This window comes from Vibrio sp. B183 (assembly GCF_000740665.1).
Lineage (GTDB): Bacteria > Pseudomonadota > Gammaproteobacteria > Enterobacterales > Vibrionaceae > Vibrio > Vibrio coralliilyticus.
In genome coordinates, this window is sequence record NZ_JPQB01000009.1 from 57,672 (window position 1) to 107,203 (window position 49,532).

The following is a 49,532-nucleotide window of genomic DNA, read 5'->3' on the forward strand; positions in this document are numbered from 1 at the left end:
CCATTCTCAACCAACTTATGTGACGACGGTAGTGGTTTCAGTGCAGACAACTGTGATGTGGTTTTTTCTGATAGTGGCTTTGTGGTTGAGGTGCCTGACAAATATGGTGCAGAATCGGTCACAGCTACGATTCAAGCGGTTAAACAAGGTGATAGCGCAACTCAGTGTGTACCTAGTTTTGCTAATGTGACCAAGAGTGTGGATCTTTGGAGCCAGTATCGTGATCCTGTCGCTGGCGTAGATCTGGTTGGAACCCCTAAGGTTTCGGTGAATAGCACAGAGATCGGCACCAGCAGTACTGGGGCCACAAACTTCAATTTGGTTTTTGACAGTAGCGGGCAAGCCTCTGTTAACCTTAACTATGACGATGCTGGTCATATGGATCTCCATGCCGAATTTAATGGGACAGGTGATGAACAAGGGTTAAAACTGGAAGGGAGCGATACTTTTGTAAGTGCGCCTAAGTATCTGACTGTTACCGCTGTAAATTCATCTAGTGGTACCGGGGTTTGTAGTAGTGCGGATACAAGTTGTAGTGTTTTCGCCAAAGCAGGAGGGGACTTTACTCTTAAGGTGACGGCTTACAATCAAGATGATGAAGTGACGCCCAACTACAAACATAGCGGTATAACTCTCACTCATAGTTTGGTTGAGCCCTCAACAGGCAATGTAAGTGCAGGAAGCATCAGTGCTACCTCATACAACCATGTTCCGATTTTGAATGGTACCAATAGTGTGACTCAGTCGGTCTCTGAGGTTGGGGTGTTTAATTTTACGGTTACTCCACCAAGCTCATTTTATGGAAATACGACTAAGACTATTGCCGCAGGCTCTACGGGGAATATAGGACGATTTATTCCTGCGTATTTTGAACTTCCGACGACGTCTACTGATATTCTGAATACGCCAGTGCTGCTGGGGGCTTGTTCTCAATCACCGAAGTTTAGCTACATTGGCCAATCTTTTGGTTATTCGACTAACCCTGCGTTGACGCTAAGCCCTAGAGCCGCTGATGGCTCACCTATTGTTAACTATGTTATCGGTGATTGGTGGCGCTACAGTAATAACTGGGGAAGCCGCAACTACATTGCAGATAATGGTCTGACGATGGCTCTCGACACTGACGCCTCACCGAGTGTGACAAGAACACCTGCAACAGGCAGTACCATGGTGTTAGAAAATGAGATGATTTTGTACACCAAGGAAACGACGCCAATCAATCCTTTCACTGCTAGCTTCCAGCTGGTATTAACTGTGAGTGATGTGACTGATTCCGATGGTGTTTGTTTGAAGTCCAACGATTCAGGTGCTTGCCAAGGTATCAACTTTGATGACGTGGATGGAGCTATGGCCCTTCGTTGGGGAAGGCTGGTTATCAACGATACCTATGGCTCTGAGATCGCAACTGTGAGGCAGCGATTGGAATTGCAACACTATCAAAGCAATCGCTTTGAAACCAATACCGATGATTCATGCACCAGCTTTGGAGCTATTGGGAACTTTGTATTCACATCAGGGGAATATACGGTCGTAACTAACGGTAGCCCTACTCAGCCAGAGGTCAATGCGTCACTAGTTTCTGGTACTGCGAGCAGTGGAGAGTCTTGGATAGAGTTTACTCCACCTGGGTCTGGCAGCACTGGAACGATCACTACTTCTTTTGATATGGATACACAAGGTGTCCCTTGGCTGAGGGATGATGAAGATGGCAATGGTAATTTTGAAGATTCCACTTCAGGACTGACACAATTTGGTCTATACCGAGGGAGTGATCGAGTCATTTGGTGGAGCGAACAGAATTAGAGACAACGAGATTTTTTCGACTTTCGTTAGGAATCTGTTAGAAATTGCGGGTTTCAGCCCATGTTTATAGTTCAATGCCTTGCTGATACGGCAAGGCATTGGTACATTTAGTGCAATTTTCTATCTTCTAATTCTTTCAGGACGAGCGAAGAATATGTTCAAAAAACTTCGTGGCATATTTTCTAATGATCTATCAATCGATTTAGGTACTGCCAACACTCTTATCTACGTCAAGGGACAGGGTATTGTCCTAGACGAGCCTTCAGTAGTCGCTATCCGTCAGGACCGTAACAGAGCAGGCAAAAGCGTCGCTGCTGTCGGCCATGCCGCAAAACAAATGCTGGGTCGTACTCCAGGTAACATCTCGGCAATTCGTCCAATGAAAGACGGTGTGATTGCAGACTTCTACGTTACCGAAAAAATGCTGCAACACTTTATCAAGCAAGTGCATGACAACAGTGTTCTTAAGCCAAGCCCTCGTGTTTTGGTATGTGTACCTTGTGGTTCTACTCAGGTTGAGCGTCGTGCTATTCGTGAGTCTGCACTTGGTGCTGGCGCTCGTGAAGTTTATTTGATCGATGAGCCAATGGCTGCAGCAATCGGTGCTGGCCTACGTGTTTCTGAGCCTACCGGTTCTATGGTCGTTGATATCGGTGGTGGTACTACGGAAGTTGCGGTTATCTCGCTAAACGGTGTGGTTTACTCATCTTCAGTACGTATTGGTGGTGACCGCTTTGATGAAGCGATCATCAACTATGTTCGTCGTAACTACGGAAGCTTGATTGGTGAGGCAACAGCTGAAAAGATCAAACACGAGATTGGTTCTGCATACCCAGGTGATGAAGTTGAAGAAATTGAAGTACGTGGTCGTAACCTTGCTGAAGGTGTGCCGCGTAGCTTTAGCCTAAATTCAAATGAAATTCTTGAAGCGCTGCAAGAGCCACTGACTGGTATCGTTTCAGCTGTGATGGTTGCGCTGGAACAGTGTCCACCAGAACTTGCATCTGATATTTCAGAAAACGGTATGGTTCTTACAGGTGGTGGTGCGCTACTGAAAGATCTTGATCGTCTTCTAACGGAAGAAACTGGTATCCCAGTGGTTATCGCGGAAGATCCACTGACATGTGTAGCACGTGGTGGCGGTAAAGCTCTAGAAATGATCGACATGCACGGTGGCGATCTATTCAGCGAAGAATAATCGAATTGGCCTAGCAAACCGCTAGGCTATTCCGAGCGATTAAGGAACTCATACTCAATGAAGCCGATTTTTGGCCGAGGACCTTCACTTCAATTACGCCTGTTTTTCGCAGTCATTATATCAGCCAGCCTTATGCTGGCTGATAGTCGTTTAGGCGCATTTGCTCAGGTACGTTATTTACTCAACAGCATGGTCGCTCCGATTCAGTATTTGGCTGACGTCCCTCGCACCATGTTTGATGGGGTCTATGAGCGCTTCAATATTCGCAAAGACTTTATGGAGAGCAACCATCAGCTTAAGCGTGAAATTCTACGTCTCAAGAATGATATGTTGCTGTTGGATCAGTATCGTGAAGAAAACCAGCGCTTGCGTAAACTGCTGGGTTCCTCGTTTGTACGAGATGAGCGCAAAGTAGTCACTGAAGTGATGGCCGTGGATACATCACCATATCGTCAGCAAGTAGTTATTGATAAAGGCCAAATAGATGGCGTTTATGTCGGCCAGCCTGTGGCTAACGAAAAAGGGATTGTTGGTCAGGTAACCTTTGTTTCCGCCCATAACAGCCGCGTATTGTTACTTACAGATAGCCAGAGTGCTATCCCTGTTCAGGTTATTCGTAATGACATCCGTGTTATCGCATCAGGCAACAGCAAGATAGACAGAATCAACCTAGACCATATTCCGATCAGCCTCGATATTCAGGAAGACGACCTACTGGTTACTTCCGGTTTGGGTGGAGTGTACCCAGAAGGGTATCCAGTGGCGCACGTGGTGAACGTTGTCCGCGACACTGCGCGTGAATTCGCGGCGATTGAAGCTGAACCTGTCGTCGATTTTGAACGCCTACGTTATTTGCTTCTCATCTGGCCAAATGATTCTCGTCAGGACAAGATTCAACAGGCATTACCAAGTAATATGCAAGAGGTAAGCGGTAATGGCGAATAGTGTATTTAAAGGCAAAATGGTCATTGCCTTTTCGTTTTTAATAGCCTTAACCCTTCAGACTATTCCATGGCCTGGCGTATTGGATGTGCTAAGACCTTCTTGGCTGTTTCTTGTGGTTTGTTACTGGGTGTTGGCATTGCCACATCGAGTCAATGTCGGTACCGCTTTGATACTTGGCTTGCTGTGGGACTTGTTGCTCGGTTCCACCTTGGGTATTCGCGGTATGATGATGTCGATCGTCGTTTATCTGGTGGCGCTTAACTTCTTGGTCTTGAGGAATATGGCCCTTTGGCAGCAAGCGATGCTAATTGGCTTGCTCTCTATTGTTTTGGATGTTCTGATTTTCTCAGGAGAATACCTGATACAGGACATTACATTTAATCTGCTGTCTCTGTGGAGTGGCTTGATAAACTGTATTCTGTGGCCGTGGTTATTCCTGTTGATGCGCAGAGTCAGACGACATTGGCATGTAAGGTAATTGATGATGAAAAAGTTGGTGTTGGCGTCAGGATCACCGAGACGCAAAGAACTGCTATCACAATTAGGTCATTCGTTTACTGTTATTCGAACCGATGTCGAAGAAAGTCAGTCATCAGATGAAAACCCAAAGCAGTACGTCGCACGCCTATCTAAAGATAAAGCGCTCGCGGGGTTAGCGCTCGCAAGTGAAGCTGTTGTCATTGGCTCAGATACCATCGTTGTTTGTGACAACACCGTTCTGGAAAAGCCCGATGATCTGGAACATGCTAAACAGATGCTGATGTCGCTGTCAGATCGTTGTCATCAGGTGATGACAGCAGTGACAGTGGCCAATAAAGAACAACAAGAAACTGTAGTGGTGACTACAGACGTATGGTTTAAACCTTTGTCAGAAAACGAGATAGAACAATATTGGCATACGGGTGAACCATGCGATAAAGCTGGTAGCTATGGAATCCAGGGTATCGGAGGCCGTTTCGTAACGCGTATTGAGGGTAGCTATCATGCTGTGGTAGGCCTCCCATTATTCGAAACGGACCAGCTCTTGCACAAATTCTTATAATTTAAAATTTTGAGGTGCGCCGATGAGTGCAGAGTTGCTAATCAACGTGACCCCGAGTGAAACTCGTGTGGCCATGATTGAAGGGGGAACCCTACAAGAGATCCATGTGGAACGTGAAGCAAAGCGCGGTATTGTCGGCAATATATACAAAGGCAAAGTCAGCCGAGTCCTGCCGGGGATGCAAGCGGCATTTGTTGATATTGGCTTAGACAAAGCGGCATTTCTTCATGCTTCTGACATTGTTCCTCACACAGAGTGTGTGGCAGAGAATGAGAAACAACAGTTTCAAGTCAGAGATATCTCTGAGCTGGTTCGCCAAGGACAAGACATTGTCGTCCAGGTGGTGAAAGACCCGCTTGGCACCAAAGGCGCACGCCTGACCACAGACATCACCTTACCTTCCCGCTACTTGGTCTTTATGCCAGGGGCGAGTCATGTCGGCGTCTCACAACGTATTGAGAGCGAAGAAGAACGCAACCGCCTGAAAAAGGTTGTTGGTCACTACTGTGATGAAGATGGCGGCTTTATTATCCGGACTGCAGCTGAAGGCGCGGATGATACTGAGCTATCTCAAGATGCCGCTTTTCTAAAACGACTCTGGTCAAAGGTCAATGAGCGCCGTTCTAAGTACAAAACACGCTCGACACTTTATGGTGAACTCGGGTTATCACAACGCATTCTACGTGATTTTGTCGGCACTGAACTGACCAAAATACTGGTTGATTCTCGCTTAGAATTTGAGAACCTCAAAGAATTCACCTCAGAATACGTACCAGAGCTGACGAGTAAACTGGAGTTATACGAAGGTGATAAGCCAATCTTCGATATGTACGACACAGAGAACGAAATTCAACGTTCTTTGGAACGTAAAGTGGAACTTAAGTCAGGTGGCTATTTGATCATTGATCAAACTGAAGCCATGACGACAGTCGACATAAATACGGGTGCATTCGTCGGTCGTCGAAATCTTGAAGAAACCATATTCAATACCAATGTTGAAGCAACTCAGGCTATCGCACGCCAACTGCGTCTGCGTAATCTGGGTGGCATCATCATTATTGACTTCATTGACATGCTTTCTGAAGAGCACCGTAAGCGTGTACTTACTTCATTAGAAGCGGCGCTCGACAAAGACAGAGTTAAGACCAATATTAACGGCTTCACCCAGCTGGGTTTGGTCGAAATGACACGTAAGCGAACACGTGAAAGTATTGAACATATCCTATGTTCTACTTGTCCAACTTGTGAGGGGCGTGGAAGTGTCAAAACCGTTGAATCTGTTTGTTATGAGATTCTTCGCGAAATCACCAGAGTTAACCGAGCGTATGAGGCGGATAAATTCGTGGTTTACGCTTCCCCTTCTGTCGCGGATGCCTTGCAAGGCGATGAATCGCACGCATTGGCAGAACTCGAAGTCTTTATTGGCAAGCAGGTCAAAGTTCAGGCAGAGCCTCTTTATATTCAAGAGCAATTTGACGTTGTCATGATGTAGGCTTTTTGTGAACACAACCGCTAGACGCTTAATTCAGGTATTACTGTGGCTATTGGTGACTCTGATGGTCGCCTTAGCTATTGCCATCACAACTCTGCGTATTACGCTGCCACAGCTCAATCGTTTCCAAGATGAAATCCAAACATGGGTAAACAAGGGTTCGACTCTGGATTTTGAAATCGATCAGATTAGTGGTTTTTGGCGTAATACTCACCCCTCCATCTCATTGCAAAATGTACGGGCAAACACCCCGGAAAGCAGTGGGATTCACTTTTCTGCTCAAACCGTTGAAGTTGAATTTGATCTGATTCAATCTGTGATTGATATGCGGCCCGTCATCGCCGACCTGAGTATTCATAACCTTAAGCTGGATATGAGTACTATAGAGTGGGTGCAGTCTGGTGAAAAAACGGCGATGCAACCGCAAGGTGATCAGAAAAGCGTGGTTCAGCAACTGGACCAGCTATTGCTGCGTCAGCTGGACAGTTTCTCATTGGTTGACTCTGAGATCATACTGCAAGGTATTGATGGTTCGATACGAGAGTTGGAAATCGCAAAGCTGTTTTGGCAAAACAAAGGTCAGCGTCATATCGCCGATGGTGAAGTTAGCATTGCGCACAGTAACTTGAACTCAGTGCAAGTTAAAGCGAACTTTGTCGATCACGGTTCCTTAGCTGAGGTGAGTGGTGAGTTTTACTTAGCGGTGGACAATGTACTGGTTACGCCTTGGCTGACTAAGTATCTCAAAACGGAAACCGGTATTGAAAAAGGCAAGGTTAGTTTAAACAGCTGGATCACGTTAGAGCACAGCAAACCAACCAACGCGTATGTTGAATTGGAGCCTTCTGAACTCATCTGGAAAGAAGGCAACGAGCACGAGCTGCTGATTGAGTCAGGCATATTGCAATTGGAGCCTAAAGCGGAAGGCTGGCAAGTGAATGCTCACTCACTTGTGCTGCAAACGGATGGACAACTGTGGCCTGAGCTTGATATTGCTTTCAATTGGCAACCAGAGCACTGGCTGCTCAATGCCTCGCAGCTTGATTTGAAAGCCATTTCTCCATTGGTTAAGTTGGCGCCGGAATCGAAGCAAACTACTAAGCTGCTAGAAACGTTAGACCTTGGTGGTTTAGTGGAAGATATTCGAGTGTCGATGGAAAAAGATAACCTAGACTCTCTGAAATACTCAGCCCAGCTCAGCGATGGCTCTATGAAGCAATGGGAACTGTTGCCAGGTCTGCATCACCTCTCTGCAAAAGTGTCTGGTAACGCCCATCAAGCTAAGGCCAGCGTGGAGATCATTGATGACGTACTGCCTTACGGTGATGTTTTTCAGGCACCATTGAACATTAAGCAAGGTCAGGTAGACATGGTGTGGCAGAACAGCGCTGATGGTTGGAGTTTATGGGCAGATAAAGTCACGGCGGCAACGCCAGATCTTCAGGTGTTGGGCGCATTTCGACTAGATTTCCCTAAAGATAAAAGCCCATTCTTATCATTTTACGCAGAAGCCGATTTATATAACGCAGGGGAAACCTGGCGTTATTTACCCGCATTGGCTCTTGGACGAGAATTAACAGATTACCTTTCCACTGCGATTCAGGCAGGTAAAGTCAATACTGCTAAGCTACTTTGGTATGGTGAACTGGGTGATTTCCCATACCGCAAGAACAATGGCATGTTTCAAGCGTGGGTAGGGCTAAAGAAAGCGAAGTTCAGTTTTGATACGGCTTGGCCACCGATCACTGACTTGCAGCTGGATTTGTTGTTCCAGAATGATTCCATGTACCTTAACTCTCGCAGCGCTACCCTAATGGATGTCAAAGCGACGCGAATTAGTGGGGTCATTCCGGAGCTAGCTCCCGGTGGTCATATTGAAATTGAAGCTAGCGCTGTTGCTCAAGGTAATGCGGTGCGTGACTATATGACAGCATCGCCACTCGTCGATTCAGTTGGCGCGGCGTTAACCGCGGTCATGGTTGACGGCAAAGTGACATCGAGCTTCCAACTTGATATTCCATTCAGTTCCGACGAAGAAGCACGCGCTTGGGGCTACGCTGATCTAGATGAAAATCAGGTCACGATTGAAACGCCTCCCATGACGCTGGAAACGGTGTCAGGTCGTGTTGAGTTCGATAATGACGTCGTCAGCGCAGCTGGTTTGTCTGCGCATCTATTAAAACAGCCCGTAGCGATAGACTTTGCCGGCGAAAATGCCGGTCAGGGCTACGGTGTTAATATCGATGTGGTTGGCGATTGGGATCTGAAACCGCTGACTCCTTATGTTGGTGGGCAGTGGATGGGGCCTTTGGACGGTCATGCGCCGTGGCGTATGGGGGTCGACATTCAACTTAATGATGTTGGCTTCACCTATCAGCTTGATACCAGTGCCGACCTGAAGATGGTAAGTAGTCACTATCCTTATCCGTTGAATAAAGAACTATACCAATCGGGTAAGGCGAGCATGCAAGCTTCTGGCAATCAGGAAAGCATTACCGCTCGACTGCAACTGCCTGGTCTTAAGTATCAAACCGAAATTGATATTCGTCCTGAGACGCCGGTCTTGAAAGCAACCAATCTAATATTGGGTAAGGGTAGCTTCAAAATTAGCCCAGTAGCAGGACATCAGGCTCAGATACGTACAGATAAGTTTGATATCGACCAGTGGGCTGAGTTGTTATCTCGTTCTACCTCCAATACCACTAAAGCGGTGCTTGCCGACATGAACACTCCACAAATTCCTACTCCTGATCGAGTTGAATTGGATGTTGGTGAGTTGACTCTCGCGGGTATTGAGTGGAATGACGTCGATTTCACGGCAAAGCGTAAGAACCTTGACTGGCACATGAGTTTAGATAGTCAGGAGGCGGCTGGTGAAGCGAGCTATATTGAGCCATACGACCTTTCTGTCGCACTCGATAGGCTGCATGTTTATATCCCTGCCTTAGATACTGAATACAAAGACACGACTCTGTTTGAAGCAGGCAAAGATCAGAAAGAACTGATCAGTGATTTTGAACGTTCTTTCCATGAGCAAATTCCAAATATCACTCTCACTATCGATGACTTCTGGCTGCAAGGTTACAAAGTGGGTAAGACACACTTGGATCTGCAGCGCCAAGGGGAGCGTCTAGAATGGAAGAAGCTGTCTTTCCAAAGCGGTGCTAACAAAGTTGATATGAATGGCTCTTGGCTTCTAACGAAAGATCAGAGTCATACTAAATTTAACATAGTGATGTCAGGTGAGAATAACAGTGACGTGATGGAACGATTTGGTATCACGTCGGGTATTCAGAAGGCTCCGTTCGAAATTGACTCTAAAGTGGAATGGGATGGCTCACCATGGTCGATGAAGGTGAATACTCTGCAAGGCCATGTCTCGACCAAGCTGGGTAAAGGCCAAATCTCAGATGTCAGTGGAGCGGCGCGCCTACTGGGTTTATTCAGTCTCGATTCTATTATTCGCAAAATGCAGCTCGATTTTAGCGATGTGTTTGATAACGGTATGGCCTTTGACTCTATCACCGGCAGTGGTGAGATCAAAAACGGCATCTTCCTGACCAATGACATCAAGATGGATGCCGTTGCAGGGGACATGTCGATCAAAGGTCTGGCAAACCTCAACTCACGCACAGTAGATGCAGAAGTAAATTTTGTTCCAGATATCACATCGGGTATTCCGGTTCTCACCGCCTTTGCCGTTACGCCGCAAACCGCGTTGTATGTTTTGGCTATTACCACGGTAATTTCACCTGTGGTTGAGGTCTTTACTCAGGTTAACTACGAAGTCAAAGGCCCGTTGGATGCGCCAGTGGTTAAAGAGCTGTCGCGAAGCAAAGGTGAGTTTAAACTGCCGGAAAATTTACGCGAATCGATTGAATAAGGAGAATCACTCATGGAGCGAGTGGGACTAATTCAGATGACATCAGGGCCAGATGCGCAAGAGAATCTGGCCTATATCCAGCAACAGGTAGTGACTCTCGCTGAGGCAGGCGCGAAGCTGGTAGTGACACCCGAAAACAGCTTAGTCTTTGGCAATCGAGCCGATTACCACACGCTGGCTGAGCCGCTTAATCAGGGGCCAATTCAAAGCCAGCTTTCACAGATTGCAAAAGATGCGAAGGTATTTCTTGTTGTGGGCAGTATGCCAATTCGCTGTGATGATGGTGTGACGACGACTTCTCTGGTCTTCGATCCGCATGGGGCGTTGATTGCTCACTATGACAAGCTACATATGTTTGATGTTGACGTCGCAGATGCGCACCAGCGCTATCGTGAGTCAGAAACCTTCCGCCCAGGCCAACAAATTGTGTCAGTCGATACGCCCGTCGCTCATTTGGGGCTGACAATCTGCTATGATGTCCGTTTTCCACAGCTATACAGTGAACTGGCGCAGAGAGGTGCTAACGTATTGCTGGTTCCCGCGGCATTTACTGCAGTTACGGGAGAGGCTCATTGGGAGCCTTTACTCAGGGCTCGCGCAATTGAAACTCAAAGCTGGGTTATCGCTGTGAACCAGACAGGCGTCCATCCATGTGGCCGAGAAACTTGGGGGCATTCTATGGTAGTGTCTCCATGGGGAGAGGTTTTGGCCAGCTTGAACAAACAACCTCAAAACCTGCTGGTCGATATTGACCTAGACAGAGTCAAGGAAATCCGCGCTGCGATGCCGACTCTCAACCACACCCGGTTCCAAAACCATTTACATGTTTAAGAGCGAAGTATGACAATAAACCAAGTAGAAGACGCATTGCTAAACTCGGCAGGTCTGACCGAGCAGGACATTGCAGAGACCTTATCGAGCATTGCTAGCCGTCAGATTGACTACGCAGATATCTATTTTCAGTCGAGCTGGCATGAATCTTTGGTTCTGGAAGACAGCATCATCAAAGATGGTTCGTTTAACATTGACCGAGGGGTTGGTGTTCGCGCAATCGCTGGTGAAAAAACGGGTTTCGCATACTCAGATCAAATCCAACTTGAAGGCCTGAAGCAGAGCGCAATCGCTGCGCGTGGTATTGCTCAACAAGGCCAAAGTGCTCAGGTGCAGGCATTTAAACGCAGTGACAATCAGCAGGTTTACGCAGCAGTGAATCCGCTCGAAAGCTGGAAGAAAGAACAAAAGACTCAGCTGCTTAAAGAACTGGATGCTTACATTCGGACTAAAGAGCCGCTGATCAAAGAAGTGTCGGTAAGCCTAAGCGGTGTGCACGAGCAAATGCTTGTAGCGGCAACAGATGGTACATATGCTGGTGATGTTCGCCCGTTGGTACGCTTGTCTATCAGTGTACTGGCTCAGCGTGGTGGACGTCGTGAGCGAGGTAGTGCTGGTGGTGGCGGCCGATTTGGTTATGACTTCTTTTTGACGGAAGAGCAGGGTATCAAAGTAGCCTATCACTACGCTGATGAAGCGATTCGTATGGCGCTAGTTAACCTTGAAGCTGAAGCTGCACCAGCGGGTGCAATGCCGGTTGTATTAGGCTCAGGCTGGCCTGGTGTATTGCTTCATGAGGCCGTAGGCCACGGGCTGGAAGGGGACTTTAACCGTAAGGAATCTTCGGTATTTAGCGGCAAGGTTGGTGAGAAAGTCACCTCTGAGCTTTGTACTATTGTTGATGACGGCACTTTGAAAGACCTACGCGGCTCTCTTAACATCGATGACGAAGGGGTGGCCGGTCAATACAACACCTTGATTGAAAACGGTGTTCTTAAAGGTTACATGCAGGATAAGCACAATGCGCGCTTGATGGGTGTTGCACCGACAGGGAATGGCCGTCGTGAATCTTATGCGCACCTTCCAATGCCGCGTATGACCAACACCTACATGCTCCCAGGCCAACATACACCGGAAGAGATCATCTCTACGGTGAAGAAAGGCCTTTATGCGCCAAACTTTGGTGGTGGTCAGGTGGATATCACTTCAGGTAAATTCGTGTTCTCCGCATCAGAAGCGTACCTGATTGAAGACGGTAAGATTACTCGCCCTGTGAAAGGTGCGACTCTGATCGGTTCAGGCATTGAAGCGATGCAGCAAGTCTCTATGGTCGGTAATGACCTTAGCATTGACCGAGGTGTGGGTGTCTGCGGTAAAGCAGGTCAGAGCGTGCCTGTAGGCGTAGGACAACCGACATTGAAGCTGGATTCTCTAACCGTAGGTGGTACTGAGTAATAGCCGCAAGAAATATCGCTATTTAGAAAGGGTTGGCGCTAACGTGCCAGCCCTTTTTTAGTTTCGTAGTTCTTGTTTTCGGTTTGCTATTTTCAGTGTGTGAAGAGAGGTGGACGTGCAGAACGGAGACATTTACTTGAAACAAGTAAGTTGTAGTTAAAAACGAAAAAAGCCAAGCCTTTCGACTTGGCTTCTTGAATATGGCTCCCCCTGCGGGACTCAACGCGGCCGGCTAGGTCTGAGACAAAATCAGGAGCATTAGATACGAAAAAGCCTCATCGTGTGATGAGGCTTTTTCTAATATGGCTCCCCCTGCGGGACTCGAACCTGCGACATACGGATTAACAGTCCGCCGTTCTACCAACTGAACTAAGGGGGAATAATGGTGCCGACTACCGGAATCGAACTGGTGACCTACTGATTACAAGTCAGTTGCTCTACCTACTGAGCTAAGTCGGCGCCTTTTTTAATCAACAAGTTTTCACTCATCGATTGAATATGGCTCCCCCTGCGGGACTCGAACCTGCGACATACGGATTAACAGTCCGCCGTTCTACCAACTGAACTAAGGGGGAATTATTCATTTAAAGAAATGGTGCCGACTACCGGAATCGAACTGGTGACCTACTGATTACAAGTCAGTTGCTCTACCTACTGAGCTAAGTCGGCACACTTTATTCTTTAACTATTGTTCGTGCTAAGCACCAACAACTAATAAATTGTGGTGCCCGGAGGCGGAATCGAACCACCGACACGAGGATTTTCAATCCTCTGCTCTACCGACTGAGCTATCCGGGCGACGAGGTGTATTAAAAGGCTTTTCGCCTTGGAGGTCAACATTAAATTGCAAAAAAAATATCGTTTGTTGTTTTTCTATACTTAATGGGCTGTTTTTGCTCATTTCGGATAAGAAATGTATAGCCAGCAACAGAAGTTATACCCGAGAGAGTAGGGAATAATGGATTTAGATAGCAAAAAAACACCCCTTAAAGAGTGCTTTTCAGTTGTTTAAGCGTCGAATCAGTGCCTAATCCCAAACTGGTTCAGCCTGTTTTCCTAAGCATTAGCAAATCGAGCTACGCTTTTTGCGCGTTTTTGACGGGTTACAGCTGCCTGAATAAATGCTGTATTTCTACATAAAGAATGAGATTACGGATTTATATTGTTTGCGGATCGATGAGATAAAAATCTAAGTGGGGTAGAAAGTCGATATCTGGATGAGAAAGAGGAAAACTGAGCTCTGTGAGTGATTAGATTACTTGAGAGTAGGATTCTTTGCGGAGGGGCGGCTCTGTGCTGAGACATTTCTTTGGAACAAAGCAGGAGCATTAAATACGAAAAATGCCTCACCGTGTGATGAGGCTTTTTCTAATTATGGCCTCTCTGTCGGGACTCAACGCAGGCGGCCAGCTCTGAGACATTTACTTGGAACAAGTAAGTCGCAGTTAAAAACGAAAAAAGCCAAGTCTTTCGACTTGGCTTCTTGAAAGTGGCTCCCCCTGCGGGACTTAACGCGGCCGGCTAGGTCTGAGACATTGCTTTGGAACAAAGCAGGAGCATTAGATATGAAAAAGCCTCATCGTCTGATGAGGCTTTTTCTAATATGGCTCCCCCTGCGGGACTCGAACCTGCGACATACGGATTAACAGTCCGCCGTTCTACCAACTGAACTAAGGGGGAATTATTTGTGTCATCTTTTCAGATGAGCACCAAATAATGGTGCCTCGAGGCGGAATCGAACCACCGACACGAGGATTTTCAATCCTCTGCTCTACCGACTGAGCTATCGAGGCAAAAGAATGGTGCCGACTACCGGAATCGAACTGGTGACCTACTGATTACAAGTCAGTTGCTCTACCTACTGAGCTAAGTCGGCACACTTTATTCTTTTACTAATTGTTCGTGCCAAGCACTAACAATAAAGAAATTGTGGTGCCCGGAGGCGGAATCGAACCACCGACACGAGGATTTTCAATCCTCTGCTCTACCGACTGAGCTATCCGGGCAACGGAGCGCTATTAAACGGATTTTCCGTCTTGCCGTCAACTTGTTTTTAGAAAAAAATTCAAAAAAGTGGTTGAGTGCCGATAATTTAGGCGTTTTTGGCGCTTATGATTTACCTGCGTTAAAATCCTTTTTGAATTTTGTTACTTTTTCGAGATAACGGCGCGCTTCTGCGTTTGGATGTTTTTTCGTCAACGCCCAATAAACCTGATTTGGTTGCAGAGAGTTAAGGTCGCGCATCGCTCGTTTTCTGTCATTACGATTGAAAGTATTGAGCACACCGCCTGTACCACCGTTGTAAGCAGAGATCATGCTGTATTCGAGAGAAGTCGGATGGCGAACATCTTTTAGATAACGATTTTTCAGAATGTAGAAATAAGCGGTACCAGTATCTATGTTGTTTTCTGGATTAAATAGATACTCAGGAGATGGCTGGCCAGATTTCTTCTTCACCAGCTTAAATACATCACGCCCTGCGGTTTTAGGCACGACCTGCATCAGCCCGTAAGCGTTGGCCCAGCTTACTGCATACGGGTTAAAGCTACTTTCTGTTTTGATAATCGCATAAATCAGATCTTCAGGAATACCGTAACGGCGTGAAGCTCGCTGAACGATATCAGCATACTTATAGCTGCGTATCTCAAATTGTTCCTCAACCATCGGAATTTCAACGTAATAGGCTTTTTTGAAGTCGACGTTTTTGACTTTGAGCTTATTGGCAATCAGGTAATCGGCAAATCGGTTTGCTCGCCACGACCACTGAATAGGCTTGTTATCTTGGTCAACGACCTGACGATAAAGAAACGGCTGGCCTTCAAGCTTGATGTCTTTGGAAGAGAATAAGTCGACGTTTGCTGGATCGTCTGGGGTCAGCAGTGTGGTTACAATCGCGTTTTTCAGATGCCCCTTTGGATCGGTTGGCGAAACGGTTTCGATAATAATGGTGCCCTTATCAAAATTGACCTCTGAACGACTGAGATAGTTGTCGATGTATTTGACGTAGTTGCTCTTGCCGGCGAACTTGATTTCCCCGCGTCCCCAACGCTTTTCGATGTTGCCTGAGAAGCTACTGATCAAGGCATCAAGTGCCGCCGTATCTTTCTGAAACTGGCCGGGTAGTCCGGCTAAGTTTTTGGCAAAGCGGTTGGTTGGCTCGTAGTTCACATCATAGATGTTTTCAATGAACTCACGGCTACAACCCGTGAGTGTCATTGCCAGCAAAAAGTAAGCTAACTTCTTCATACCTATCCTAAAAAAATGACATCAAAGCAACGCAGTGATGTCATTTTCTCTATCCTTAACCTAAAGGGCAAATCTTATTCGCTTGGTGGCGTGTAGCCTTCGATATGGACGTCTTTGCCTTCAAACAGGAAGTTGACCATCTCAGTTTCGATCAATTTACGGTGCTCTGGATCCATCATGTTGAGCTTTTTCTCGTTGATCAGCATGGTTTGCTTGTGTTGCCACTCTGCCCAAGCTTGTTTAGAAATGTTGTCAAAAATACGCTTACCTAGTTCACCTGGATACAGTTGAAAGTCCAGACCTTCTGCGTCTTTTTGTAGTCGAGCACAAAATACAGTGCGGCTCATAACGACTCCTTAGAGTTAATCAATATTGAAGTTCAAAAGGCAGGCTTTCCAGTAGTTGTTTTACCGGAGCGGCCAAACCTATCTCTTCAGGTTGCGATAAGTTATACCAAAGACCTTTGTTTGCTTCCATCACCACATCAGGTTGCTTTGATAGGTCTACCAAAATTGGTGTGATATCGAGGTGGTAGTGACTAAAGGTGTGGCGAAAAGCAATCAACTGATCGCGACGTTGAATGTCCTTATCAAGGACGCCACGTATTGTCAGTTGATGATCGAGTTGTGCTTCAGAGTGTTCTGGAAAGCAGAATAGCCCGCCCCAGATCCCCGACTGTGGGCGCTGTTCCAGCCATACATGCCCTTGGTGATGCAGCATAATGAACCAGGTCTCTTTAACTGGCTTTTCTTTTTTCGGCTTTTTACCAGGGTAGTCGAGAGGGTTGCCTTGTTTGTACGCGGCGCAAAAAGAAGACACTGGGCACAGTGTACATTTTGGCTTGCTGCGAGTGCACACCATGGCACCCATATCCATCATTGCCTGATTGTACTTATCGACATCGGTGTCGGGAGTGTGTTCTTCAGCATGCTGCCAAAGCTGATTCTCGACTTTCTTTTGTCCCGGCCAGCCGTCAACAGCAAAGCTGCGCGCCAGTGTACGCTTCACATTGCCGTCTAAAATGGCGTGTGGCTGCTTATAAACAGATGACAATACAGCTGCTGCGGTAGAGCGGCCGATACCCGGTAGAGCGTTCATCTGCTCAATATCGAGAGGGAATTCACCCTGATACTGCTCTGCCACAATCTTGGCAGCTTTATGTAAATTACGCGCTCGTGCGTAATAGCCGAGCCCTGTCCATAGGTGGAGCACTTCATCTTGCTCTGCATTGGCAAGGTCGACGACAGTCGGGAAGCGCTCGAGAAAGCGTTGGTAATAAGGGATCACGGTAGTGACCTGAGTCTGCTGAAGCATGATTTCAGACAGCCAGACACTATACGCAGTTTTATCTTGTTGCCACGGAAGGCTTTTTCTTCCGTAGTCTTCGTACCATTCTAGGATGGCGTTTGCAAAAGGAGTCACGACTTGCTCTGTAATTTTATATTTATTGAGTTAGCTAAAATTGCACCATAGAAACTGTCTAAAGTACAACCGATAAAGAGTAGGGGTTTATTCTGCGAGAAATGACCTAAAATACTTGCACCAGTGTCGATTCTTTGGATAATCACAATCCCTTTAAGTCGAGAGCAATTTTTAGACAGGCAGAATCATGAGTGAAGTGACCACTAACGAATACAATGAAGACGGTAAACTGATACGCAAAGTACGCAGCTTTGTGCGTCGTGAAGGCCGTTTGACCAAAGGTCAGGAAAGCGCAATGAATGAATGCTGGCCGACAATGGGTATTGATTACCAAGAAAAGCTTCTTGATTGGAAAGAAGTGTTTGGTAACGATAACCCTGTGGTACTGGAAATTGGTTTCGGTATGGGGGCATCTCTGGTAGAGATGGCGAAAAATGCGCCTGAGAAAAACTTCCTTGGTATTGAAGTTCACAGCCCAGGTGTGGGCGCGTGTCTTGCTGATGCACGTGAAGCTGGCCTGACCAACTTACGAGTGATGTGTCACGATGCTGTGGAAGTGTTTGCTAACATGATCCCAGACAGCAGCCTAGCGACACTGCAATTATTCTTCCCAGATCCATGGCACAAGAAGCGCCACCACAAGCGCCGTATCGTACAGTTAGATTTTGCTGAAATGGTGCGCCAAAAACTCTCAGTTGGTGAAGGCATCTTCCATATGGCGACAGACTGGGAAAATTACGCAGAACATATGATTGAGGTGATGAATCAAGCGCCTGGATATGAGAATATCGCCGAGGATGGTGACTTTGTTCCACGTCCGGAAGATCGTCCTCTGACCAAGTTTGAAGCACGTGGTCACCGTTTAGGTCACGGAGTGTGGGACATTAAGTTTAAGCGTGTTAGCTAAGTCACCCGCGAAATAAAAGCGAATGAGAAAGCCAACATTTTGATGTTGGCTTTTTTGACCCTACAAGAAAAATAATAAGCCTTTGAAATATAGGTAAGTAATGAAACCGACAAAAGAAATTTTAGCCGACATCCTGCAAGAGGTCAGGCCGCTTATCGGTCAGGGAAAAGTAGCCGATTATATTCCTGCGCTGGCAAAAGTTCCGGCTAACAAACTGGCGATTGCTGTCTTTACTAATAAGGGAGAAGTTATTAAAGCTGGTGACGCCGATGAACCTTTTTCCATTCAGTCCATTTCTAAAGCGTTAAGTTTAACGCTAGCAATGGGGTTGTATACTCCTGATGAGATTTGGGCTCGGGTAGGCAAGGAGCCTTCTGGTCAGGCATTTAACTCTCTGATTCAGCTAGAAATGGAGCAGGGAATTCCACGTAACCCTTTCATTAATGCCGGGGCAATAGTGGTTGCCGATTTGCTGCAAAGTCGCCTGTCTGCGCCGAGACAACGCTTGCTGGAATTTGTCCGTCAGCTGTCGGGTGATACTCATATCTGTTACGACAAGATAGTTGCAGCATCGGAGATGATGCACAGTGACCGCAATGCGGCGATTGCGTATCTAATGCGCTCTTTTGGCAACTTTGACAATGATGTAATCCCAGTACTGAATAACTACTTCCATGCGTGTGCTTTGAAGATGAGCTGTGTCGATTTAGCGAAAACATTCAGCTATCTGGCTAATAAAGGCACTTCAGTACAAACAGGCAAGCCTGTAGTGACGCCTACTCAAACTAAGCAGCTTAATGCTTTGCTGGCAACATGTGGCTTGTATGATGGCGCTGGGGAGTTCGCCTACCGAGTCGGTATGCCTGGTAAGTCTGGTGTTGGTGGCGGGATCATCGCTATCGTACCGGGGGAGATGACGATTGCGGTTTGGTCTCCAGAGCTGGACCCTTCAGGTAACTCCCTCGCGGGTACCAGAGCACTAGAGCTACTCGCTGAGCGAATTGGCCGCTCGATATTCTAAACTTCGCTCCGAGACAGCGGAGACAAGTTTGGAACGATGAAAAACAAAAAGGGTTGACCATGTCGTCAACCCTTTTAAATTTGTTCTAGCCTCTCTAATCCTCTTCCGCCATAAACGCTTCGAGCAAATCGTTCAGGAACAGCTTTCCTTTTTCTGTGATTTGCCAATGCGTATCAGACTCGCTGAGATATTGCATCTCCTTCGCCCAGTCGATGGTTTCCTGAATCGATTCAAAACCCAAGCCAGTTGTATCTAAGAAGTCTTGCTTAGGACAGGCTTCCATCAAACGAAAGCGGTTCATAAAGAATTCAAAAGGGCGATCTTCGCTAGCGACATCGGCTTCACTATCTAGGTAGGGCTTGACCATATTCTGATATGCAGCTAGGTAGCCTCTCGGGTGCTTGACCTTAGTTGTACGGATTATACGTCCATCAGCGAAACTGAGTTTGCCATGCGAGCCACAGCCAATGCCGAGATAGTCGCCAAAACGCCAATAGTTGAGATTATGCTGGCATTGATATTCTGGCTTACTGTAGCCGGAGATCTCGTACTGAACGTAGCCCGCTTCAGCCAGCTTTTGGTGGCCGAGCTCAAAAATGTCCCACAAGTCATCATCGTCGGGCAGAACAGGCGGCTTGTAGTGGAACATGGTATTGGGCTCAATAGTGAGCTGATACCACGAAAGGTGTGGCGGGTTAAGCTCAATCGCCTTCTCCAGATCTGCGAGTGCTTGCTCTACGGTTTGGTCTGGCAGACCGTGCATTAAATCAAGGTTAAAGCTGTTTAAGCCAATCTTGTGAGCCAGTTTCGCGGCATTGACGGCTTCATCCTGACCATGGATGCGCCCTAGACGTTCGAGCTTTTGCTGTTCGAAACTCTGTACACCAATCGAAATTCTCGTCACACCAGCTTTGCGATACCCAGCGAAGCGCTCCGCTTCAATCGTGCCCGGGTTGGCTTCCATGGTGATTTCAATCTCGTCTTTAAACGCGATTCTTTGTTCTATGCCAGCAAGTAGATCAGCGATTCCTTGCGCTGAGATGAGACTAGGCGTCCCTCCACCGATAAATATGGAGTGGAGTGCCCGTGGGTTGGTTTTAAGCTGATAACGCTCGATATCAGTATCAAGGTCCTCCAGCAGAGCAGCGATGTACTCCTGCTCTGGGATGTCGGCTTTTAACGCGTGCGAGTTAAAGTCGCAATACGGGCATTTTTGTACACACCAAGGGATGTGGACATAAAGACTCAGCGCTGGTGGAATCAATTGGCTCATTATTGCTGCTCAGAAAGTGTCGCAAACAACTGCTTAAGCGCTTTACCACGGTGAGAAAGTTGCTTTTTACGTGTTGGTTCAAGCTCTGCCGATGCGCAATTATCTTCTGGAACGAAGAAAACCGGATCGTAACCAAAACCATTGTCGCCCTGAGCTTCAGTCAGAATGCGGCCTTCCCACTTACCGTGGCAGACGATCGGGGTTGGATCTAATTCGTGACGCATTAGTACTAATACACAATGGAAGCGTGCAGTACGTTGCTCCTGCGGAACGCCTTGCATTGCATCCAGCAGCTTCTCTAGATTTTGCTGGTCACTCGCGTCTTCTCCGGCATAACGTGCAGAGTATATGCCTGGTGCTCCTTTTAGGAAGTCGACTTCAAGGCCTGAATCGTCGGCAATGGCCGCCAATCCAGTTTCTTTCGCTGCATGACGCGCCTTGATGATGGCGTTTTCAATAAATGTTGTGCCAGTTTCAGCTACTTCTGAGACATTAAATTCGCTTTGTGCCACGACATCGAAACCGAAATCTGCCAACAGATCAGCCATCTCACGAACTTTGCCCTGATTACCTGTCGCTAGGACAATTTTTTGTGCATTCATAATCTTGTTTGTGCCTATATTGGGAAGGGCGTTCAGCCGTTACTCTTCCACATAAAATTTCTGGGTGAACTTTAATCTGCCAGTGCCTTTATTACCAGCATTAACATCGATATTGAATGTTAGGTTTTCCTCGTCCGAAATAGGGAATTCAGCGAGGTAATAAATCGCAGAGCCTTCTTTAATTTCGCGGAACTCAAGTGTCTTAGTTTGGCCGATTAAGTTTTTAGCGCTGCCACTAACTTTAGCTGTTATAGGCGGTTTACCAGCCTGATAATTATCTAACACACTGATATTAATGATCGCTGAGTAGCCGTTTCGTTTCAGCTCATAGCTGCGCGCGACTTGCGGAGTTAGGAATGTGGAGTTAAATGCGGAGTAGTGAACTTCGACATCTTTGATGGTTTTAAACTGACCCGCCCATGTGGGTAGGGCTAAAAGACTGGCCAGCGCTAACGTGATCCATTTTTTCATGATGCTTCCTTAATGGCTTACTACAGAGGAAAAGAGCAGCGTAAATGATACGACTACATGCTTATAATTTTTACGCCTGATCATACGTTTGGATCCTCACTCTGTGAAGGTTTTTAGATGATCAATGGAGACTTAGACCAACCCTCCACGAAAAAAGGATCGCCTTATTAGGGGAGCGTGTGGCTCTAGCGACAGAACATCCTGAACTGATTACCGCGAGTATCACGGCTGAAGGTGTGCAATACGGCGGTATCATCGGCACGGCCATTCCGGTGGTCATGGGGCAATGGGAAACCTTCAGCAACGAGTTCTGCTAATGCAGGAGTATCAGACCTTAATTGTGGCCGTCGTCAGCGTCTTATCCAGTGGGGTAGGCGTTGGCGTAACCCTGAAAACTGATGTGAAATGGTTACGCCTAATGATGGAAAAAATGGATGAAAGACTGACGCGTTTGGAAAACAAAGCCACTCTAAGTGGAAGGCTTTGTTTTTAAGAGTGCAATTGCACGTGCTTTATTACTTCGGTTACTGTGCGTAATGTATTATCAGGTCTAAAGCCTCTTTGGAACATTCCATTTATCATTTCGTCCCATATTTGCTCATTTTCTTGGGAAGGAATGTAAATATCTGAATTTATACACTCTTGAGCTATCAGCACAGTAAACACTTCATAATGCTTGGGTCTTCTTCTAAGCTGGCCTTCCAGCTCTGGGATTTTAGGAACGCCATATAATAAACCAACTTCGCTTGCAGTGGATTGATTAATAAGCATTTTATCTGCTGTGACTGGCTCTAAAACAGCCATCAATACAGCGGTCAAGTATAACATTGAGTAACCAAAAATTTTGTCTTGGTTAATAATCTGATCATTGAGTGTATGTAACACTTCTAAATGACGAACTATTGCTTCTACGTCTCTCAGTGATGTGTCGTGGCAATGTAGCGCTTGTTGCGCCAAGTTGAAAAATTGCTCTCGATATTGCCCGTTGAGGCAAGTATTTTGTAGTACATCACTTTCAATTACGCGCTTGCGGTAATACACATACGAGACTGACCTGCTATTACCAGCATCATCTATGGCGTTGTAGAGTAGTTTGGGCAATGTAAGTCTGTAGTTTATGAATTTATCCAAGTACTTTTCTGCAGCGACTCTATTTCCATAGCAATGTTCTACAGAAGCCTGTAGCTGTTTCGTGTTAGTTACCAATAAAAACTGTACATTTTCGACACTAAAGGTGTGTTTAATTACTTCTAGCATGTTTACTGCGTAATCGGGTTTACATCTGTCTAGTTCATCTATGATCACCACAATAGGTTTTTGGCGTGATATAGAGCGAAGAGTATCCTGAAGCGCGTTCATGCTTGCTTCTGCTTCAATGTGGCTTTTGAGCAAGCTCTCAACAGATGCTTCTATTGCTGAATCAGTAGCGTTTTGAATGTCTTTATCAAACTCATCGAGCATTTTGTCGGTGTCTTGGCGTAAGATGTGACTCACTCCTGCTTTCAATGAGGCCTTCAAGCCAAACCTGACTGCTGGTAGAATTTTATTGATAACTCTTTGCCTTTGGCCTGATTTCTCCGGAACCAGTTTCAGTATCTCAGCCATGACTGACAAAAGAGGCTCATTCGCATGGTCCGTTTTGAATGCATCAATGTAAACAACAGAGTTTTTATCCTCATTCTTCAGTAAATTACATAGCTTGAGGCTAAACTCAGTCTTACCTGTTCCCCATCCCCCGTCTATTACGAATGGTGATATCTCAGCAGGGCTATCGATAAGTGTTATTATATTTTGTGCTATGTTCTGTCGAGAAAACTCGTCTCTCCATTCAAATGTTATATTTTCCAAGTTTCACCTCTTATCTAAATGCTTGCAGTAATCTATACAGGTTGAAATTTCCGTACTAATTTATCGCCCTAGTTTTTAGTCAGTAAAATTAATGTCTTAAAATAAATAAAGGCCATCACAAGAAGACTTATACAACCTAGTAAAACAAGGCTTTTCTAGGCTGTATAAGGGCTTGTAGAGCTGTTTATATTTACATGTATTCGAATTTAAACAGTAAAAGTGGTCAATTTGTGGATCTTGCTAATGGGTTGAATTTAAGAGCGTCTTGTAAGTAATCAGGAGCTAAGTGAGCGTAAGTCATGGTTTGTTGAATCGTCGCATGTCCAAGGATTTTTTGTAGGGCCAAGATGTTCCCTGCATTCATAATAAAATGACTTGCGAATGTATGTCTAAGAACATGGGAAGCCTGTCCTCTGGGAAGCTCAAACTCGCATCTTTTTAGAACAGAGTAGAAGTTCTGATAACAATCCCTAAATAGTCTACCGTTACTACCAGATACGATTTCTTTCTCTAATTCCTGACTTATTGGGACTGTTCTGTTCAGTCCATTTTTAGTATCAACGAAGGTAACACGGCCTTTGACGACATTACTTCCTTTTAGAGATTCAGCCTCTCCCCAACGAGCGCCTGTTGCAAGGCAAAGCTTAGCGATTTTTAACGAATCGCCAGACAGTTCTGCTAATAATGTGTCTATTTCTTTATGAGAGAGAAAGTGCATTTCTTTTGCTCTCGGACGCTTAACTTTGAAACCTTTTGTTGGATGGGGGCTATGGTATTCCTGCGCATCAATGAGAACAGTAAAGATGTTACTTAAGCACATGAACTTTCGGTTGAAAGTAGTCATGGCTTTGTTTTCCTCTAGGTGCTTCGCTCTATAGTTGGCAAGGAGCTTGTGCGTAATTTGATGTGCTTTTGGGTAAGATAGTTCTCTATCTATTTGTTTTAGAATTCTCAAGTAGGTAGTGGCAGTCTTTTTGGACTGCCCTTCATATGTCCACCATAGCTCTATCAATTCGGTAAGCGAGCGTCTATCTGTGGGTTTTTCTAACCACTCTTTATTGTGAGCTGTGGCTAGAATGTGTTTTTCATACTGGCTTGCCTCATACTTAGTATCAAACTTTCTTCTATATCGCTTTCCGTCTCGACCTTGTGGGCGTATATCAACAAGGTATTTATCTCCCTGTTTCTTTACACTCATAGGTTTTTAACCACTTGGCGAATTCGGCCATTTACATTTAATCGCCCTAAATCTTCCTTGGGTAGCAAGAAATCATTGTGGTCAGGGTTATCGCTGATGATGTGATAGCCTTGGGTGGCCATATCATAACGTAAGCGTTTTACTAGCAACTGATTGTCTAAAGATATAGCGTAGACACCATCATAAACACCAATCTGTTCTTGGGTATCCACTACTAATAAATCACCGTCCATTAAGGTCGGCAGCATTGAGTCACCTTTGGCTCTAATGGCACAGGTGTTTTCTTTTTTTAAGCCCAATCTATTCAGGTCCTCAATTAGAATAAGATGTTCACCGATGATTAGGTCATCGTGGTGGAAACACCCACAACCTGCGCTGGCTTCAGCTGAGTACATTGGAATAGTTTCAAAATCGCTTGATGACAAGTATTTTGCCTTTTCAAACGAAACATTCTCGGCACCAGCTAGCCAATCTATGTTCACTCCAGTCGCTTGAGAAATTTTTATGAGTGACTCTAGTGTCGGTGAGGAAGTTCCATTTAGGTACTTACCCATCACACTCTGCGAGATGCCGCACTTCTCAGCAAACCTTCTGCCAGACAGCTCCCCTTTGATTTCGTTTAAACGATTAGAAAAACTAATGTCATAGCTCATGAGTGACCTCGTTGTGTTTTACAATGACCTTTAAATGATTCATTATGAGTTTGGATTGAGTCATAAGTCATTCGAATACATTCGAATGTAGAGGTAAAGATAACATGTTTAGTCAAATGCAGCCATATGTGCCCTATTTGCCAGTCGATGAGTTTGCTAGACGTTGGGGAGTGACTCCTCAAGCGGTCAGAGGAATGGTTCATGAAGGTAAGCTGCCTATAAAGCGAAAAAAGCGTGGTGAGAAGAAGGTGTATATCAATATGCTTGCCTTGTGGGAACACGCTCGTCAGGACATGGAAGAACAAACTAAAGACAGTTTCTTTAGCGTTTTTTAAGGGGGACATATGCCAACTGTTAATGGTCTTGCCATCTTGGAAAAAATCAAAGCTGAGCACTTTCCTGAAGGCTATCAAGCTCATACCCAAAGCGGTAAAGACTACCGTTTCAGTCGTAAAGGGCAGGCGGAGTTTAAACGTGCCGCTCGACTCCAAATGGCGCGCTTGTCTTCCACGGCGATGGGAAAAAGCTCATGAGTCGCAATACCAAATACGAAGATGCGCGCAAAGCTCAGGGACTCAAGAAAAAGACACTTTGGATCCCCGCCAACATGGACAGCGAGTTTGAAATGTTGGCGAATGCTTGTTGCGAGTATCGCCACCTGACCTTCAACACGTTGCGCGATACCAAATCCGGTAAGTACGTTTCCCTTGAAAACCTATAGCCCGTCACTGGTGACACAATGAATACGCAAGATTTGCTGTATGTGGGCGGCGCAGTTCGCCCACTCGATAAAATCCTAAAAACGAATGCCTGCTACGAAGCGGGTTTTTTAGGTTCCAATTTTCAGGATTGGGCTGAAAATGAGAACCAAAAAATCCGTGATAAAGCCCGTCTGCATTACGTTCAGACCAAACACATCCGCGAAGCGGCTCGCGTCAGCGAGGAAAGTATAGGCTTGTCCAAGGCCGCAAAAGTCGGCCAACAGCGAAAGCGCGTGAATCTGCTGGCGAAATCGATCCACAAAGGCGCTCAGCGGGCGCTAGAGCAGGGCTCTTTAAGAGAACGTGAAGGGCTCGAAGGACAAGACAACTTTGACACGCTATATGCGCTGACAGAGCGAAATTCGCCGCGCGTTCTTCCTCTAAAACATGAGCTAGTCCCGAGTTTTACCCGCGAAATTATACCGACATCGCTGCACATTCAGCACCGAAAGTGGACGGGAGAGTATCGCGGTCAGGTGGTGGTGCAGACGCCTGCCAGTAATGCCCCTGATGCTAATGCCGGAGAGCGATTCACGGAGAGACTGACCAAGCGCGCCGTGAGTAAGATTTTTGAGTCCGGTGCGTATGTGGCGCAGTGCCATGAGGGATTCACAACGTTTATCACGCCAACATTCAGCCGTGAGCAGCGCATGGCCTTGTTTGGCGCGATGTCTGAAGCCGAAGGGCGACCATACACGCCTGTGACGTTCGAGCGGGATTTGGGTGACTTGGTGTATGGCAAAGATGGCCCTTATACCTTATTGCCTAAGCAGCCTTTCAAAATAATGAAGACTTTGGAAACCACCATTGGCCGTGAAATGTCGCGCCTACTGAGTGGCATGAAAAAGATGTATCAGCGCGGCTGGGATACTTCCGAAGGGGAAAAGGTCGACCCGCACTACAAAGCGATGCCGACCATGTTTGGCCCTGACCGTGACAAAGCCGACTTTCACTATATGTGGGTGGCCGAATGTCCGATGAACGAAGACGGTGAACCCAATCCGCATGTGCATTTGATGGTGCGTTGGACGGTCGAACGTGAGCACTTTGATGACTGGGCGGCGCGAATTGAATCGCTTTGGGGTCATGGCGTGGCGAACATTCAGCGCATCAAGCAACCCAAAGCCGCAAGCACTTACCTGATTAAAGCGATTGGCTACGCGGCCAAGGGAGGTAATGCAGACCAAGGACTGATTCGCGGTAATCGCTACGGCCTTGCGAAATGTTCCCGCGCTCCGGCATGGGAAACGCTTGCCACCTTCGACACAGACAATATCACGGCGGTTATCAAAGAGCTGGGTTACAAGCTGGAGCAATGGAAAGCCCCACAGGAACGCGCACTACGCCGCGTTCAGGCCAAGAAAAAGCAGACGGTGAAGGCGCTATCCATCGCTAAGAATCAGCTTAGACCGGAAAGCACGCTTAAGAAAATGGAGTCCGCCATCATTCGCCATGAGCGCGCGGCCTTAAAAATCAGTCAGGGCATCAAGTCCCGCGATATGGCCGTATCGAGCAAGAACCGTTTTTCCATCACCTTCAGTGGCGACGAAGCCAAAGCCAGAATGGATGAGTTTCTGTTCTGGGCGGCGGGTGCGCGCGGCTGGTCGATGAACCTTAGCGGAATGCCCTTTGAAGAAACGTTCAACGGCGAACCCATCAAGGTATTCAAAAAGCCGGATTGGCTCGACTGCACCGATATTAAGCGCCAAGCGGATGACCGTTATCAAGACCAATACCAAGCGTTTTTAGATAAACGCGCTTATTGGCAATCGGTGCTGGCCTCTTCACCGATACCCGAACCCGATGAAAACGAAATCGCCGCAATGCTCAACGAGAAATACCAACTTTTAGGCACGGGCTGGCACGTCAGGCAAGCCCCCAAACAGACAGAGAACAGCAATGAGTGACAACACCCTACAAACCCGAACCACCGAATTACTGAATGAAATGGATTTGGAATCCAAAGCCTATAAACCACCTATGGGGTTTGGCTTTATCAAGCCATGGCTAACCAAAACCATTTGGCTATTTAAAGCCTTTAATACAAGGCTCAGCGCATTAGAGCAGGAGGGACACTAATGGAAAACGAAATCTTAGGCTATGTGGTATGCCATACCTGCAAATCACCCAAAGCCATTAAACAAGGAAAAGGTAAGCGCAAAGCCTTTGTTCATGGCCGTTGTCAATGTGGGCCGGACACCCGAACGGGTGCAGCCATGCAAGCGGAAATGAACGCCTATAAATCACTGGAAGAAGTGGAAGCAGAGATTGAGGCGTTAACCGCGCCTAAACCGGAGGTGATTCCGGTTGTGAATCAAAGGGAATCGAATCCCAATCAGGAAAGCCAATCCGAAACCCAATCAAAGCCAATCAGTACCGCGAAATGTGTTGGTGCGGGTGCGGTGCTTGGGCTCGTGTTTGGTGGTGTGTTTAAAGTCTTTAAAGCGGTGGCATAAATGGAAAATCAAATGGAAATCGAACAACTGGAAAACATCGAAGAAGTGCATAGCGAAGTAGAAGAAAAAGCGCTGTTGGCTGAACTGGATGGGGAAGATTTTGACCCGAGTACCGTCACGGCCAAAGTGGACGCTGACGCCGCTAAACTGGCAGCGGGTGAAGCGTCGGCCATGATGGCCCTTGGCGTGACCGAGCAGTTATTAAAGCAGTTCGCGCACCAAGACTTTGCCTTTGATGAAGAGCAGGCCAAAGGGGTGGCAAGTGCAGCGGCTCCCTTGTTTGTGAAATATGGCGGGGAGCTTCCACCATGGCTGGCCGCTTACAAGGAAGAGTTTGCTTTTGTGGTCGCGGCGGGTGCATTGAGCTTTACTTCGTTTAGCCAAATCAAAGCCCTTAAAGCCATGGACGAAGAGAAGGAAATCAACCCAGAAGAAGAGCAAGCGGAGGAAGCCCAATAAATGCAGCCGATTAATGCCAATAATGCCCTTAAGAATGGGCATGTGTTTGCGGTTGGTATGAGTGGCAGTGGCAAAACCTCTGCCGCCAAAAAGCTCTTCATCAAGGCGACTGACCAAGTCGCCATTTTTGACCCTGTTGGCGATTACACGGGCAAGCTGGCAGGGCGAGTGGTGAGAAGCTATTCCAACCTTAAAGAATTCGCTTCGGCCTTGATGGCCGGACGCAAGACCAAGCAGGGTTTCAAGATTGACTACCAACCGACACACGAATCCACACCCAAAGACTTCGATCTCTTTTGCAAGGTGGTTTGGAGTCAGGGTAATGGTAAACACGCCAAAGCCCTCAAAGTCATCTGTGAAGAGGTGGCCGAGCACAGCGAGAACGCAGGCAAAGCAACGGGCTATCACGGCAAGATATTGCGCTTAGGGCGCAAGTTTAACCTGCACACCATCAACCTCTTTCAGCGCGGTCAGGAAGTCTCAAAGACCATCATTGATAATTGCCAGCGAGCCTGTGTGATGATGCAAAAGACTAAAGCCAGCGCCATCTATCTGGAGAAGATGACCGGAATCGATGCCAACCAGATTAACGAACTGGAAGAGCTTGATTATTTACTTCAGAACGGGAAGTCATACACAAAAGGAAAATTGAAATGGTAAATTTTGGCTATGCGCTTGAATTTAAACGGAGCCTTTTCTACGGTTAGAGAGCAACATTATAAACATAGCCATGTTATTAAAAACGCTTAAGCTGGTTTCTAAAGTGCATTTGTCGGTAGTCCTTTCCGATTGAGTGCAGGACTTTTGACCAGTTTTTTTTTGCCCAAATCCCGCCTTTTTGTGACCCAAAGCCCAACTATTCCCAACACATTCCCAATCCCTATTAGGTATCGATTGGCAATCCAGTGCTTTAGTAATGACCGCCTAATGTTGGGCGGTTTTTTATTAAAGGTTATACATGGCAGGTTTTACACCAAAGAAACTACTGGTTATTGCTGGCGTTGCGGCTCTGGTTGCAGCGGGTGTGGTTTGGGCATCAAACAACGTTGATGCTGTTGAAGACCAAATCGGTTAAGGGAGGCGATTCAATGACAGCGCCAACCAAACTGAATTCATTCACTGGTACGGGTTACGGTGAGAAAGCCTCACTGACGATTCCAGTCGGCCCGACTTACGAAGAAATTTTTATTGAAACCAATCTGAACGCTTCACAGCTTCAGCGCGTTTCGATTTCCCTCAATGCGGATGAAATCATTGTCCTTGATGGCGACATGATGAAAAAACTCGAAGCCTACAAAGGTCTGACCCAGACCGATGGCTTTTTTACTATTCCGCTTTCAGACATCACGGCCAAGACCAAAAACGGGGTGCGTTACACGGGCCTTGTGACTGAGCTTGGCGACAACATCACCCTAGAGGTGGAAATTGCGGACAACTCAAACGCGAACCCGCCAGCCATCAAGCTGCAAGCATGGGCAACCGTTTCAGCGCGTCAGGATGTGCGCGTAGTGGTGCCGAAAATCAAAAAGCAAACCATGCAAGCGACCTCAACAGAAAACGAGTTCTTAGAACTGGTGTCTGGTCCGCTTCAACTGGTTCGCCGCATGCACTTCATGAGTGACCAAGTTCACTCACTCCAGATTTACCGCGACTTTGTGAAAGTCTTTGATGCGTCGAAAGGCTTGGAAGAGATGCGCGCCAAGCGTAACCGCCGTTTCTGGCAAGCGGGCTGCTTCCACTTCGACCCAATTATGCGCGGATTCTACATTGATGAGCTGTTCCCGACCATGCACAGCTCTGAGCTGAAATTCACGGTTAAGACCAACAAGCCTGTGGGCTCGATTCCTATCATCGTCGAATCGGTGGAAGTGGTGCGCCCTGACTTGGTTTCCAAGTAGGGGGTGATGATTGTCGTTTTTAGATGATTTATCCGATTTTGGCTCTGGCCTGCTGGATGACGTTGGGGAGGGGTTTGGCAACTTAGTCACGACCGCGACCACAAGCGACACATCCAAGAATGCAGGCACCGTGCAGCAGCCGCAAGCGCCTGTGAAGGACAACCATGGTAATGCCGTTACTCGTCCACAAGGCGGAGGAATGGATAACAAGACCATGTTCATGGTGGGTGGCGGCGTGCTTTGTGTTGTTGCGCTGCTGGGTATCGGCATTGCGGCCAGCCGCAGTTAAGGGGGCACCATGCCAGTCATGTTAGTACCCATTATCGCGGGTGGTCTGGGCTTTGGAGCGGGATTTTGGTCCGGCTCTGGCGCAGGCAAGTTCGTCAAACTGGCAGTGATTGGGGGCGGCTGCTATGCCGCTTACCACTTCACTAAGGGGGCAAAATGATCCCATCCATTGGTGGCCTGAGTAATTCGGGCTCAATGCCAATCAGTGCGAGTGGTGGCATGGCGGGACCATCCACCGCCACGGCGCGCAATTCTATTGGTGGTATTCGTAATGGCTCTATCAACTTTGGCGGCGGTCCATCGTCATGGTTGCCATGGGTAGTGTTGGGAACGGGGGCAGTGCTATGGCTCATCAAGCAGTAACCATCACGTACTTAGGCGCGACTCGTAAAGACTTGGCGTATCACTTAAACGAGCTTAAACCCGCTTTCAATGGTTCAGACAGTGCCAAGGCGGAATGGCTCGACATGCTGGAAGGGGTGAAGTCCGGTCAGGCGTCGATGTACCTCATCAAGTCAAAGGGGGTATTACTTCGCTTTGTAGGGCGTGTCACTGGTGACGCTTACCACATCAACGCCATGGTGGGGAAAGGACTCAGCCAAGCTGCGCCTCTCATTATCGAGCGCTGTGTGGCGATGGGTTATCAGTCGATTACCTATCACACCTACCGCAAAGGGATGGGGCGCATCTTATCGGGTTTTGGCTTTGAGCTGGACAAGCAAATCAGCAAGACCGAGCAGCGCTACCAGTTAGACCTTGGAGGTGCGCATGGGTAAGGGAGGCAGCAGCAATAGCACCAACACGACCACAACCACCAACGTCAGCGGCACCAATGCGGTGAGCGGTGACAACCTTGGTGTGCTGTTAAGTGGCGTGAATGGCTCCACGGTCAACATCAAAGCCACCGACCACGGCGCTGTGAGAGCGGCCGCAACAGTCACAACCAAAGCACTCGATAGCAATGTCGCCGCCATCAAAGAGGCGAACGAGCTAAGCCGAGAGGCGGTAAAGACGAATGAAAGCGTCACCAAAGCCGCCATGGCATCGAATGAGAACGCGATAGAAAAAGCGCTCATCTTTGGCCGTGACTCGATGGCCGCAAACAGCGAAGTCAATCTTCGCTCACTGGACACCATGCGAAAGAGCAGTGAAGAGGCGATTTCGGCGGTGAAATCCATGGCGGAGCAATCTGGAACCAGCGCCCGAGCCGCCATTGCGATGGCCGAAGAAACTGCATCACGCAGCCAGACAGGCAGCGCGAGCGACATGCGAAAAGTCACCATAGCGGTGGCGATTGTTCTGGGGCTGGCGGTTACCGTCGTCGCACTAAAGGAGAGCTAATGAGCAACCTAACATTACAACCCAAAGAAATCCGCCAACACTCGGTAGGCAATGACCGCTTTCTGATTGTGCGCTCGGCTACCCGTTATATCTGGGTAGTGAGCGACAGCGGCGAGCGTATCCGTGTGGAAGGCGGCGACAGGCTCGACATTAGCCTGTTTAAGCAAATCAGTGTGGAGAACCCGCACCACCTTGTGGTCACGGTGGAGTATCAATTTACCCGCCGTGACCTCAAACCTTCGGGCTCTGGCACGGCCGCGACCGAAACCAAAGCGCCGCAAGAATTTGCCACCGCGCCGCACATCACGATAGCGCGGGGTGAAAAGTCGCTGCTGGTTCCGGCCAATGGTCTGCGGGTGGAAGTCCTCATCCAGAACATTAGCCAGGTCGAAGGCGAGGCCATGATAGGTGATGTGAATGTCGCCCCTGATGTGGGTTTGCCTGTGATGGGGAATCGCCGCAATCCAGCTGGCCTCACTATCAATGGCAGTGGGGATTTGTGGGCCTACAACAACAGCGAAACCCCTGTGACGCTCGCGGTGATGGAGGTGCGCCAATGAGTGGCTTCTTTCCTCGCCGCGCTGAAAGCTCAAAGGATGCGCTGGCTGAAATACTGGAAAACTTAGCACCCGCTCAAGCGGAGTCGATGAGTTTGATTCAACACCTGATGAACAATCAGGTTCAAATGGGCTCGATGGTGGTCTCTTTGGCGCGCCATCAGGCCACAGAATTGGTGAATAACAATGACAAATGATTTTTCACAGGTCGGGGAGCTGGTCACTGAAACCCGCAAGCTGCTCGACAGTTTAACGGGCGACCTTGCCAACCGTTTTGTGCGCGCTGAGACCAAGACCATTTTGGTGGGCGGCGTCTGGGAGAAGTTCTATCCGGTGTTCATCCCTGCACCCAGTGCGGCGCGTCTGAACCACTTGCAGATTTTCCGCTCTGAACCAGACAAGGACAAAAACGGCATTAAGCATGAAGACGGTGCAATGGGCAGGGACACGGTAGGAGGTGCCACGCTGGCGCTGAAATACGTCACGTGTGATGTGAAAGTGCAGCCTTATACCGAAGTGGTGTGCAACATGTTCACGCCCAACTATACCCCGTTTGTGGCTCGGATTCGGAACTGCGATTTGATGAGTGGCATGGTGGTTTGGCTTCGCGGGGGCAATGTCACTTACGAATACACGCAAGACTCGATGATGGTGGACATTCCACCTGTTAATGAAATCAAAGTCTTTCCCCGCTTCCCTAATCAAGGGATACGTGTGGATGCAGGGGTGTATCTGGAAGGCTTTCGAGTGGATGGAGCGGATTTCTACCCGACTAAGGATAAGCACGAAACGGCCATGCCAAAACCTGATGGGAGCGACACTGAATGGGAGAAATTCCGCTAACACGGGAGGTTTGCCATGGTGTCGAAAACCGTTATTGCATCAATCATCGTTTTAGGGGGAATAGGCTATATGACCTACCGAGCATCACTACCGCGCGGCGTTCGTAACAACAACCCGCTGAACATCCGTGAATCGGATGGTGACAAGACCGAGTGGAAAGGGGAAAGCGCCCTTGATATCGACAAGTCATTTGAAGAGTTCACGCACCCTGTTTATGGCTTTCGCGCAGCGGCGCGCATCCTTCGAAGCTATGAACGCCAAGGGTACAAAACGCTGACTCAAATGATTCACCGTTTTGCACCGCCAAGCGAGAACGAAACTGACCTGTACGTGAAACACGTCAGCCAGTGGTCAGGCATTGGGGCCAATCAGCTTGTGGATGTGAACAACCAAGAACAGATGGCCAAGCTGCTGCATGCGATGAGCCGCAAGGAAGTCGGCAACTACTACGGCATCAACATGGCGCGAGAAGGGGTTGCCATGGCATGAGCAAAGCAGACGTAAAGAAAATTGCCATCACGGTTATAGGCGGCGTACTGGCCGCCTATGCCATTCAAACTTTGAAAAGGAACAAACTGTTATGAAAGCACTATTGAAAAACACATTGAATATCGACTTAGACCAACCGTCCACGAAAAAAGGGATCGCCTTACTGGGTGCGGGTGTGGCATTAGCTACTGGTCATCCAGAACTGATTACCGCGAGTATCACGGCGGAAGGGGTGCAATACGGTGGCCTTATCGGCACGGCCATTCCGGTAGCGATGGGGTTATGGGAAACCTTCCGTAATGAGTTCTGCTAATGCAGGAGTATCAAACTTTAATCATTGCTGTAGCCAGCGCACTATCCAGCGGGATAGGCGTTGGCGTCACACTAAAAACAGAAGTTAAATGGCTGCGCATCATGATGGAAAAAATGGATGAGCGTCTAACACGTTTAGAAAACAAAGCCCCTAGTTAACGGGGCTTTTTTGTGTCTGATTTCCAATATTTCAACTCAGTGAAAACGTACATGTAGAGCATCAGTAAAGCTGGGACTAAAAAGAAATTCCACATTTCAGAGCCGATGAACAGTGAAGTTGTACTCAATTCGAAATCTATAACATTGAAAGCGATAAGCGTACTTAGCAGTATTTCAATACCTAATATGCTCCCACTTGAAACAAGCAAGGTTTTGGCTAGTTTAGGACTAATAATATCTCTGGCTGTAAGCGCAGCGAGCCCTAATGGGAAAACAAGCAATACTAGCTCTAGATAGATGACCATTTACTCTCCTTATCTTGGGTAAAAATCTCCGCCTGTGACTCTTAAACTTAAACATGAAGAATGCAAAAAATTGACTTTTTACTCTCTGTATTTGCGGGTGGAGTGTTTTTCTGGAATCAGTTCAAAAATGATATAGACATAAATAGTTAAGACTGCGGGGCCTGTTAGCATGTTCCAGAATTCCGCTCCAACAAATATGCTAGGCTCAGGAAATGGGATATTTATTATGTGAATAGCCATCAACCATCCAGAGAATAGCTCTGTAACGAGCACAAGGAAACAGAAGTATAAAGCCACCCTACCAAACTTGTTGTAGCGTCTTACACGATTTCTTACTACTAGAATAGCTAAAGGAACTAATATAAGAACTACTTCAAGCAGATAAATCATGTGGTGCTACCTTTCGATTATTACATGTAACCCTAGACCGCTTAGGATGGGAATGTCGTGACGTGCGTATGATATCAATGTTTTTTTAAGACTCACATTGTTTCATATTTGCCAATGTGTCATAGCTATTCCGTGGTGTCACTGATTTAGTTTTAAATGTCAAAGGTAGGTGAACTAGGTAGATTACTATGTATGTGTGGTAATTTTGTGGTCAATTGTTTTTATTTGTTATTATTTTTCAGTATCTTAATTGTTAAAAAAGGGCTCTTTGATGAGCCCTTCGCTAAAAATGAATCTATTTAGGTGGGTATAAGTTCTGCTCTTCTATAACGAAACGCAGGTTAAATGGAGCACTAAACTGCTGCTGTAATGCCATCAATTTGGTTCTATCTATTCCATCCATACGATCATCTACTATCTCATCTAATGGAGTCAGGTCAACTGAATAGAATTGAAGAAGCTTTTGATTGTTTTCTTCTTCTAGAACTTTTTTGAACTCGGCTGTTTGCTCTTTCATACATTGTCTATCGTTGTAGTTTGCGATGTATCCAACTACAGATTTTTTATCTTCAAAAGGCAAAGATTGAAACCACTCCGATTTTGGAAATGGGGTTTTGTTTTGCTCTGACAGGCTTTCACAATAATCAAATTGTTCTAACCATTGTTTCTCTGCAAGTTTGCTATCAGCCATAGAGTAAGAGCACCCAGTCAGCAGAACCGTAGCAATAAGAGCTTTATTTAGATAATTCACTAACACAGTTCCAAAATCTCCGTTCATCACCCCTAGAGTAAATTTCCCTTTCATAAGCAATATTAAAAATCATGTTCCTAGTGTACTGGCCGGAAGCCATCATTGCCTTGCCGAACGTGTCCCAATCAGTTTCTCTGATTGTTATCATTGTTTCAAAAGCACTGTTCGTAACACTTGGAGTACCAAAGATATAGTAGAAAGGCGTTGCTGCCAAAGCACCGGAAAGTAAATTTCCTGACTTCATCACCTCTTTTATGTCAGCGACTGAACGTCGACTCTTTTCACTTAGTTTAAGGTTATTGATCTGACAAATTCCTAACCTAGCCATTGTATTACCTCAATTGCATAACGTTGCACAGGTTATAAAGTTTGCTTGAGAAATTGTCATCCTTTTCTATGTGACTCTATACACAAATCCTGAGCAATGTGCGGTTTCACTGTACTTTTAGTGATTATGGGTGCTCCATGGTGAGCAGTAAGGGACTGTCATGAAGTTGTATTGGTTTTTGGCGTGACAAGTACAATCCAGAGTTCAAATTGTCACTTGTGGGCATTTTGTGGTCGTGTGATTTTTATTTTTAATATAAAACAATTAGTTAAAATTAAATAAAGGCCATCACAAGATGGCCTTTATTGTTTCGGGGATATGAGCTGGGGACTGGATTCGGACTTGTTTATGTCGTCCGAGTTCCCCTTTCTCTATGGTGATTAGCCCTTTTGCAACTTTGAACTGTTTGGACAGGTATTTACTCAAGTGAGCGTTGGCTTTTCCGTCCACAGGTGGGGCGGTAATCGCGACTTTGAATTCATCACCATGCAGCCCAATCAGCTTATCTCTGCTTGCCTTGGGCTGAATGTAGAGCCTGAGTAGGAGATCATCACCTTCTAACCAAGCGGCTTTTGCCATTATAGCTGGAACCAGATAGGCCCAATCATGTCACCGATCAGGAAGTTCGCGAACTGAAGGCCAATAAATAGAACCAGTACGCTAAGGTCGAATCCACCCATTGCTGGAATTACGCGGCGGATAGGCGCCAACATAGGCTCTGTAAGCTGATGGAAGACATATTCAATTGGGCTACGACCTTGGCTGACCCAGCTCAGGATGGCACGGATAAGCAGTACCCAGAACAGCAAGCCACCAGCTGCTTTAATCAGCGATAGTAGGCCAAGGAAGAAGAACTCTGCACTGAATGACACTGAGCCGCCTGAGGCAACCAGAATCAAAGCGACAAACTTCAGCACACACAGCACGTAAGCAAACAGTACTGTCGCTAAATCGATACTGCCTATAGAAGGGACAACCCTGCGCAGCGGTGCAATTACCGGCTGAGTCGCTTTGACGATAAATTGTGAGAATGGGTTGTAGAAGTCTGCACGCGCAGCTTGCAGCCAAATCCGCAAGATCACCACCATGATGTAGAGATCAAACAGGGTGGAAATCAGAAAACTCATTGAATTCATAGGTTACCCTTACTTCGTAGAGCCAAAGCTCAATCTAATTAAAACTGTTTTTCCATTTCTTCAGCACGAGCTACTGCGGCTTGCATCGCTTTCGCTACTATATCTGAAAGTTGGTGTTCGTTGAATGTGCGTAACGCTTCCGCCGTAGTGCCGCCTTTTGAGGTGACGTTTTCGCGCAGTGTTGATAGTTCAGTCTCTGGGTTGCCAACGACCATGCTTGCAGCGCCTAAGGCTGATTGTTGTACTAAAAGGCGAGCCGTCTCTTTATCAAAACCTTGAGCAATGGCTTCAGCTTGCATCGCTTCCATAAAGCGGAAGAAGTAAGCCGGAGCGCTGCCAGCCGCAGCAATGATGCTGTTGATGCCGGATTCTTGCTTTACCCAACAAACTTTGCCGCATGACTCCATTAGTTCAGCTGCAAAGGCTTTGTCTAGCTGTGAAACGTGCGATGGAGCATACAGACCACTCATTCCCAAACCTAGTTGAGAGGGTGTGTTTGGCATAACGCGAACGATGTTTAGGTTGTGATTCAGCATTTCACATAGGCGTTGGCTACTGATACCTGCGGCAATAGAAATGACCAGTTTGCCTGACCAGTCGATGGATTGAAGCGGTTTACACACCTCTTCCATCATTTGAGGCTTCACAGAAAGGACGACCACGTCAGCCTCGCTGGCAGCGACTAGGTTGTCGCTGGTGGTCTTAATGGAAAAGTCTTGCTCCAACGGCAGGCGTCGAGTCTCAGATGGCGCTGTCGCCGTGATCATGGCAGCAGGATAACCGCCCGACACTAAACCAGAGACGATAGCCTTGACCATGTTACCTGCGCCGATAAAGGCAATTTTCTTGTGTTCCATTGATTGTGTTCTTCCTGTTATTGCTGATTAAGCTTTATTGCTGTAGTCGCGAGCACCGAAAATAGCGGTTCCAATTCGGACCATGGTCGTTCCCGCTTCAATTGCGGCTTCCATATCGCCACTCATGCCCATAGAAAGCGTATCGAGATTGAGCTCTGGGTAACGTTGCGTCAATCGGTTTTTCAGCTCTGCCAAATGGCTAAAGGCTGCAAGCTGAGACTGATAGTCTGAAACGTTGGCCGGGATTGACATCAATCCTCTTAACGTGAGGTTTGGCAAAGAAGAAATCAACTCTGCCAAAGCAAAGATTTCGTCATCACTGGCGCCAGATTTAGAGCTTTCACTGCTGGTGTTGACCTGAATAAGAACTTGCAGCGGCGCCATGTCTTGAGGTCTTTGATCATTTAATCGCTGAGCAATCTTAGCGCGATCAACGGTATGCACCCAGGCAAAGCTCTCCGCTACATGGCGTGTTTTGTTGGACTGAATTGGACCAATAAAGTGCCATTCTAGGGTCAATTCAGGGTGGTTTTCAGCGAAATACGCAACTTTATCAACGCCTTCCTGTACGTAATTCTCGCCAAAAACGACCTGACCGGCGCGAGTTGCTTCTAAAATCGCGTCGAACGGTTTGGTTTTACTCACCGCCAGAAGTTGCACTGAGCCTAGAGGGCGTCCACACTTTTGTTGTGCCGCTTCAATCTGTGAGGTGATCTGTTCAATGTTTTGTTGAATACTACTCATAGCTAACTTTATTAAGGATTTTAAATGGATATCGCTGAATTACTGGATTTTAGTGTAAAGCATAATGCTTCAGATCTACATCTTTCTGCTGGTGTATCTCCCATGGTACGCATTGATGGTGAAGTAAGAAAGCTTGGCGTACCAGCGTTCAACCATTCCGAAGTGCATCGTTTGGTGTTTGAAATTATGAACGATGCTCAGCGTAGCGAATTTGAAGAACGTCTTGAAGTCGACTTTTCTTTTGCACTTCCGGACGTAGGCCGTTTTAGAGTCAACGCTTTTAACCAATCTCGTGGTTGTGCGGCCGTATTTCGTACCATTCCAACCGATATCCCGACTTTAGAGCAGCTAGAAGCGCCATCGATCTTTGAAAACATCGCCAATATGGAGAAAGGATTAATCTTAGTCACTGGGCCAACGGGCTCAGGTAAATCGACCACTTTGGCTGCAATGGTGGATCATATTAATCGTCACCACAATAAGCATATCCTGACTATTGAAGATCCGATTGAGTTTGTGCACACCAATAACAAATGTCTGATCAACCAGCGTGAAGTTCACAATGATACCCATAGTTTTAATAACGCGCTGCGCAGTGCATTGCGTGAAGATCCCGATGTCATCTTAGTTGGTGAGCTACGCGATCAGGAAACGATCAGTCTAGCGTTGACCGCGGCTGAAACCGGCCACTTGGTATTTGGTACTTTGCACACCAGTTCGGCGGCGAAAACTATCGACCGTATCATTGATGTTTTCCCAGGTAGCGACAAAGGCATGGTGCGTTCCATGCTCTCTGAGTCTCTGCGTGCGGTGATTGCGCAGAAATTACTCAAGCGCATTGGCGGCGGGAGAACCGCTTGTCATGAAATCATGATGGCAACGCCTGCGATTCGTAACCTGATCCGCGAAGACAAGGTCGCGCAAATGCAGTCTGTGATTCAGACTGGTGCGGCGCATGGTATGCAAACCATGGAGCAGCACTCCAAACAGTTGATTGCTCAAGGTCTGGTTGATGCAGAAGAAGTGTCGAAGAAAATTGAAGTTGAGCAAGGTCTGTTCTGAGAGAGGTCATGATGGATATCAATGCTTATCTGCAAGGCATGCTGACTGAGAAAGCGTCAGACTTATACATCACTGTTGGTGCGCCGGTACTTTATCGTGTTGATGGTGAGTTGAAGTCGCATGGAGAGAGCTTATCGGAAGCCGAAGTGCTGACGCTACTCCACAGCACCATGGATGAAGAGCGCCAGAGTGACTATAGCCGCAGTCGAGAAGCGAACTTTGCCGTAGTACGGGATTTTGGTCGCTTTCGTGTGTCCGCTTTCTACCAGCGAGAGTTACCCGGTGCGGTGATTCGTAGAATCGAAACCACCATACCCACATTTGATGACTTAAAACTGCCCGAAACTCTGAAAGACCTTTCCATTGCCAAGCGTGGTTTGGTGTTAGTTGTGGGTGCCACAGGTTCTGGTAAATCCACAACAATGGCAGCGATGACCGGCTATCGAAATACTGAGCGCAGCGGCCATATTCTGACAGTTGAAGACCCGATTGAGTTTGTCCACGAACATCAGAAATGCATCGTCACGCAACGTGAGGTTGGCTTAGACACAGAAAGTTATGAAGTCGCGCTGAAGAACTCTTTGCGTCAGGCTCCAGATATGATCTTGATCGGTGAGATCCGCTCGCGAGAGACCATGGAGTACGCGATGACATTCGCTGAGACGGGGCATCTGTGTATGGCGACGTTGCACGCTAACAATGCTAACCAAGCTTTGGAAAGGATTCTGCATCTTGTACCGAAAGAGCAAAAAGAGCAGTTCTTGTTTGATCTCTCCATGAATCTTAAAGGTGTTATCGGCCAGCAGTTGATTCGAGATAAAAATGGCCAAGGTCGTCATGGCGTTTTTGAAATCTTACTCAACAGCCCACGAGTATCGGATCTCATTCGACGCGGTGATCTGCATGAACTCAAATCAACCATGTCGAAATCTCAGGAAATTGGTATGCAGACATTTGATCAGGCACTCTACCAATTGGTAGTGAATGACAAAATTACTGAAGAAGATGCGCTGCACAGTGCGGATTCAGCCAATGATCTGCGTATCATGCTTAAAACTCAACGAGGTGAAAGCTTCGGTGGTGGTGCGCTGGCAGATGTGAAGATTGATATGGACTAGAGATTGCTCTTCGCCGTTTGAGGATTATAAATATTTCTATCGTGCTCTATTTGTAGTGCTGAAATGTAAAGGGTTGGCGCAATGTGCCAACCCTTTCTGTTTTCTCGCTTAGCCGTATTGAGCTTCAAACCAGCTTTCAAGGATAACGACCGCTGACTGGCAGTCGACATTCCCTTTGCTGAGCGCCTTGTAGCCGCCCATACTGAACAGCTCTGAGCGAGCTTCTGTAGTGGATAAGCGCTCATCGTGTAGCTCGACAGGAAGGCCGAATCGACCGTGAAGGCGATTAGCAAACTTTTTCGCTCTAGGAGTAATCGTTTCCAGATCTTTGCCGTGAAGGTCCGTTGGCAGGCCGACAACCAGTAGATTTGGTTGCCATTCTTTGATCTGCTTTTCAATATCGTCCCAGTTGGGAATGCCATCGTTGGCTTTAAAGGCTTTCAGCGGCGATGCCGTGCCTGTAATCTCCTGACCAATGGCACTGCCAATACTTTTAGTGCCAAAGTCAAAAGCCATAATTGTTCTAGACATAAATTTTAGTTGTGAGGTTATGCGTGACCAATATCACTGGACAGTTGAGACGCGTCGATGCCAAGCATCTGCACGGCTTTTTGCCAACGTTCGTTGATCGGTGTGTTAAACATGACATCAGGGTCGGCTTCAATCGTTAGCCAAGAGTTTTCAGAAAGCTCAATCTCTAATTGGCCTGCTTCCCAACCGGAATAACCTAATGCAACAATGTACTCTGGTGGTTCGGCTTCTGTACCGAGAACCGCGAGTATGTCCTTCGAAGTCGTGACGGAGATACAGTCAGTCATCTGAATGCTGGATTCATAATGATCTTTTGGTTGGTGAAGAATAAATCCTCGATCTCCTGAAACTGGGCCGCCATTGAGTACCGGTTTCTCAAGGCTACCGACTTTGAGTTGGGGTTGAGTCGCTTCAACGTCGACCTGCTTGAGCATTTTACCTACTGTGATGTCGATTGGAGCATTAATCATTAAACCCATCGCGCCATCATCATTGTGTTCACATACGTAGATAACGCTGCGTTGGAAGTAGGGATCTTTCATCCCCGGCATAGCAACTAAAAAGTGGTTGGTTAAATTCATAGTTACTCCAGCGTAAAGTGGGCGACAAGTTATCGCCCAATGATCATGTGAGTAAATTACTGCTTGTTGAGTCGACGCTCTATCGCATCCATCAATTTACCCGTAATTGAGATATCAAATGCAGCCTCGATTTCGCGAATACAGGTTGGGCTGGTTACATTTATCTCAGTTAACTTGTCACCAATGACGTCCAAGCCTACAAAGATCAAACCTTTTTCCTTAAGTGTAGGCGCTACAGCCGCTGCGATCTGTTTATCTGTTTCGCTCAGTGGTCGGGCTTCACCTGTACCACCTGCCGCAAGGTTGCCGCGAGTTTCACCTTTTGCCGGAATACGTGCCAGGCAGTAAGGCATCGCTTCGCCGTCCACGACCAGAATTCGCTTGTCGCCGTTGCTGATGTCAGGAACGAATGTTTGTGCCATCGCATAGTTTTGGCCGTGGTTAGTCAGGGTTTCGATAATCACAGAAACATTTGGATCGTTCTCTTTGACTCGGAAAATAGATGCACCACCCATGCCATCTAGTGGTTTTAAGATCACATCTCCGTGCTGTTCGCGGAATTGTTTAATCTTCTCTGCTTTGCGGGTCACGATAGTGGTTGGGGTAAGTTCCGGGAACCAGGCTGTGAACAGCTTTTCGTTACAGTCACGCAGGCTCTGAGGTTTGTTGACGATTAACGTGCCTTTCTCTTCTGCGCGCTCAAGAATGTAGGTTGCGTAGATATATTCAGTATCGAACGGAGGATCTTTACGCATCAATACCGCATCAAGCTCTGACAACTCAATAGTTTGCTCTGACTTAAACTGGAACCAGCCTGTTGGATCTTCTTTGAGTTCCACCACTTTGGTGTCTGCAACAGCGACACCTTGGTCTAGGTGCAGATCATGCATTTCCATGTAGTGGATTTCGTAGCCGCGGCGCTGCGCTTCAAGCATCATGGCAAAGCTAGAGTCTTTCTTGATGTTGATGGACTCGATAGGGTCCATCACGATACCTAATTTGATCATGGTTTTTCTCCGTTTAACCAAGGTCGCCAAAGCGAACTTGAAGGGCAGTAATTGCGGTAAGAGCTGCTGTCTCTGTGCGTAATACGCGTGGGCCTAGCAGAGTCTCTTCAAATTGATATTCTCGGGTTTTCTCGATCTCTTCTGCGGACAAGCCACCTTCGGGGCCGATCAACAGGCGAACTTTTTCGACCGGCGCTGGCAGCGTATTGATTGAGTATTTTGCTCTGGGGTGAAGGTTGAGTTTAAGGCCATCATAATCTTCTGCACACCACTCATCCAACTGCATGATAGGGCGAATCTGCGGAACGATATTGCGTCCACTTTGCTCGCAAGCGCTGATGGCAACTTTCTGCCATTGGGCGAGCTTTTTCTCAAAACGTTTTTGATCTAGCTTGACGCCACAACGCTCAGAAATCAGTGGGGTAATGGTATTAACGCCCAGCTCTACAGACTTCTGAATGGTGAACTCCATCTTTTCCCCGCGAGAAATGACCTGACCTAAATGCAGGTCCAGCGGTGACTCGCTGCTGCGTTCAACACGTTTAGTGATATTCACGGTGACGGACTTTTTGCTGACTTCTTCAATTACGGCTGGAAACTCGGCCCCATAGCCATCAAAAAGCAACACTTCTTGTCCAACCTTCATCCGCAAGACTCTTCCTACATGGCCGGCTGCATCTTCGCTAAGCGCTAAACTGCCAAGTTGGGTTATAGGTTCAGGGTGATAAATTCGAGGAATTCGCATCAGCTTTGTATCCGGCCAGATAATTGAGAATGAACTCCTAACATGGATGCTTTATGCCTAAAAAACAAGGGGCAGGCTGTACATATCGCTACAATTCATAAGGGTCAATTACAGCGCCTGGCATGCCTTGAAAACGAAAGGGTTATGATTGCCCTGAATCTTGAAGATTCGACGCTCACGTTCACATTCCCATGTGTCGACCGGATAGAGCTTATTCCAAGCTGTCATGAGTTGGTTTTGTTGCTTCGATAGCTTGAATCCGTATTCCTGACTCATGTACAGATAGGTTCGGGCAATGGAACCTTTGGCGCGGTCTGGTGGCATGACTCTCCGTTGCTTAAAGTTGACCTGCATTTCGCATTGGCCATACGTCACGCCATCCATCCCATTCCACTGGCTGAAGTTGTAATTCGAGCGATCGCCGTTCACTTCACCGATAGCGGGGGTGAGGTTATGTAGATCGGCTTCCATTGAGCGAAATACGGTGTCATTTTTGGTGCAGTTTTTTCGTCCTCCAGACTGCCAACATTGTCGTTGGTGGCCAAACTGCCAAGCCGGAACAACATGCTCCCATTCGATTCTTGAAGCACGTTTTTGCTGTTTTCTCACGGCGTAACCACATGACTTTAAATCGGGAATACCTTTTTTTCCCTGCCAGGTGATATCACATCCACAGTAAAAGCTGGTGGGGTGATCGGAATATATCTTTAGTGCTTCTTTCTTGGCTTTCGAAAATGAAGAGGGAGGCGCAGAGAGCACCTGAAATGAACTAATAAGTACAGTGAAGTAAACAAAAAATGCACGAAGTTTCATGTCGATAAGTATTAGAAAAGTATGACTTATCGCAGTCTAGCATGCATTTGTCAGTGAAACTTATTAATGGCTCACTGAGTTATGAGAGCTGCTTACCCGTAAACACAAGGGTTTGCTGACAGCTCTGGCATCGGTAGCTGCTTTGATGACGCAGGACTTTATTGTGACGTCTGATAGTCAGTGGGTAGAGCTGGCACCCACAGCGGTACTCGAAGGTTTTCCCTTGTACGGAAGTAATTTCAAAACTGTGCGTAGTACGAGCAGGGACGCCAAATACGCTTTCCATGATCGATTGCCATTCTTTACCGTGAGGTCTGACTCGACCATAGACCTGATAAGTGATCAAATGTGCGATTTCATGCGGGATGACTTCATCGAAAAACGCTTGCTGATTTTCGGTAAATAAAACGGGATTGAGGCGAATCTCATTGAGTTGGAGGTAGGCTTTGCCCGCCGCTTTACCTCTCAGTTTGTAGCTGATAGAAGGGAAAGAAAATGAGCGCTGAAAAGCATGTTGAGCCGTTACGATATAGCGAGCGACCACTTGTTGTGCGCGATAGCTAAGCTCTGTATCCAAATTCATCTCCAAAAAATTCGCCCCTTAGATAAGGGGCGAATCATATACCGGATTAGACGTTGGCGCTAATGGTGCTTTTTCTTGATGGTTTCATGATAAGCGTGCCAGGTACCGTAGCCAAGAATTGGCATCGTAAACAACATGCCGATTCCGTAAGTCGCAAAGCCAATTAAGATACCGCCACAGATCACGGCCGCCCATACGATCATCGCCGGAATGTTTGATTTTACTGCGTTAAAGCTGGTAAACACAGCGGTCATCATATCAACGCGTCGCTCCATCATAAGTGGGATGGAGAAAGCAGAAATACTAAACACAATCGCAGCCAGTACCATGCCGACCAAAGAGCCGATAACGAGGAATGGAAGAAAATCGGTTAATGGTGCGCCTTGAACAGATGGGTATAACGCATGAAGTAATGCAGCGATACGCATCCAGAAAATCATACACACGGCGAGCATGACAGCGAATGCCCATTGTGATGAAGAGTTACGCCCAATGGCTTTCATTGAGTGAAGTAAGCTGGCGTGATGGCCCTTTTCCCGCTCCCAACTGGCATCATAAAGCCCTAGCGCTAAGAAGGGACCAATTAGCATATAGACGACTAAACTTGGCATGACGACTAGATGTGTGCCTTGCCATTGCACTAGCAGCACAATACCAATAGCGGCCGCCATAAAACATAAACCGTAAAAGGCACTGATCAACGGCATACGCACAAAGTCGTGCAAGCCGAGTGACAGCCAATGAAACGGCGCGGATAAGCTGACATGATTGCACGGTATAGTACGTGCGTATTCGTTATCTGGGACTTCCTTTCGTTTTTCGTTGAAGTCTTGTGGATTCACCGTACGAGGCATACATCCTCCTTGATCGACTCTGTAATAAGTCACCCTTAGGTTAATGGGTGGCGTTTTGGAATTCGATGCCCGGCTTTGCGACTGCCCTAATAAGCTGCGCATCTAACTTGGTCTGTTAAAAAGCAACTTTTGGCAAAGAATTATCCTTTTAACATATTGTTAACTATTGACCCCATGACAAAAAAATACAAATTTGTTGTTTGATTTTTGCGCACAAAAACAAAGGGCTTCTGGTTACCCAGAAGCCCTTGAATAGCAAATTAGTGCGGTAATTTAAATTACTTAAGACCAGCGAAGTCGCGTAGAAGTGCAGCCTTATCAGTCGCTTCCCATGGGAACTCTTCACGACCGAAGTGGCCGTATGCTGCTGTTTTCTTGTAGATTGGCTGAAGTAGGTTCAACATTTCTTGTAGGCCGTATGGGCGAAGATCGAAGTGCTGGCGTACTGCTTCAACAATGATGTCTTGAGATACTTTTTCGGTACCAAATGTTTCCACCATGATAGATGTTGGATCAGCAACGCCGATTGCGTAAGAAAGCTGAATCTCACAACGGTCAGCAAGGCCAGCCGCAACGATGTTTTTCGCAACGTAACGAGCAGCGTAAGCCGCGGAGCGGTCAACTTTTGATGGATCTTTACCTGAGAATGCACCCCCACCGTGACGAGCAGCACCACCGTATGTATCAACGATGATCTTACGACCTGTTAGACCACAGTCACCCATTGGGCCACCGATAACAAAACGGCCAGTTGGGTTGATGAAGAAGTTAGTGTCTTTGTTTAGCCACTCTGATGGTAGAACTGGCTTGATGATCTCTTCCATAACCGCTTCGCGTAGGTCTGGCGTAGAGATTGAGTCACAATGCTGAGTCGAAAGAACGACAGCGTCGATACCAACGATTTTTCCTTGGTCGTACTGGAACGTTACCTGTGATTTCGCATCAGGACGTAGCCAAGGTAGTGTACCGTTTTTACGTACTTCTGCTTGTTTTTGAACAAGTAGGTGAGAATACGTAATTGGAGCTGGCATTAGTACGTCTGTCTCGTTAGTCGCGTAGCCAAACATGATGCCTTGGTCACCAGCACCTTGCTCTTTTGGATCCGCTTTATCAACGCCTTGGTTGATATCTGGAGACTGTTTACCAATGGTGTTCAGTACCGCACAAGAATCGGCATCAAAACCCATGTCAGAGTGAACGTAACCGATATCACGAACGGTTTGGCGAGTTAACTCTTCGATATCTACCCATGCTGATGTAGTGATTTCACCACCAACCATCACCATGCCAGTTTTTACGTACGTTTCACACGCAACACGCGCTTTTGGATCTTGCTCGATGATTGCGTCTAGAACTGCATCAGAAATTTGGTCTGCGATTTTATCTGGATGACCTTCTGATACCGACTCAGAAGTAAACAGGTGCTTAGCCATGAGAGCTCCACTTTTAATTCAAGGAAGTGCTCCATTATTAACGGCGGAACACTAAGAAATAATACTGATATCTGTAGGTGTTTCTACATCTAGACGTCTATTCTAATTTTCATAGCTCGAATTACAAGCTCTTTTTTAATTTAATACATATCCAAACGTTTGCTTCTAAAGAGTTAAATATTACTAACTTGGATAGAAATGGCAGAAAATAAGCGAGAATCCCCTGTATTCAGACTGTAAAACGTTTGCACAGCTTAGGCGCCTTTGAGAGAATAATCGCCCATCAAAATTAGTTTTCGCTTAACGCACTCAGGAGCAGACATGTCTTCCCGCAAACATCTAGCTAATGCTATCCGTGCCCTTAGCATGGACGGCGTACAACAAGCCAACTCTGGTCATCCAGGCGCACCTATGGGTATGGCTGACATCGCTGAAGTTCTTTGGCGCTCTCACCTAAACCACAACCCAGCTAACCCAAAATGGGCTGACCGCGACCGTTTCGTACTATCAAACGGCCACGGCTCTATGCTGATTTACTCTCTGCTTCACCTTGCGGGTTACGAGCTGTCTATTGATGACCTGAAAAACTTCCGTCAACTGCACTCTAAGACACCAGGTCACCCAGAGTACGGTTACGCACCGGGTATCGAAACGACGACTGGCCCACTAGGTCAAGGTATCACTAACGCGGTAGGTATGGCGCTGGCTGAGAAAACTCTAGCAGCACAATTCAACAAAGAAGGCCACGACATCGTAGACCACTTCACTTATGCATTCATGGGTGACGGCTGTCTGATGGAAGGTATCTCTCACGAAGCGTGTTCTCTAGCAGGTACGCTAGGCCTTGGTAAACTAATCGCTTTCTGGGATGACAACGGCATCTCTATTGATGGTGATGTAGAAGGTTGGTTCTCTGACGATACACCTAAGCGTTTTGAAGCGTACGGCTGGCACGTAATTCCAGCAGTAGACGGTCACGATCCAGAAGCAATCAATGCAGCGATTATCGCTGCGAAAGCGGACCCACGCCCTACACTAATCTGTACTAAGACCATCATCGGTTTTGGTTCTCCAAACAAATCTGGTTCACACGACTGTCACGGTGCACCACTAGGCGCTGACGAAATTGCAGCAACTCGTAAAGCGCTAGGTTGGGAACACGGTCCTTTTGAAATCCCAGCAGACGTTTACGCAGAGTGGGATGCAAAAGAAGCAGGCGCAGCTAAAGAAGCAGCTTGGAATGCGAAGTTTGACGCATACGCTGCAGCTTACCCTGCAGAAGCCGCAGAACTTAAGCGTCGTCTAAACGGTGAATTGCCAGCTGAGTGGGAAGAGAAAGCAACACAAATCATTGCCGACCTTCAAGCAAACCCTGCAAACATCGCATCACGTAAAGCGTCTCAAAACGCACTAGAAGCGTTTGGTCAAATGCTACCTGAAT

General features: G+C 47.0%; 59 protein-coding genes, 9 tRNA genes and 1 pseudogene (1 of these 69 only partly in view). 36 read left to right on the forward strand and 33 right to left on the reverse strand.

Annotated features, from left to right (window positions below):
• From IX95_RS10665 to tldD, 9 genes are all read left to right on the forward strand, one after another.
• A protein-coding gene (locus IX95_RS10665; protein WP_038159706.1) for a DUF6701 domain-containing protein crosses the window boundary here: on the forward strand, window positions 1–1,803 show its 3' portion. The gene continues 1,677 nt to the left of window position 1, outside the view; only the last 1,803 of its 3,480 coding nucleotides appear in the window; its start codon lies beyond the left edge, outside the window; the stop codon is at window positions 1,801–1,803.
• A gap of 154 nt (window positions 1,804–1,957) precedes the next feature.
• Window positions 1,958–3,001: a rod shape-determining protein gene (locus tag IX95_RS10670; RefSeq protein WP_004747218.1), complete on the forward strand. Its 1,044-nt coding sequence runs from the start codon at window positions 1,958–1,960 to the stop codon at window positions 2,999–3,001.
• A 57-nt stretch (window positions 3,002–3,058) separates the two neighbouring features.
• Window positions 3,059–3,946 (forward strand): rod shape-determining protein MreC, encoded by an 888-nt coding sequence (gene mreC / locus IX95_RS10675; protein WP_006958281.1) that lies wholly within the window; start codon window positions 3,059–3,061, stop codon window positions 3,944–3,946.
• A complete protein-coding gene (gene mreD / locus IX95_RS10680; RefSeq protein ID WP_006958280.1) occupies window positions 3,936–4,424 on the forward strand; it encodes a rod shape-determining protein MreD in 489 nt (162 codons plus the stop codon). Before mreC ends, mreD begins: the two co-directional genes overlap by 11 nt.
• 3 nt (window positions 4,425–4,427) lie before the next feature.
• Window positions 4,428–4,988, forward strand: a complete 561-nt coding sequence (locus IX95_RS10685) for a Maf family protein (RefSeq protein ID WP_038159710.1) — start codon at window positions 4,428–4,430, stop codon at window positions 4,986–4,988.
• 22 nt (window positions 4,989–5,010) lie between these two features.
• Window positions 5,011–6,480 (forward strand): ribonuclease G, encoded by a 1,470-nt coding sequence (gene rng, locus IX95_RS10690; protein WP_006958278.1) that lies wholly within the window; start codon window positions 5,011–5,013, stop codon window positions 6,478–6,480.
• Window positions 6,481–6,487: 7 nt separating this feature from the next.
• Window positions 6,488–10,363 (forward strand): YhdP family protein, encoded by a 3,876-nt coding sequence (locus tag IX95_RS10695; RefSeq protein WP_038159712.1) that lies wholly within the window; start codon window positions 6,488–6,490, stop codon window positions 10,361–10,363.
• A 12-nt stretch (window positions 10,364–10,375) separates the two neighbouring features.
• On the forward strand, window positions 10,376–11,194 hold the full coding sequence (locus IX95_RS10700; protein ID WP_006958276.1) for a carbon-nitrogen hydrolase family protein: 819 nt from the start codon (window positions 10,376–10,378) through the stop codon (window positions 11,192–11,194).
• Window positions 11,195–11,203: 9 nt separating this feature from the next.
• Window positions 11,204–12,649: a metalloprotease TldD gene (gene tldD, locus IX95_RS10705; RefSeq protein WP_038159714.1), complete on the forward strand. Its 1,446-nt coding sequence runs from the start codon at window positions 11,204–11,206 to the stop codon at window positions 12,647–12,649.
• A 303-nt stretch (window positions 12,650–12,952) separates the two neighbouring features.
• On the opposite strand, the gene IX95_RS10710 is transcribed toward tldD, so the two are convergent.
• The 12 genes from IX95_RS10710 to mutY all read right to left on the reverse strand — a co-directional run bounded on the left by IX95_RS10710 (window position 12,953) and on the right by mutY (window position 17,317).
• Window positions 12,953–13,028 (reverse strand) — tRNA-Asn (locus IX95_RS10710).
• Between the two features lie 4 nt (window positions 13,029–13,032).
• Window positions 13,033–13,108: transfer RNA gene (locus IX95_RS10715), tRNA-Thr, on the reverse strand.
• A 40-nt stretch (window positions 13,109–13,148) separates the two neighbouring features.
• Window positions 13,149–13,224, reverse strand: a tRNA-Asn gene (locus IX95_RS10720).
• An 18-nt stretch (window positions 13,225–13,242) separates the two neighbouring features.
• Window positions 13,243–13,318, reverse strand: a tRNA-Thr gene (locus IX95_RS10725).
• A 53-nt stretch (window positions 13,319–13,371) separates the two neighbouring features.
• Window positions 13,372–13,447 (reverse strand) — tRNA-Phe (locus IX95_RS10730).
• An 806-nt stretch (window positions 13,448–14,253) separates the two neighbouring features.
• Window positions 14,254–14,329, reverse strand: a tRNA-Asn gene (locus IX95_RS10735).
• 37 nt (window positions 14,330–14,366) lie between these two features.
• A tRNA-Phe gene (locus IX95_RS10740) sits at window positions 14,367–14,442 on the reverse strand.
• A 7-nt stretch (window positions 14,443–14,449) separates the two neighbouring features.
• Window positions 14,450–14,525: transfer RNA gene (locus tag IX95_RS10745), tRNA-Thr, on the reverse strand.
• 54 nt (window positions 14,526–14,579) lie between these two features.
• Window positions 14,580–14,655, reverse strand: a tRNA-Phe gene (locus IX95_RS10750).
• A gap of 103 nt (window positions 14,656–14,758) precedes the next feature.
• The gene (gene mltC / locus IX95_RS10755) at window positions 14,759–15,895 is read right to left on the reverse strand and encodes a membrane-bound lytic murein transglycosylase MltC (RefSeq protein WP_019277250.1); all 1,137 of its coding nucleotides are present in this window, start codon (window positions 15,893–15,895) and stop codon (window positions 14,759–14,761) included.
• A 74-nt stretch (window positions 15,896–15,969) separates the two neighbouring features.
• Window positions 15,970–16,242 carry an oxidative damage protection protein gene (locus IX95_RS10760; RefSeq protein WP_006958274.1) on the reverse strand — a complete coding sequence of 91 codons (273 nt, stop codon included), beginning with the start codon at window positions 16,240–16,242 and terminating at the stop codon, window positions 15,970–15,972.
• A 19-nt stretch (window positions 16,243–16,261) separates the two neighbouring features.
• A complete protein-coding gene (gene mutY / locus IX95_RS10765) occupies window positions 16,262–17,317 on the reverse strand; it encodes an A/G-specific adenine glycosylase (protein ID WP_038159717.1) in 1,056 nt (351 codons plus the stop codon).
• A gap of 187 nt (window positions 17,318–17,504) precedes the next feature.
• Here mutY and trmB point away from each other — a divergent pair, with 187 nt between their 5' ends.
• Both trmB and glsB read left to right on the forward strand, forming a co-directional pair.
• Window positions 17,505–18,224: a tRNA (guanosine(46)-N7)-methyltransferase TrmB gene (trmB, locus tag IX95_RS10770; protein ID WP_006958272.1), complete on the forward strand. Its 720-nt coding sequence runs from the start codon at window positions 17,505–17,507 to the stop codon at window positions 18,222–18,224.
• Between the two features lie 100 nt (window positions 18,225–18,324).
• Complete coding sequence (glsB, locus tag IX95_RS10775; protein WP_019277252.1) at window positions 18,325–19,245, forward strand: glutaminase B; 921 nt, start codon at window positions 18,325–18,327, stop codon at window positions 19,243–19,245.
• Between the two features lie 94 nt (window positions 19,246–19,339).
• Here glsB and hemW read toward each other — a convergent pair whose 3' ends face one another.
• Genes hemW through IX95_RS10790 form a run of 3 tightly spaced genes read right to left on the reverse strand, consistent with a single transcriptional unit; the run spans window position 19,340 to window position 21,591 of the window.
• On the reverse strand, window positions 19,340–20,518 hold the full coding sequence (hemW, locus tag IX95_RS10780) for a radical SAM family heme chaperone HemW (RefSeq protein WP_038159719.1): 1,179 nt from the start codon (window positions 20,516–20,518) through the stop codon (window positions 19,340–19,342).
• On the reverse strand, window positions 20,518–21,120 hold the full coding sequence (locus tag IX95_RS10785) for an XTP/dITP diphosphatase (protein WP_019277254.1): 603 nt from the start codon (window positions 21,118–21,120) through the stop codon (window positions 20,518–20,520). The genes hemW and IX95_RS10785 overlap by 1 nt, the downstream gene beginning before the upstream one ends.
• A 39-nt stretch (window positions 21,121–21,159) precedes the next feature.
• Complete coding sequence (locus IX95_RS10790; protein ID WP_019277255.1) at window positions 21,160–21,591, reverse strand: DUF4426 domain-containing protein; 432 nt, start codon at window positions 21,589–21,591, stop codon at window positions 21,160–21,162.
• A 117-nt stretch (window positions 21,592–21,708) separates the two neighbouring features.
• Here IX95_RS10790 and IX95_RS10795 point away from each other — a divergent pair.
• A pseudogene (locus IX95_RS10795) lies at window positions 21,709–21,908 on the forward strand (hypothetical protein).
• Window positions 21,908–22,084, forward strand: coding sequence for a hypothetical protein (locus tag IX95_RS26625; RefSeq protein ID WP_200876935.1), 177 nt, complete (start codon window positions 21,908–21,910; stop codon window positions 22,082–22,084). Before IX95_RS10795 ends, IX95_RS26625 begins: the two are co-directional and overlap by 1 nt.
• Here the strand turns inward: IX95_RS26625 and IX95_RS10800 are convergent.
• From IX95_RS10800 to IX95_RS10810, 3 genes are all read right to left on the reverse strand, one after another.
• The gene (locus tag IX95_RS10800) at window positions 22,081–23,439 is read right to left on the reverse strand and encodes a KAP family P-loop NTPase fold protein (RefSeq protein ID WP_051912542.1); all 1,359 of its coding nucleotides are present in this window, start codon (window positions 23,437–23,439) and stop codon (window positions 22,081–22,083) included. The two genes, IX95_RS26625 and IX95_RS10800, sit on opposite strands and share 4 nt — an antisense overlap.
• A 223-nt stretch (window positions 23,440–23,662) precedes the next feature.
• Window positions 23,663–24,637 (reverse strand): phage integrase, encoded by a 975-nt coding sequence (locus IX95_RS10805; protein WP_038159722.1) that lies wholly within the window; start codon window positions 24,635–24,637, stop codon window positions 23,663–23,665.
• Window positions 24,634–25,290, reverse strand: coding sequence for an XRE family transcriptional regulator (locus IX95_RS10810; RefSeq protein ID WP_021458449.1), 657 nt, complete (start codon window positions 25,288–25,290; stop codon window positions 24,634–24,636). The genes IX95_RS10805 and IX95_RS10810 overlap by 4 nt, the downstream gene beginning before the upstream one ends.
• Window positions 25,291–25,394: 104 nt before the next feature.
• Here IX95_RS10810 and IX95_RS10815 point away from each other — a divergent pair, with 104 nt between their 5' ends.
• The 20 genes from IX95_RS10815 (at window position 25,395) to IX95_RS26635 (ending at window position 34,853) form a co-directional block, all read left to right on the forward strand.
• The gene (locus IX95_RS10815; protein ID WP_038159725.1) at window positions 25,395–25,625 is read left to right on the forward strand and encodes a hypothetical protein; all 231 of its coding nucleotides are present in this window, start codon (window positions 25,395–25,397) and stop codon (window positions 25,623–25,625) included.
• Between the two features lie 9 nt (window positions 25,626–25,634).
• Window positions 25,635–25,823 carry a hypothetical protein gene (locus tag IX95_RS10820; RefSeq protein WP_038159728.1) on the forward strand — a complete coding sequence of 63 codons (189 nt, stop codon included), beginning with the start codon at window positions 25,635–25,637 and terminating at the stop codon, window positions 25,821–25,823.
• Complete coding sequence (locus IX95_RS10825) at window positions 25,820–26,011, forward strand: hypothetical protein (protein ID WP_038159731.1); 192 nt, start codon at window positions 25,820–25,822, stop codon at window positions 26,009–26,011. The genes IX95_RS10820 and IX95_RS10825 overlap by 4 nt, the downstream gene beginning before the upstream one ends.
• A 234-nt stretch (window positions 26,012–26,245) precedes the next feature.
• Window positions 26,246–27,958: a hypothetical protein gene (locus IX95_RS10830; protein WP_235202616.1), complete on the forward strand. Its 1,713-nt coding sequence runs from the start codon at window positions 26,246–26,248 to the stop codon at window positions 27,956–27,958.
• Window positions 27,951–28,130: a hypothetical protein gene (locus IX95_RS10835; protein ID WP_021458455.1), complete on the forward strand. Its 180-nt coding sequence runs from the start codon at window positions 27,951–27,953 to the stop codon at window positions 28,128–28,130. Before IX95_RS10830 ends, IX95_RS10835 begins: the two co-directional genes overlap by 8 nt.
• Window positions 28,130–28,507: a hypothetical protein gene (locus IX95_RS10840; RefSeq protein WP_038159738.1), complete on the forward strand. Its 378-nt coding sequence runs from the start codon at window positions 28,130–28,132 to the stop codon at window positions 28,505–28,507. The genes IX95_RS10835 and IX95_RS10840 overlap by 1 nt, the downstream gene beginning before the upstream one ends.
• Window positions 28,508–28,519: 12 nt before the next feature.
• Window positions 28,520–28,966 (forward strand): hypothetical protein, encoded by a 447-nt coding sequence (locus tag IX95_RS10845; protein WP_235202617.1) that lies wholly within the window; start codon window positions 28,520–28,522, stop codon window positions 28,964–28,966.
• Window positions 28,967–29,626: an ATPase gene (locus tag IX95_RS10850; protein ID WP_038159741.1), complete on the forward strand. Its 660-nt coding sequence runs from the start codon at window positions 28,967–28,969 to the stop codon at window positions 29,624–29,626. It begins immediately after the preceding gene.
• Window positions 29,627–30,054: 428 nt separating this feature from the next.
• Window positions 30,055–30,864 carry a major capsid protein P2 gene (locus tag IX95_RS10855; protein WP_038159745.1) on the forward strand — a complete coding sequence of 270 codons (810 nt, stop codon included), beginning with the start codon at window positions 30,055–30,057 and terminating at the stop codon, window positions 30,862–30,864.
• Window positions 30,865–30,874: 10 nt separating this feature from the next.
• On the forward strand, window positions 30,875–31,153 hold the full coding sequence (locus IX95_RS10860; protein ID WP_038159748.1) for a hypothetical protein: 279 nt from the start codon (window positions 30,875–30,877) through the stop codon (window positions 31,151–31,153).
• Between the two features lie 9 nt (window positions 31,154–31,162).
• Window positions 31,163–31,312, forward strand: a complete 150-nt coding sequence (locus IX95_RS26630; protein ID WP_021458726.1) for a hypothetical protein — start codon at window positions 31,163–31,165, stop codon at window positions 31,310–31,312.
• On the forward strand, window positions 31,309–31,515 hold the full coding sequence (locus IX95_RS10865; protein ID WP_038159814.1) for a hypothetical protein: 207 nt from the start codon (window positions 31,309–31,311) through the stop codon (window positions 31,513–31,515). The genes IX95_RS26630 and IX95_RS10865 overlap by 4 nt, the downstream gene beginning before the upstream one ends.
• Window positions 31,497–31,928 carry a hypothetical protein gene (locus tag IX95_RS10870; RefSeq protein ID WP_051912544.1) on the forward strand — a complete coding sequence of 144 codons (432 nt, stop codon included), beginning with the start codon at window positions 31,497–31,499 and terminating at the stop codon, window positions 31,926–31,928. The genes IX95_RS10865 and IX95_RS10870 overlap by 19 nt, the downstream gene beginning before the upstream one ends.
• A gap of 142 nt (window positions 31,929–32,070) precedes the next feature.
• Complete coding sequence (locus tag IX95_RS10875; protein ID WP_436411208.1) at window positions 32,071–32,493, forward strand: hypothetical protein; 423 nt, start codon at window positions 32,071–32,073, stop codon at window positions 32,491–32,493.
• Window positions 32,493–33,053, forward strand: coding sequence for a hypothetical protein (locus IX95_RS10880; RefSeq protein ID WP_038159753.1), 561 nt, complete (start codon window positions 32,493–32,495; stop codon window positions 33,051–33,053). Before IX95_RS10875 ends, IX95_RS10880 begins: the two co-directional genes overlap by 1 nt.
• Window positions 33,050–33,247, forward strand: a complete 198-nt coding sequence (locus IX95_RS10885) for a hypothetical protein (protein WP_038159756.1) — start codon at window positions 33,050–33,052, stop codon at window positions 33,245–33,247. The genes IX95_RS10880 and IX95_RS10885 overlap by 4 nt, the downstream gene beginning before the upstream one ends.
• Window positions 33,237–33,893 carry a hypothetical protein gene (locus IX95_RS10890; protein ID WP_038159759.1) on the forward strand — a complete coding sequence of 219 codons (657 nt, stop codon included), beginning with the start codon at window positions 33,237–33,239 and terminating at the stop codon, window positions 33,891–33,893. The genes IX95_RS10885 and IX95_RS10890 overlap by 11 nt, the downstream gene beginning before the upstream one ends.
• 69 nt (window positions 33,894–33,962) lie before the next feature.
• Window positions 33,963–34,382: a hypothetical protein gene (locus IX95_RS10895; RefSeq protein ID WP_031343383.1), complete on the forward strand. Its 420-nt coding sequence runs from the start codon at window positions 33,963–33,965 to the stop codon at window positions 34,380–34,382.
• A gap of 91 nt (window positions 34,383–34,473) precedes the next feature.
• The gene (locus IX95_RS10900) at window positions 34,474–34,695 is read left to right on the forward strand and encodes a hypothetical protein (protein ID WP_038159763.1); all 222 of its coding nucleotides are present in this window, start codon (window positions 34,474–34,476) and stop codon (window positions 34,693–34,695) included.
• Window positions 34,695–34,853, forward strand: a complete 159-nt coding sequence (locus IX95_RS26635; RefSeq protein ID WP_171354827.1) for a hypothetical protein — start codon at window positions 34,695–34,697, stop codon at window positions 34,851–34,853. Before IX95_RS10900 ends, IX95_RS26635 begins: the two co-directional genes overlap by 1 nt.
• Here the strand turns inward: IX95_RS26635 and IX95_RS10905 are convergent.
• From IX95_RS10905 to IX95_RS10940, 7 genes are all read right to left on the reverse strand, one after another.
• Entirely contained in the window at window positions 34,850–35,158 is a 309-nt protein-coding gene (locus IX95_RS10905) for a hypothetical protein (RefSeq protein ID WP_038159766.1), read from the reverse strand. The genes IX95_RS26635 and IX95_RS10905 overlap by 4 nt on opposite strands.
• 685 nt (window positions 35,159–35,843) lie before the next feature.
• The gene (locus tag IX95_RS10915) at window positions 35,844–36,239 is read right to left on the reverse strand and encodes a hypothetical protein (RefSeq protein ID WP_235202618.1); all 396 of its coding nucleotides are present in this window, start codon (window positions 36,237–36,239) and stop codon (window positions 35,844–35,846) included.
• A 43-nt stretch (window positions 36,240–36,282) separates the two neighbouring features.
• The gene (locus IX95_RS10920; protein WP_038159775.1) at window positions 36,283–36,627 is read right to left on the reverse strand and encodes a hypothetical protein; all 345 of its coding nucleotides are present in this window, start codon (window positions 36,625–36,627) and stop codon (window positions 36,283–36,285) included.
• 288 nt (window positions 36,628–36,915) lie between these two features.
• Window positions 36,916–37,206, reverse strand: coding sequence for a DUF167 family protein YggU (gene yggU / locus IX95_RS10925; protein WP_038159779.1), 291 nt, complete (start codon window positions 37,204–37,206; stop codon window positions 36,916–36,918).
• On the reverse strand, window positions 37,206–37,763 hold the full coding sequence (locus tag IX95_RS10930; RefSeq protein WP_038159781.1) for a YggT family protein: 558 nt from the start codon (window positions 37,761–37,763) through the stop codon (window positions 37,206–37,208). The genes yggU and IX95_RS10930 overlap by 1 nt, the downstream gene beginning before the upstream one ends.
• 38 nt (window positions 37,764–37,801) lie before the next feature.
• On the reverse strand, window positions 37,802–38,620 hold the full coding sequence (proC, locus tag IX95_RS10935) for a pyrroline-5-carboxylate reductase (RefSeq protein WP_038159783.1): 819 nt from the start codon (window positions 38,618–38,620) through the stop codon (window positions 37,802–37,804).
• 27 nt (window positions 38,621–38,647) lie between these two features.
• A complete protein-coding gene (locus tag IX95_RS10940) occupies window positions 38,648–39,364 on the reverse strand; it encodes a YggS family pyridoxal phosphate-dependent enzyme (RefSeq protein ID WP_038159785.1) in 717 nt (238 codons plus the stop codon).
• Between the two features lie 24 nt (window positions 39,365–39,388).
• Here IX95_RS10940 and IX95_RS10945 point away from each other — a divergent pair, with 24 nt between their 5' ends.
• Together IX95_RS10945 and IX95_RS10950 are read left to right on the forward strand one after the other, a co-directional pair.
• Window positions 39,389–40,426: a type IV pilus twitching motility protein PilT gene (locus IX95_RS10945; RefSeq protein WP_006958261.1), complete on the forward strand. Its 1,038-nt coding sequence runs from the start codon at window positions 39,389–39,391 to the stop codon at window positions 40,424–40,426.
• 11 nt (window positions 40,427–40,437) lie between these two features.
• Window positions 40,438–41,544, forward strand: coding sequence for a PilT/PilU family type 4a pilus ATPase (locus IX95_RS10950; RefSeq protein WP_038159788.1), 1,107 nt, complete (start codon window positions 40,438–40,440; stop codon window positions 41,542–41,544).
• Window positions 41,545–41,652: 108 nt separating this feature from the next.
• On the opposite strand, the gene ruvX is transcribed toward IX95_RS10950, so the two are convergent.
• The 8 genes from ruvX to metK all read right to left on the reverse strand — a co-directional run bounded on the left by ruvX (window position 41,653) and on the right by metK (window position 48,091).
• A complete protein-coding gene (gene ruvX / locus IX95_RS10955) occupies window positions 41,653–42,075 on the reverse strand; it encodes a Holliday junction resolvase RuvX (protein ID WP_029236265.1) in 423 nt (140 codons plus the stop codon).
• A gap of 17 nt (window positions 42,076–42,092) precedes the next feature.
• On the reverse strand, window positions 42,093–42,656 hold the full coding sequence (locus IX95_RS10960) for a YqgE/AlgH family protein (protein WP_019277262.1): 564 nt from the start codon (window positions 42,654–42,656) through the stop codon (window positions 42,093–42,095).
• Window positions 42,657–42,712: 56 nt separating this feature from the next.
• Window positions 42,713–43,663, reverse strand: a complete 951-nt coding sequence (gene gshB / locus IX95_RS10965) for a glutathione synthase (RefSeq protein ID WP_019277263.1) — start codon at window positions 43,661–43,663, stop codon at window positions 42,713–42,715.
• Window positions 43,664–43,676: 13 nt separating this feature from the next.
• A complete protein-coding gene (gene rsmE, locus IX95_RS10970; protein ID WP_031343392.1) occupies window positions 43,677–44,408 on the reverse strand; it encodes a 16S rRNA (uracil(1498)-N(3))-methyltransferase in 732 nt (243 codons plus the stop codon).
• A gap of 108 nt (window positions 44,409–44,516) precedes the next feature.
• Entirely contained in the window at window positions 44,517–45,221 is a 705-nt protein-coding gene (locus IX95_RS10975; protein ID WP_038159793.1) for an endonuclease, read from the reverse strand.
• A gap of 79 nt (window positions 45,222–45,300) precedes the next feature.
• Complete coding sequence (locus IX95_RS10980; protein ID WP_006958245.1) at window positions 45,301–45,798, reverse strand: SprT family zinc-dependent metalloprotease; 498 nt, start codon at window positions 45,796–45,798, stop codon at window positions 45,301–45,303.
• A 65-nt stretch (window positions 45,799–45,863) separates the two neighbouring features.
• Complete coding sequence (locus tag IX95_RS10985; RefSeq protein ID WP_038159796.1) at window positions 45,864–46,658, reverse strand: DUF2189 domain-containing protein; 795 nt, start codon at window positions 46,656–46,658, stop codon at window positions 45,864–45,866.
• Window positions 46,659–46,936: 278 nt separating this feature from the next.
• Entirely contained in the window at window positions 46,937–48,091 is a 1,155-nt protein-coding gene (gene metK, locus IX95_RS10990; RefSeq protein WP_006958242.1) for a methionine adenosyltransferase, read from the reverse strand.
• 321 nt (window positions 48,092–48,412) lie between these two features.
• On the opposite strand from metK, the gene IX95_RS10995 reads away from it, so the two are divergent.
• Window positions 48,413–49,532 (forward strand): thiamine pyrophosphate-dependent enzyme (locus IX95_RS10995; protein ID WP_038159799.1); only part of this gene is annotated, 1,120 nt, incomplete at its 3' end.

Coding starts and splice junctions, on each gene's coding strand:
- IX95_RS10670 (WP_004747218.1), top strand. CDS start 1,958: ATGTTCAAAAAACTTCGTGGCATATTTTCTAATGATCTATCAATCGAT.
- mreC (WP_006958281.1), top strand. CDS start 3,059: ATGAAGCCGATTTTTGGCCGAGGACCTTCACTTCAATTACGCCTGTTT.
- mreD (WP_006958280.1), top strand. CDS start 3,936: ATGGCGAATAGTGTATTTAAAGGCAAAATGGTCATTGCCTTTTCGTTT.
- IX95_RS10685 (WP_038159710.1), top strand. CDS start 4,428: ATGATGAAAAAGTTGGTGTTGGCGTCAGGATCACCGAGACGCAAAGAA.
- rng (WP_006958278.1), top strand. CDS start 5,011: ATGAGTGCAGAGTTGCTAATCAACGTGACCCCGAGTGAAACTCGTGTG.
- IX95_RS10700 (WP_006958276.1), top strand. CDS start 10,376: ATGGAGCGAGTGGGACTAATTCAGATGACATCAGGGCCAGATGCGCAA.
- tldD (WP_038159714.1), top strand. CDS start 11,204: ATGACAATAAACCAAGTAGAAGACGCATTGCTAAACTCGGCAGGTCTG.
- mltC (WP_019277250.1), bottom strand. CDS start 15,895: ATGAAGAAGTTAGCTTACTTTTTGCTGGCAATGACACTCACGGGTTGT.
- IX95_RS10760 (WP_006958274.1), bottom strand. CDS start 16,242: ATGAGCCGCACTGTATTTTGTGCTCGACTACAAAAAGACGCAGAAGGT.
- trmB (WP_006958272.1), top strand. CDS start 17,505: ATGAGTGAAGTGACCACTAACGAATACAATGAAGACGGTAAACTGATA.
- glsB (WP_019277252.1), top strand. CDS start 18,325: ATGAAACCGACAAAAGAAATTTTAGCCGACATCCTGCAAGAGGTCAGG.
- hemW (WP_038159719.1), bottom strand. CDS start 20,518: ATGAGCCAATTGATTCCACCAGCGCTGAGTCTTTATGTCCACATCCCT.
- IX95_RS10785 (WP_019277254.1), bottom strand. CDS start 21,120: ATGAATGCACAAAAAATTGTCCTAGCGACAGGTAATCAGGGCAAAGTT.
- IX95_RS10790 (WP_019277255.1), bottom strand. CDS start 21,591: ATGAAAAAATGGATCACGTTAGCGCTGGCCAGTCTTTTAGCCCTACCC.
- IX95_RS26625 (WP_200876935.1), top strand. CDS start 21,908: ATGCAGGAGTATCAGACCTTAATTGTGGCCGTCGTCAGCGTCTTATCC.
- IX95_RS10805 (WP_038159722.1), bottom strand. CDS start 24,637: ATGAGTGTAAAGAAACAGGGAGATAAATACCTTGTTGATATACGCCCA.
- IX95_RS10810 (WP_021458449.1), bottom strand. CDS start 25,290: ATGAGCTATGACATTAGTTTTTCTAATCGTTTAAACGAAATCAAAGGG.
- IX95_RS10815 (WP_038159725.1), top strand. CDS start 25,395: ATGTTTAGTCAAATGCAGCCATATGTGCCCTATTTGCCAGTCGATGAG.
- IX95_RS10820 (WP_038159728.1), top strand. CDS start 25,635: ATGCCAACTGTTAATGGTCTTGCCATCTTGGAAAAAATCAAAGCTGAG.
- IX95_RS10825 (WP_038159731.1), top strand. CDS start 25,820: ATGAGTCGCAATACCAAATACGAAGATGCGCGCAAAGCTCAGGGACTC.
- IX95_RS10835 (WP_021458455.1), top strand. CDS start 27,951: ATGAGTGACAACACCCTACAAACCCGAACCACCGAATTACTGAATGAA.
- IX95_RS10840 (WP_038159738.1), top strand. CDS start 28,130: ATGGAAAACGAAATCTTAGGCTATGTGGTATGCCATACCTGCAAATCA.
- IX95_RS10845 (WP_235202617.1), top strand. CDS start 28,520: ATGGAAATCGAACAACTGGAAAACATCGAAGAAGTGCATAGCGAAGTA.
- IX95_RS10850 (WP_038159741.1), top strand. CDS start 28,967: ATGCAGCCGATTAATGCCAATAATGCCCTTAAGAATGGGCATGTGTTT.
- IX95_RS10855 (WP_038159745.1), top strand. CDS start 30,055: ATGACAGCGCCAACCAAACTGAATTCATTCACTGGTACGGGTTACGGT.
- IX95_RS26630 (WP_021458726.1), top strand. CDS start 31,163: ATGCCAGTCATGTTAGTACCCATTATCGCGGGTGGTCTGGGCTTTGGA.
- IX95_RS10865 (WP_038159814.1), top strand. CDS start 31,309: ATGATCCCATCCATTGGTGGCCTGAGTAATTCGGGCTCAATGCCAATC.
- IX95_RS10870 (WP_051912544.1), top strand. CDS start 31,497: ATGGCTCATCAAGCAGTAACCATCACGTACTTAGGCGCGACTCGTAAA.
- IX95_RS10880 (WP_038159753.1), top strand. CDS start 32,493: ATGAGCAACCTAACATTACAACCCAAAGAAATCCGCCAACACTCGGTA.
- IX95_RS10885 (WP_038159756.1), top strand. CDS start 33,050: ATGAGTGGCTTCTTTCCTCGCCGCGCTGAAAGCTCAAAGGATGCGCTG.
- IX95_RS10890 (WP_038159759.1), top strand. CDS start 33,237: ATGACAAATGATTTTTCACAGGTCGGGGAGCTGGTCACTGAAACCCGC.
- IX95_RS10895 (WP_031343383.1), top strand. CDS start 33,963: ATGACCTACCGAGCATCACTACCGCGCGGCGTTCGTAACAACAACCCG.
- IX95_RS10900 (WP_038159763.1), top strand. CDS start 34,474: ATGAAAGCACTATTGAAAAACACATTGAATATCGACTTAGACCAACCG.
- IX95_RS26635 (WP_171354827.1), top strand. CDS start 34,695: ATGCAGGAGTATCAAACTTTAATCATTGCTGTAGCCAGCGCACTATCC.
- IX95_RS10905 (WP_038159766.1), bottom strand. CDS start 35,158: ATGGTCATCTATCTAGAGCTAGTATTGCTTGTTTTCCCATTAGGGCTC.
- IX95_RS10915 (WP_235202618.1), bottom strand. CDS start 36,239: ATGGCTGATAGCAAACTTGCAGAGAAACAATGGTTAGAACAATTTGAT.
- IX95_RS10920 (WP_038159775.1), bottom strand. CDS start 36,627: ATGGCTAGGTTAGGAATTTGTCAGATCAATAACCTTAAACTAAGTGAA.
- yggU (WP_038159779.1), bottom strand. CDS start 37,206: ATGGCAAAAGCCGCTTGGTTAGAAGGTGATGATCTCCTACTCAGGCTC.
- IX95_RS10930 (WP_038159781.1), bottom strand. CDS start 37,763: ATGAATTCAATGAGTTTTCTGATTTCCACCCTGTTTGATCTCTACATC.
- proC (WP_038159783.1), bottom strand. CDS start 38,620: ATGGAACACAAGAAAATTGCCTTTATCGGCGCAGGTAACATGGTCAAG.
- IX95_RS10940 (WP_038159785.1), bottom strand. CDS start 39,364: ATGAGTAGTATTCAACAAAACATTGAACAGATCACCTCACAGATTGAA.
- IX95_RS10945 (WP_006958261.1), top strand. CDS start 39,389: ATGGATATCGCTGAATTACTGGATTTTAGTGTAAAGCATAATGCTTCA.
- IX95_RS10950 (WP_038159788.1), top strand. CDS start 40,438: ATGGATATCAATGCTTATCTGCAAGGCATGCTGACTGAGAAAGCGTCA.
- ruvX (WP_029236265.1), bottom strand. CDS start 42,075: ATGTCTAGAACAATTATGGCTTTTGACTTTGGCACTAAAAGTATTGGC.
- IX95_RS10960 (WP_019277262.1), bottom strand. CDS start 42,656: ATGAATTTAACCAACCACTTTTTAGTTGCTATGCCGGGGATGAAAGAT.
- gshB (WP_019277263.1), bottom strand. CDS start 43,663: ATGATCAAATTAGGTATCGTGATGGACCCTATCGAGTCCATCAACATC.
- rsmE (WP_031343392.1), bottom strand. CDS start 44,408: ATGCGAATTCCTCGAATTTATCACCCTGAACCTATAACCCAACTTGGC.
- IX95_RS10975 (WP_038159793.1), bottom strand. CDS start 45,221: ATGAAACTTCGTGCATTTTTTGTTTACTTCACTGTACTTATTAGTTCA.
- IX95_RS10985 (WP_038159796.1), bottom strand. CDS start 46,658: ATGCCTCGTACGGTGAATCCACAAGACTTCAACGAAAAACGAAAGGAA.
- metK (WP_006958242.1), bottom strand. CDS start 48,091: ATGGCTAAGCACCTGTTTACTTCTGAGTCGGTATCAGAAGGTCATCCA.